62 protein-coding genes (1 of these 62 cut by a window edge) are annotated in these 54,688 nt (G+C 60.9%); 50 read left to right on the top strand and 12 right to left on the bottom strand.

All coding sequences use genetic code 11. The features are described 5' to 3' along the window. Nucleotides 1–286 precede the first annotated feature (286 nt). From RA24_RS09855 to RA24_RS09870, 4 genes are all read left to right on the top strand, one after another. The gene (locus RA24_RS09855) at nucleotides 287–1,309 is read left to right on the top strand and encodes a putative 2-aminoethylphosphonate ABC transporter substrate-binding protein (protein WP_039174374.1); all 1,023 of its coding nucleotides are present in this window, start codon (nucleotides 287–289) and stop codon (nucleotides 1,307–1,309) included. A gap of 121 nt (nucleotides 1,310–1,430) precedes the next feature. Beyond that, nucleotides 1,431–2,528, top strand: coding sequence for a putative 2-aminoethylphosphonate ABC transporter ATP-binding protein (locus RA24_RS09860; RefSeq protein WP_019297964.1), 1,098 nt, complete (start codon nucleotides 1,431–1,433; stop codon nucleotides 2,526–2,528). Next, nucleotides 2,525–4,531 (top strand): putative 2-aminoethylphosphonate ABC transporter permease subunit, encoded by a 2,007-nt coding sequence (locus RA24_RS09865; protein ID WP_039191264.1) that lies wholly within the window; start codon nucleotides 2,525–2,527, stop codon nucleotides 4,529–4,531. The genes RA24_RS09860 and RA24_RS09865 overlap by 4 nt, the downstream gene beginning before the upstream one ends. A 31-nt stretch (nucleotides 4,532–4,562) precedes the next feature. Continuing rightward, nucleotides 4,563–6,287 (top strand): Na/Pi cotransporter family protein, encoded by a 1,725-nt coding sequence (locus RA24_RS09870; RefSeq protein WP_082020344.1) that lies wholly within the window; start codon nucleotides 4,563–4,565, stop codon nucleotides 6,285–6,287. Nucleotides 6,288–6,291: 4 nt separating this feature from the next. On the opposite strand, the gene RA24_RS09875 is transcribed toward RA24_RS09870, so the two are convergent. The 5 genes from RA24_RS09875 to RA24_RS09895 all read right to left on the bottom strand — a co-directional run bounded on the left by RA24_RS09875 (nucleotide 6,292) and on the right by RA24_RS09895 (nucleotide 12,929). Beyond that, nucleotides 6,292–7,275, bottom strand: coding sequence for a GlxA family transcriptional regulator (locus tag RA24_RS09875; protein WP_082009017.1), 984 nt, complete (start codon nucleotides 7,273–7,275; stop codon nucleotides 6,292–6,294). Between the two features lie 77 nt (nucleotides 7,276–7,352). Further along, nucleotides 7,353–9,803, bottom strand: a complete 2,451-nt coding sequence (locus tag RA24_RS09880; RefSeq protein WP_039191266.1) for a GcvT family protein — start codon at nucleotides 9,801–9,803, stop codon at nucleotides 7,353–7,355. 66 nt (nucleotides 9,804–9,869) lie between these two features. Then, nucleotides 9,870–11,357, bottom strand: coding sequence for a tripartite tricarboxylate transporter permease (locus tag RA24_RS09885; RefSeq protein WP_039152165.1), 1,488 nt, complete (start codon nucleotides 11,355–11,357; stop codon nucleotides 9,870–9,872). A gap of 9 nt (nucleotides 11,358–11,366) precedes the next feature. Continuing rightward, nucleotides 11,367–11,927: a tripartite tricarboxylate transporter TctB family protein gene (locus tag RA24_RS09890; protein WP_052269575.1), complete on the bottom strand. Its 561-nt coding sequence runs from the start codon at nucleotides 11,925–11,927 to the stop codon at nucleotides 11,367–11,369. Between the two features lie 54 nt (nucleotides 11,928–11,981). Continuing rightward, nucleotides 11,982–12,929 carry a tripartite tricarboxylate transporter substrate binding protein gene (locus tag RA24_RS09895; protein ID WP_039191268.1) on the bottom strand — a complete coding sequence of 316 codons (948 nt, stop codon included), beginning with the start codon at nucleotides 12,927–12,929 and terminating at the stop codon, nucleotides 11,982–11,984. 273 nt (nucleotides 12,930–13,202) lie between these two features. Between RA24_RS09895 and RA24_RS09900 the strand changes: the two genes are divergently transcribed. From RA24_RS09900 to RA24_RS09915, 4 genes are all read left to right on the top strand, one after another. Next, nucleotides 13,203–14,150 (top strand): phosphotransferase, encoded by a 948-nt coding sequence (locus RA24_RS09900; protein ID WP_039191269.1) that lies wholly within the window; start codon nucleotides 13,203–13,205, stop codon nucleotides 14,148–14,150. 136 nt (nucleotides 14,151–14,286) lie between these two features. Further along, the gene (locus tag RA24_RS09905) at nucleotides 14,287–14,901 is read left to right on the top strand and encodes a TetR/AcrR family transcriptional regulator (protein ID WP_039152159.1); all 615 of its coding nucleotides are present in this window, start codon (nucleotides 14,287–14,289) and stop codon (nucleotides 14,899–14,901) included. A 68-nt stretch (nucleotides 14,902–14,969) separates the two neighbouring features. Further along, nucleotides 14,970–16,379, top strand: coding sequence for an aldehyde dehydrogenase family protein (locus RA24_RS09910; RefSeq protein WP_019297974.1), 1,410 nt, complete (start codon nucleotides 14,970–14,972; stop codon nucleotides 16,377–16,379). Then, nucleotides 16,342–17,727, top strand: a complete 1,386-nt coding sequence (locus RA24_RS09915; protein WP_342586138.1) for an aspartate aminotransferase family protein — start codon at nucleotides 16,342–16,344, stop codon at nucleotides 17,725–17,727. The genes RA24_RS09910 and RA24_RS09915 overlap by 38 nt, the downstream gene beginning before the upstream one ends. 380 nt (nucleotides 17,728–18,107) lie before the next feature. Here RA24_RS09915 and RA24_RS09920 read toward each other — a convergent pair whose 3' ends face one another. Continuing rightward, nucleotides 18,108–19,013 (bottom strand): LysR family transcriptional regulator, encoded by a 906-nt coding sequence (locus tag RA24_RS09920; RefSeq protein WP_039191271.1) that lies wholly within the window; start codon nucleotides 19,011–19,013, stop codon nucleotides 18,108–18,110. Between the two features lie 121 nt (nucleotides 19,014–19,134). On the opposite strand from RA24_RS09920, the gene RA24_RS09925 reads away from it, so the two are divergent. The 3 genes from RA24_RS09925 (at nucleotide 19,135) to RA24_RS09935 (ending at nucleotide 21,380) form a co-directional block, all read left to right on the top strand. Beyond that, nucleotides 19,135–19,605, top strand: coding sequence for a nucleoside deaminase (locus tag RA24_RS09925; protein ID WP_039191273.1), 471 nt, complete (start codon nucleotides 19,135–19,137; stop codon nucleotides 19,603–19,605). Nucleotides 19,606–19,678: 73 nt separating this feature from the next. Further along, entirely contained in the window at nucleotides 19,679–20,752 is a 1,074-nt protein-coding gene (locus tag RA24_RS09930; protein WP_039191275.1) for a BMP family ABC transporter substrate-binding protein, read from the top strand. A gap of 115 nt (nucleotides 20,753–20,867) precedes the next feature. Continuing rightward, nucleotides 20,868–21,380, top strand: coding sequence for a nucleoside deaminase (locus RA24_RS09935; RefSeq protein ID WP_039191276.1), 513 nt, complete (start codon nucleotides 20,868–20,870; stop codon nucleotides 21,378–21,380). A 752-nt stretch (nucleotides 21,381–22,132) separates the two neighbouring features. On the opposite strand, the gene RA24_RS09940 is transcribed toward RA24_RS09935, so the two are convergent. The 3 genes from RA24_RS09940 to RA24_RS09950 form a co-directional block, all read right to left on the bottom strand. Next, nucleotides 22,133–23,671 carry a tripartite tricarboxylate transporter permease gene (locus tag RA24_RS09940; protein WP_019297980.1) on the bottom strand — a complete coding sequence of 513 codons (1,539 nt, stop codon included), beginning with the start codon at nucleotides 23,669–23,671 and terminating at the stop codon, nucleotides 22,133–22,135. A 12-nt stretch (nucleotides 23,672–23,683) separates the two neighbouring features. After that, entirely contained in the window at nucleotides 23,684–24,115 is a 432-nt protein-coding gene (locus RA24_RS09945) for a tripartite tricarboxylate transporter TctB family protein (RefSeq protein ID WP_019297981.1), read from the bottom strand. Between the two features lie 89 nt (nucleotides 24,116–24,204). Further along, the gene (locus tag RA24_RS09950; RefSeq protein WP_019297982.1) at nucleotides 24,205–25,182 is read right to left on the bottom strand and encodes a Bug family tripartite tricarboxylate transporter substrate binding protein; all 978 of its coding nucleotides are present in this window, start codon (nucleotides 25,180–25,182) and stop codon (nucleotides 24,205–24,207) included. A 156-nt stretch (nucleotides 25,183–25,338) separates the two neighbouring features. Between RA24_RS09950 and RA24_RS09955 the strand changes: the two genes are divergently transcribed. From RA24_RS09955 to rplP, 8 genes are all read left to right on the top strand, one after another. Further along, nucleotides 25,339–26,010 (top strand): response regulator transcription factor, encoded by a 672-nt coding sequence (locus tag RA24_RS09955; RefSeq protein ID WP_019297983.1) that lies wholly within the window; start codon nucleotides 25,339–25,341, stop codon nucleotides 26,008–26,010. Next, nucleotides 26,003–27,391, top strand: coding sequence for a sensor histidine kinase (locus RA24_RS09960; protein WP_039191278.1), 1,389 nt, complete (start codon nucleotides 26,003–26,005; stop codon nucleotides 27,389–27,391). Before RA24_RS09955 ends, RA24_RS09960 begins: the two co-directional genes overlap by 8 nt. After that, nucleotides 27,388–28,428, top strand: coding sequence for an ABC transporter substrate-binding protein (locus RA24_RS09965; protein ID WP_039191281.1), 1,041 nt, complete (start codon nucleotides 27,388–27,390; stop codon nucleotides 28,426–28,428). Before RA24_RS09960 ends, RA24_RS09965 begins: the two co-directional genes overlap by 4 nt. A 309-nt stretch (nucleotides 28,429–28,737) precedes the next feature. Then, a complete protein-coding gene (rplB, locus tag RA24_RS09970; protein ID WP_019297986.1) occupies nucleotides 28,738–29,580 on the top strand; it encodes a 50S ribosomal protein L2 in 843 nt (280 codons plus the stop codon). 3 nt (nucleotides 29,581–29,583) lie between these two features. Then, entirely contained in the window at nucleotides 29,584–29,862 is a 279-nt protein-coding gene (gene rpsS / locus RA24_RS09975; protein ID WP_008554066.1) for a 30S ribosomal protein S19, read from the top strand. A gap of 3 nt (nucleotides 29,863–29,865) precedes the next feature. Next, complete coding sequence (gene rplV / locus RA24_RS09980; RefSeq protein ID WP_008557868.1) at nucleotides 29,866–30,246, top strand: 50S ribosomal protein L22; 381 nt, start codon at nucleotides 29,866–29,868, stop codon at nucleotides 30,244–30,246. Then, nucleotides 30,246–30,956 (top strand): 30S ribosomal protein S3, encoded by a 711-nt coding sequence (rpsC, locus tag RA24_RS09985; RefSeq protein WP_019297987.1) that lies wholly within the window; start codon nucleotides 30,246–30,248, stop codon nucleotides 30,954–30,956. The genes rplV and rpsC overlap by 1 nt, the downstream gene beginning before the upstream one ends. A 12-nt stretch (nucleotides 30,957–30,968) precedes the next feature. Next, nucleotides 30,969–31,382, top strand: a complete 414-nt coding sequence (rplP, locus tag RA24_RS09990) for a 50S ribosomal protein L16 (RefSeq protein WP_019297988.1) — start codon at nucleotides 30,969–30,971, stop codon at nucleotides 31,380–31,382. Nucleotides 31,383–31,470: 88 nt separating this feature from the next. Here the strand turns inward: rplP and RA24_RS21735 are convergent, their stop codons facing one another. Next, entirely contained in the window at nucleotides 31,471–32,511 is a 1,041-nt protein-coding gene (locus RA24_RS21735) for an adenylate/guanylate cyclase domain-containing protein (RefSeq protein WP_206540076.1), read from the bottom strand. Here RA24_RS21735 and RA24_RS22650 point away from each other — a divergent pair. Further along, on the top strand, nucleotides 32,504–32,803 hold the full coding sequence (locus RA24_RS22650; RefSeq protein ID WP_199275833.1) for a hypothetical protein: 300 nt from the start codon (nucleotides 32,504–32,506) through the stop codon (nucleotides 32,801–32,803). The two genes, RA24_RS21735 and RA24_RS22650, sit on opposite strands and share 8 nt — an antisense overlap. Nucleotides 32,804–32,837: 34 nt before the next feature. Here the strand turns inward: RA24_RS22650 and RA24_RS10000 are convergent, their stop codons facing one another. Beyond that, nucleotides 32,838–33,647 (bottom strand): hypothetical protein, encoded by an 810-nt coding sequence (locus RA24_RS10000; protein ID WP_039191283.1) that lies wholly within the window; start codon nucleotides 33,645–33,647, stop codon nucleotides 32,838–32,840. Nucleotides 33,648–33,856: 209 nt separating this feature from the next. Here RA24_RS10000 and RA24_RS10005 point away from each other — a divergent pair, with 209 nt between their 5' ends. From RA24_RS10005 to RA24_RS10095, 19 genes are all read left to right on the top strand, one after another. Further along, on the top strand, nucleotides 33,857–34,186 hold the full coding sequence (locus RA24_RS10005) for a hypothetical protein (RefSeq protein ID WP_152610599.1): 330 nt from the start codon (nucleotides 33,857–33,859) through the stop codon (nucleotides 34,184–34,186). A 128-nt stretch (nucleotides 34,187–34,314) separates the two neighbouring features. Then, nucleotides 34,315–34,935 carry a 2OG-Fe(II) oxygenase family protein gene (locus RA24_RS10010; protein ID WP_039191287.1) on the top strand — a complete coding sequence of 207 codons (621 nt, stop codon included), beginning with the start codon at nucleotides 34,315–34,317 and terminating at the stop codon, nucleotides 34,933–34,935. A 42-nt stretch (nucleotides 34,936–34,977) separates the two neighbouring features. After that, on the top strand, nucleotides 34,978–35,340 hold the full coding sequence (locus tag RA24_RS10015) for a hypothetical protein (RefSeq protein ID WP_039191290.1): 363 nt from the start codon (nucleotides 34,978–34,980) through the stop codon (nucleotides 35,338–35,340). Nucleotides 35,341–35,390: 50 nt separating this feature from the next. Beyond that, on the top strand, nucleotides 35,391–36,434 hold the full coding sequence (locus tag RA24_RS10020; protein ID WP_039191292.1) for a succinylglutamate desuccinylase/aspartoacylase family protein: 1,044 nt from the start codon (nucleotides 35,391–35,393) through the stop codon (nucleotides 36,432–36,434). A 199-nt stretch (nucleotides 36,435–36,633) separates the two neighbouring features. Continuing rightward, a complete protein-coding gene (gene rpmC / locus RA24_RS10025) occupies nucleotides 36,634–36,834 on the top strand; it encodes a 50S ribosomal protein L29 (RefSeq protein ID WP_019297994.1) in 201 nt (66 codons plus the stop codon). 11 nt (nucleotides 36,835–36,845) lie between these two features. After that, complete coding sequence (gene rpsQ / locus RA24_RS10030) at nucleotides 36,846–37,076, top strand: 30S ribosomal protein S17 (protein WP_005621877.1); 231 nt, start codon at nucleotides 36,846–36,848, stop codon at nucleotides 37,074–37,076. Between the two features lie 99 nt (nucleotides 37,077–37,175). After that, on the top strand, nucleotides 37,176–37,544 hold the full coding sequence (gene rplN, locus RA24_RS10035) for a 50S ribosomal protein L14 (RefSeq protein ID WP_005621870.1): 369 nt from the start codon (nucleotides 37,176–37,178) through the stop codon (nucleotides 37,542–37,544). A 2-nt stretch (nucleotides 37,545–37,546) separates the two neighbouring features. Beyond that, nucleotides 37,547–37,852, top strand: coding sequence for a 50S ribosomal protein L24 (rplX, locus tag RA24_RS10040; RefSeq protein WP_019297995.1), 306 nt, complete (start codon nucleotides 37,547–37,549; stop codon nucleotides 37,850–37,852). Further along, nucleotides 37,852–38,415 carry a 50S ribosomal protein L5 gene (gene rplE, locus RA24_RS10045; protein ID WP_039174354.1) on the top strand — a complete coding sequence of 188 codons (564 nt, stop codon included), beginning with the start codon at nucleotides 37,852–37,854 and terminating at the stop codon, nucleotides 38,413–38,415. Before rplX ends, rplE begins: the two co-directional genes overlap by 1 nt. A gap of 20 nt (nucleotides 38,416–38,435) precedes the next feature. Beyond that, entirely contained in the window at nucleotides 38,436–38,741 is a 306-nt protein-coding gene (gene rpsN, locus RA24_RS10050; RefSeq protein WP_019297997.1) for a 30S ribosomal protein S14, read from the top strand. Between the two features lie 13 nt (nucleotides 38,742–38,754). Next, nucleotides 38,755–39,147: a 30S ribosomal protein S8 gene (gene rpsH / locus RA24_RS10055; RefSeq protein ID WP_019297998.1), complete on the top strand. Its 393-nt coding sequence runs from the start codon at nucleotides 38,755–38,757 to the stop codon at nucleotides 39,145–39,147. A 12-nt stretch (nucleotides 39,148–39,159) separates the two neighbouring features. After that, complete coding sequence (rplF, locus tag RA24_RS10060; RefSeq protein WP_039191295.1) at nucleotides 39,160–39,693, top strand: 50S ribosomal protein L6; 534 nt, start codon at nucleotides 39,160–39,162, stop codon at nucleotides 39,691–39,693. 11 nt (nucleotides 39,694–39,704) lie between these two features. Next, nucleotides 39,705–40,064 carry a 50S ribosomal protein L18 gene (rplR, locus tag RA24_RS10065; RefSeq protein ID WP_019298000.1) on the top strand — a complete coding sequence of 120 codons (360 nt, stop codon included), beginning with the start codon at nucleotides 39,705–39,707 and terminating at the stop codon, nucleotides 40,062–40,064. A 114-nt stretch (nucleotides 40,065–40,178) separates the two neighbouring features. Beyond that, complete coding sequence (gene rpsE / locus RA24_RS10070) at nucleotides 40,179–40,748, top strand: 30S ribosomal protein S5 (protein WP_019298001.1); 570 nt, start codon at nucleotides 40,179–40,181, stop codon at nucleotides 40,746–40,748. Between the two features lie 13 nt (nucleotides 40,749–40,761). Continuing rightward, nucleotides 40,762–40,950 (top strand): 50S ribosomal protein L30, encoded by a 189-nt coding sequence (gene rpmD, locus RA24_RS10075; RefSeq protein ID WP_019298002.1) that lies wholly within the window; start codon nucleotides 40,762–40,764, stop codon nucleotides 40,948–40,950. Between the two features lie 103 nt (nucleotides 40,951–41,053). Continuing rightward, the gene (locus tag RA24_RS10080; protein ID WP_152612829.1) at nucleotides 41,054–41,674 is read left to right on the top strand and encodes a hypothetical protein; all 621 of its coding nucleotides are present in this window, start codon (nucleotides 41,054–41,056) and stop codon (nucleotides 41,672–41,674) included. Nucleotides 41,675–41,721: 47 nt separating this feature from the next. Beyond that, entirely contained in the window at nucleotides 41,722–42,141 is a 420-nt protein-coding gene (locus RA24_RS10085; protein WP_019298004.1) for a hypothetical protein, read from the top strand. A gap of 144 nt (nucleotides 42,142–42,285) precedes the next feature. Then, nucleotides 42,286–42,498 (top strand): DUF1127 domain-containing protein, encoded by a 213-nt coding sequence (locus RA24_RS10090; protein WP_039191298.1) that lies wholly within the window; start codon nucleotides 42,286–42,288, stop codon nucleotides 42,496–42,498. Nucleotides 42,499–42,762: 264 nt separating this feature from the next. Then, a complete protein-coding gene (locus RA24_RS10095) occupies nucleotides 42,763–42,978 on the top strand; it encodes a DUF1127 domain-containing protein (protein WP_039152139.1) in 216 nt (71 codons plus the stop codon). A gap of 522 nt (nucleotides 42,979–43,500) precedes the next feature. Here the strand turns inward: RA24_RS10095 and RA24_RS21970 are convergent. After that, a complete protein-coding gene (locus RA24_RS21970) occupies nucleotides 43,501–44,007 on the bottom strand; it encodes an SMI1/KNR4 family protein (RefSeq protein ID WP_082020347.1) in 507 nt (168 codons plus the stop codon). A gap of 198 nt (nucleotides 44,008–44,205) precedes the next feature. On the opposite strand from RA24_RS21970, the gene rplO reads away from it, so the two are divergent. The 11 genes from rplO to RA24_RS10155 form a co-directional block, all read left to right on the top strand. Then, nucleotides 44,206–44,676: a 50S ribosomal protein L15 gene (rplO, locus tag RA24_RS10105; RefSeq protein WP_019298008.1), complete on the top strand. Its 471-nt coding sequence runs from the start codon at nucleotides 44,206–44,208 to the stop codon at nucleotides 44,674–44,676. A 111-nt stretch (nucleotides 44,677–44,787) separates the two neighbouring features. After that, nucleotides 44,788–46,152, top strand: a complete 1,365-nt coding sequence (secY, locus tag RA24_RS10110) for a preprotein translocase subunit SecY (RefSeq protein ID WP_019298009.1) — start codon at nucleotides 44,788–44,790, stop codon at nucleotides 46,150–46,152. Then, entirely contained in the window at nucleotides 46,149–46,796 is a 648-nt protein-coding gene (locus RA24_RS10115) for an adenylate kinase (RefSeq protein WP_039151040.1), read from the top strand. Before secY ends, RA24_RS10115 begins: the two co-directional genes overlap by 4 nt. A gap of 71 nt (nucleotides 46,797–46,867) precedes the next feature. Further along, entirely contained in the window at nucleotides 46,868–47,263 is a 396-nt protein-coding gene (locus tag RA24_RS10120; RefSeq protein ID WP_039191302.1) for a hypothetical protein, read from the top strand. A 225-nt stretch (nucleotides 47,264–47,488) separates the two neighbouring features. Next, nucleotides 47,489–47,857, top strand: a complete 369-nt coding sequence (gene rpsM / locus RA24_RS10125) for a 30S ribosomal protein S13 (protein ID WP_019298012.1) — start codon at nucleotides 47,489–47,491, stop codon at nucleotides 47,855–47,857. Between the two features lie 14 nt (nucleotides 47,858–47,871). Continuing rightward, nucleotides 47,872–48,261: a 30S ribosomal protein S11 gene (rpsK, locus tag RA24_RS10130; protein ID WP_019298013.1), complete on the top strand. Its 390-nt coding sequence runs from the start codon at nucleotides 47,872–47,874 to the stop codon at nucleotides 48,259–48,261. 113 nt (nucleotides 48,262–48,374) lie between these two features. Continuing rightward, nucleotides 48,375–49,391: a DNA-directed RNA polymerase subunit alpha gene (locus RA24_RS10135; protein ID WP_019298014.1), complete on the top strand. Its 1,017-nt coding sequence runs from the start codon at nucleotides 48,375–48,377 to the stop codon at nucleotides 49,389–49,391. A gap of 136 nt (nucleotides 49,392–49,527) precedes the next feature. Then, on the top strand, nucleotides 49,528–49,956 hold the full coding sequence (gene rplQ, locus RA24_RS10140; RefSeq protein WP_019298015.1) for a 50S ribosomal protein L17: 429 nt from the start codon (nucleotides 49,528–49,530) through the stop codon (nucleotides 49,954–49,956). A gap of 171 nt (nucleotides 49,957–50,127) precedes the next feature. After that, a complete protein-coding gene (locus RA24_RS10145; RefSeq protein WP_039191305.1) occupies nucleotides 50,128–52,548 on the top strand; it encodes a CHASE3 domain-containing protein in 2,421 nt (806 codons plus the stop codon). 297 nt (nucleotides 52,549–52,845) lie between these two features. Then, nucleotides 52,846–53,922 carry a 3-deoxy-7-phosphoheptulonate synthase gene (locus RA24_RS10150; protein ID WP_039191306.1) on the top strand — a complete coding sequence of 359 codons (1,077 nt, stop codon included), beginning with the start codon at nucleotides 52,846–52,848 and terminating at the stop codon, nucleotides 53,920–53,922. 233 nt (nucleotides 53,923–54,155) lie between these two features. Next, nucleotides 54,156–54,688, top strand: the 5' portion of a protein-coding gene (locus RA24_RS10155; RefSeq protein ID WP_039191309.1) for a trypsin-like peptidase domain-containing protein. Its footprint extends 874 nt past the window's final position; the window shows 533 of its 1,407 coding nt (coding positions 1–533); the start codon lies at nucleotides 54,156–54,158; its stop codon lies beyond the right edge, outside the window.

The raw sequence follows: 54,688 nt of genomic DNA on the forward strand, positions 1-54,688 counted from the left end.
CGGGATGACAGGCTCGGATGCAGCCGCAGGGTACCGGCCTCGGCTGCTTGCCGTTTGGAGTGTTGTTATAGTGAAGTTTTAATTGACTCTATGACGCGATGATCATAAATCGAACTATGCGTTCAGTTTTTGACGGAATGTCAAAGCTGCCGCGTGGAGGTTGCTAGTCGCAACATCAACCGGAGGAGGGAGGCGCGACAGAAATTGCTGTTTTTACAGTTCGAAAGTCTGGTCAAACAGCTTTTGGATGGCTCGGTCGCACCCTCAGACCCATAGGGAGGAGATTATGGTGTCGAAATTTTACACCCTGGTTCAGGCAGTTGCTCTGGCATGTGCCGCAGCAACCGCGTCGGCCGAGACTGAACTGACGGTTTATACTGCTCTGAACGCAGATGATCTGGACCGCTATGCTGCGTCCTTCAATGAAACTAACCCGGACATCAAGATCAACTGGGTCAGGGATTCCACTGGGATCATCACAGCGAAGCTGCTGGCCGAGAAAAACAACCCGCAGGCAGATGCGGTGCTGGGGCTGTCTGTCAACTCAGTGATGGCCCTGAAGCTGGAAGGCATGCTGGAGCCCTACAGCCCCGCAGGTGCCGATACGCTGAATGCCCAGTTCGTGGACAATGGTGATGCCCCTAGCTGGGTTGGCATGAATGCACTGTTTTCCGCGATCTGCTTCAACACCGTCGAAGGCGAGAAACTGGGCATCGCAGCGCCGCAATCTTGGGATGACCTGCTGAAACCAGAATATGCAGGCCATATTGTGATGCCGAACCCCAACTCTTCGGGTGCGGGGCTGCTGAACGTCACCAGCTGGCTGTCGCTGAAAGGGAGCGAGGACGGCTGGGGCTACATGGCCGGATTGCATGAGAACATCGCGCGCTACACGCACTCGGGGTCGAAGCCCTGCAAGCTGGCCGCATCGGGTGAAAACCTGATCGGCATCTCCTATGCGCTGGCGGCAACCAAGCTGAAGGGCAGCGGCGCCCCGATCGACATCATTATCCCGACGGAAGGTGTTGGCTGGGATATGGAGGCAACCGCCATCGTCGCGGGAACGCCGAAGCTGGAGGCCGCCCAGGCGCTGATGGACTGGACGGCGACAGAGGACGCCAATGAGGTTTATGCAAAAGTATATGCCGTCGTTGCCAAACCTGGCGTGTCCAATCCGAACGAGCATTACCCGTCCAATGTCGTGGACGCGATGATCCCCAGCGACTTTGCGAACATTGCCAAGAACCGCGACACCATTCTGAGCGATTGGCAAAGCCGTTTCGGCCATAAGTCCGATCCTCAGAACTGAGGGGCGGCATTCACCCCGGGCTGCTGCTCCCTGGCCCGGGGTTTTTCTTTCTTCACCAAAAGTGCGGCGGCAAATGATCGCGCAATGAACCAGCCCGGTCGTCCGGCAGCGGAGAAATCCCATGGCAAACCCATATGTTGAGATCTCCGATCTCGAAAAATTTTATGGCAGTTTCTGCGCTCTGAAGGGCGTGTCGCTGACCATTCTGGAATCCGAACTCGTCTGTTTTCTTGGCCCGTCGGGATGCGGCAAGACCACATTGCTGCGTGCGATTGCCGGGCTCGACCTACCCAGTTCCGGGCAGATCCGGCAGGGCGGGGACGATATCACCAGCCTGCCGGCCTCGTCCCGTGACTACGGGATCGTGTTCCAGTCTTACGCGCTGTTCCCCAATCTCACCATCTCCCGAAACATCGGGTTCGGGCTTGAAAACCGGGGGCTTGGAAAGTCCGAGATTCAGGCCCGTGTTAACGAATTGCTGGCGCTGGTCGGCCTGCCTGACCAGGGCGGGAAGTATCCGTCTCAGCTTTCCGGCGGGCAGCAGCAGCGCGTGGCCCTGGCCCGGGCCATGGCGGTTTCGCCGGGCCTGCTGCTGCTGGATGAGCCGCTGTCGGCCCTGGATGCCAAGGTGCGGACCCACCTGCGCCACGAGATCAAGGAACTGCAGCGGGACACCGGTGTCACGACAATTCTGGTGACGCACGACCAGGAGGAAGCCCTGTCGATGGCGGACCGGATCGTGGTGATGAACCACGGTGTGATCGAGCAGATCGGGACTCCAACCGAAGTCTACCGGGAACCGGAAAGCCTGTTTGTGGCCGATTTTGTGGGGGATACCAACCAGCTGCCCGTCGCGTCTGCGGGTCCTGATTCAGTATCGAACGGCATTTCGGCGTTCCGCTGCCGCAATCACGGCCATGCCGCAGGCAAGGATCTGGTGGCAGTTATCCGGCCGGAGGATGTTGTGCCGGTTGAAGCCGGCGCGGCACCGTCGCAAGGCGCCAGCCGGATTGAGGTGATGATCCGGGAGATGGAATTTCTCGGCTCCTTCTGGCGCTGCGCCCTTGACAGTGCGGCCTTTGGAGGCGCGCATTTTTATGCGGATTTCTCAATCAATGCGGTGCGCCGGCTGGGGCTGACCCAGGGGGCAAACCTGACGGTTGAGCTGCCGGTTGATCGCCTGATGGCGTTTGAGCCGCTGCAGGAGGCGGCACAATGACGGATGCTGCACACCCGCTGCCCAAAACCGGCGTGAAGGCCAGGATGTCCCGCGACGACCTGGTCATACGCGGCGGCATCATTGTCATTTTCATGTATTTGCTGGTCGCTTTGGTCTTCCCGATGGGGGCCATGCTGGCAAAGGCGTTCTCGACCTATGCATTCCAGCTGGAGCAGTACGAATTCCAGGTCAGCGATGAAGCCGGCACATTTGATGATACGGTCCTTACGGCTGCAGTCTTGAATGCCGCAAATGAGACGCTTCCGCAGGAAAAGCTGACAGCAAAGTCGACCAGCAGCATTTCGGCCACGGCGTTTTTTCCTGAGTTCAGCTTCCGCAGCCCGGAGCGCTACCGGATCCGGACCGCGTCTGAAGATGCGGCTTTCTTGAAGGGCGCCCAGCTCCATTCCGGACCGAATTGGGTTGAAATGAGCTCTAACGAGTTCCGGCAGGTACTGCTGAAACCGTCGCGTAGTTACGGGCTCGGCAACTTCGCGACTTATTTCTCGACACCGGTTCTGTTCAAGTCCATCCGCAACTCCTTGCTGATCTCGGCAATCAGTACCGCGGTTACGGTTTCGCTGGCTTTTGCTTTTGCCTATGCGCTGAACCGCTCCTGCATGGCGCTCAAGGGGGTGTTCCGCCTGGCAGCCATGGCGCCGATCCTGGTGCCGTCGCTGCTGCCCGGTATTGCGCTGGTCTATCTGTTCGGCAACCAGGGCATGCTGAAATGGATGCTGATGGGGGAAACCATCTACGGACCCATCGGGATCTTGCTGGGGTCGATCTTCTTTTCCTTTCCCCATGCGTTCATCATTATCGCAACGGCGCTGACCCTGTCGGACGCACGGCTGTATGAGGCCGCCGCCTCGCTGCGCACGAGTCCGTTCAAGACCTTCATGACGGTGACGCTTCCCGGCGCGCGGTTCGGCCTGATTTCCGCAAGCTTTGTGGTTTTCAGCCTGGTGATGACAGACTTCGGCCTGCCCAAGGTGATCGGCGGGCAGTACTCCATGCTGGCAGTCGACATCTATCAGCAGGTGATCGGGCAGCAGAACTTTGAGATGGGTGCGGTTGTATCCTTCCTGCTGATCATCCCGGCGCTTATGGCGTTTGCCGTGGACCGGCTGGTGCAGGGCAAACAGCAGTCTTTGCTGTCTGCGCGCTCCGTGCCATATGAGCCCGCACCGCGGCCTCTGACGGACAAGCTGTGCTTTGCCTTCTGTGCAGCCATGTGCGTCTTTCTGCTGGGGATCATCGGCGTCTGCCAGTACGCGGCGCTGGTCAAATTCTACCCCTATGACCTGAGCCTCAGCCTGAGCAACTACCGCTTCGACCTGTTGGACGGCGGCTGGGCGTCCTATTTCAACTCGATCAAGCTAGCGCTTCTGTCGGCCGTCTTCGGAACCGCCGTGGTGTTCCTGGCCGCCTACTTCGTGGAGAAGGGCAATGCTTTTTCGGCGGGGCGGGGGCTGCTGCAGGGGATCGCTATGCTGCCGATGGCAATTCCAGGCATGGTGCTGGGACTGGCCTACATCTTCTTCTTCAACGATGCTGCCAACCCTTTCAACTGGCTGTATGGAACCATGGCCATTCTTGTGGTCAGTACGGTGACTCACTTTTTCACGGTTGCCTACCTGACATCGGCCACGGCCCTGAAACAGGTTGATGCAGAGTTTGAACCGGTGGCCGCGTCACTGAAGCAACCGGTGTTCCGGCTGTTTTCGAAGGTGACGGTGCCGATGTGCGCGCCGGCCTTGCTGGAAATCGGTATCTACCTGTTCGTCAATGCGATGACCACGGTGTCGGTGGTGGTGTTCCTGTATTCACACAATACGCCCCTTGCTTCGATCGCGATCCTGAACATGGATGATGCGGGCGATATCGCCCCAGCAGCTGCCATGGGCATGATGATTTTCTACACCAACCTGGCGGCGCGGCTGTTCCATCTTTGGGTGTCCCGCGTTGTCCTGAAGCGGTCGCAAGCCTGGCGGACGCGCTGAGTTTCACCACCGGCGACGGGCCAAACTGTCTATGCTCGCCATCGTTGAAAATTCAGGGAAAGGTTACTCTGTGCAGATCCTGAGTTTTATCTTTCAATTGGCCGGGTCGGTCATGATGCTTTTGTTCGCAGTCCGTATGGTACGAACCGGCATTGAACGGGCCTTTGGTTCGGCATTCCAGAGATTGCTGACTGCGCCGCGAAATCCGCTGATGCTGGCACCGCTTGGGATATTGCTGGCCTGCGTCCTGCAAAGCTCGGCCGCAGTTACCCTCCTGGTAGCGGGCTTCTCAGGGGCTGGGGCACTTTCCTTTGTGCCTGGCATTGCAATTGTCCTGGGTGGAGATCTGGGCTCAGCCATGCTGATCCAGGTCTTGTCGCTTCGGTTGGACTGGCTCATACCTGTGCTTCTCACCACGGGTGGTTTCCTGTTCCTAAAGACCGACCAGCGCAGTTTGAAACAAGCCGGCCGGATTCTACTCGGTATTGCCTTCATTCTGGTCTCGCTGAGTTACCTCCGGCAAACAATGGAACCGTTCCGCGAAAGTGCGTTTCTGCCAGCTGTCGCAGGATACCTGGCACAAGACTTTGTGACGGCATTCCTAGTTGGGGTGATTTTGGCATTTGTCATGCACTCATCTGTGGCCGCCATCCTCATGATCGTTGCGGTCGTCGATATCGGCGCAATCTCGCTAGCGACTGGCCTGTCCCTAGTGCTAGGCGCCAATGCGGGCTCTGCTTTGATACCTGTCTGGTTGTCACGCGGTATGGAGCCAGTAGCGCGGCGCGTGCCAGTGGCAAACATGCTGCTGCGCGGAAGCGGCGCTATCTTGGCTGTTTCTCTTTTAAACAGCAGTGCTGGTGCTGATGTGTTCCTGGCGAGTGGAGATCCGGCCCAAACCCTGATTACTGTTCACATCGCCTTCAATGCAGCACTGCTATTGACTGTGCCTTTTGCTGTTCAACTGGAAGCACCAGTTGCTGCCATCTTTCCCAAAAATGAAGTGCGGGGTGAGGAACTTTCATCGCGCTACCGGTCGGTTTTAAACCGCGCAGACTTGGCCAGCCCTTCGCTAGCATTGGCCGGGCTGAGGAGGGAAGTATTGCGCATGGCAGGGTTGGTGGAGGAGATGACTGCCCCGGTTATGGATTTGTACAGGCGGGCTGATGAAGACACACTGGAACGGCAGCGGGGGTGCGAGGACGCGCTTAATTCTGCCTTGAATGAGGTGCGCAACTATTCCGCCGAGATTGATCAAACTGTGATTGGTCGGGAACTTCGCGCGGAATTGCGAGCTCTGGTAGACTACGCAATCGCACTGGAGGCCGCGGGGGATATCGTGGTTAAACGGCTGGTTCCTTTGACACAGGAAAAACACCGCAGCAGCTTGGAGTTCAGTCCGGCTGGTTTTTCCGAGCTGCTTACGCTTCATGCAAAGGCAATGTCTAACTTAGACAAAGCTACAAATGTTCTTATTGGATCTGACTTGGAGGGCGCCCGCCTTCTGCTTGAAGAGAAGGCCGAAATAGCCCGCATAGAAAGGAACAGCCGCAAAAAGCATCTCAAGAGATTGGCAGAGGGGGAGCTAAACAGCTTTCGCACAAGCGACCTTCATTTGGAGACCGCTTATTCTTTTAAGGAATTCCATTCGTGGATCGTTACAGTGGCTCACCCGATCTTGCAGCGCGAAGGACAGCTGCTTGAGACTCGATTGATCCGCAAACCGGAGCCAACGCGAGCAAACGCTAAGGCATGAATGATCAAGCGGCGGGATCGTTTTCGACTCGCTGTGCAAACTGGTATGGAGAAATTCCGTATTTTTGCCTGAAGGAATTGCGGAAGTTGGAAGCCGAATAAAATCCGACACAGGCTGCGACCTCGCCTACGGTCAAGTCGGTCTGCATCAGCAGAAGTCGGCCACGGCAGAGGCGGGCATCCTTAACGAACCGGGCAGGCGTCATCCCGAGTTCACTGGAGAAGAGCCTCTCAAGCTGGCGTCTTGAAATGCTGTGGCGCAGGCACAGGGTTTCGATGGAAATGTCGCTGCTGAGGTTGGCGCGTATGTCGTTGAGAACCGAAAGTAGCGTTTTGTTCCGGGTTGCAAACCGCTGGTTCAGAGGCATCTTCTGCGCTACGCCGCTGTTGCGCGGGCCGTTGTGCAGGCAAAGGTCGGCAATCTCCTGGGCAAAATTGAACCCATGATCGCGTTCAATCACTTGCAGGATCAGGTCGCTCGCCGAGATGCCGCCGCCGCATGTTAAAATCCGCTGGTCGATGCAGAACCTGTGATCGGAAGGGCAGAGATGCCAATGGCTTTCCAAGAATGACGCGCGGGATTGCCAGTGCAGGGTGAACTCCCTCTCTGCGAGAATACCGGCATTGGCAAGAAGCTGCACCGCGGTGCCAACCGCGCCAATACGTGCGCCGCGCCGCCAAGCGGCGCGCAGATCGCCTCCCAGCTGTTTGGAAACCGGGTGGTCCGCAGCAGGGCCGAACACCAGCATGATGTCTGCACTGCGAAAATCATCAAACCCGGATGCCACGCCGAGTGCTGCCCTGTTTGTGTCTGTGACTGGCTTTCCGTCCGGGCTGTGCAGTGTCCAACGGTACAGCTCGTTTCCAGCCAGAAGGTTGGCTTCTCTAAGCGGTTCGGTCACTGCACCGAGGGATAACAGGTCGAACCCAGGAACCAGAAGCAGAGCCAAGGTTGTTGCATCTGCAGAAACTGGGTGTTCAGGGATCATGGCAGAATTCTTGTTTTGAACAAGGTGGGTGGCATGCGCCGGCCAAGGGGGGACAAAAACCGGCGCATGCGCTCTTACTACGACAGAAGCTTCTTGCTTTGGGGGTCGTAGAATCCGCGCAAGCGCACAGTGGCATCCACGGCCTCGCCTTCGATCAGAACCTGATAGTGGCCGTCTTCAAGGTCAGCCTTACCTGACGCGCCTTCCGGCAGGTCAAGAAGGCACAGGCCGGTGGCGGTGCCTTGAATGTAGCTGTAGGCCGCACTGTTGATGGAGCCGAGCACCTCGCCATTGCGAAGAACAGGCTCGCGCCCAAACAAGAGCGGTTCGGCATTGTTCAGCTTGATCGCGCACAGGAAAGGCCCTTGTGCCTTTTCCTTGCGGGCCAAATAGGCATCGCGCCCGATGAACGGGATGTCCTTTTTGGTTTTGCACAGGAATTCGACACCCAGCTGATGCGGGGCTTCCATATAGGCCATGTCAGTGCCCCAATGCAGGTATCCCTTGTCGATACGCAGAGCGTTGAGTGCATCCGTGCCCAGCAGGCGGATGCCGTATTCGTTCTGTTTCGCCATGATGGTATCGAACACATGCTCGGCCAGATCCGGGGTCATGTAGAGTTCGAAACCAAGTTCGCCGCTGTAGGACAGGCGCTGGACCCAAACCTCTGCATAACCAATGCGGATGGTCTTGCCGGAGTTGAAGGGGAAGGCCTCATTCGACAGATCGGCATCTGTCAGCGAAGACAGCAGTGCGCGGCTTTTCGGCCCCATCACCGACAACGCGGCAAAGGCGGTGGTCACGTCGCGGATCCGCACGTCCTCGCCGGGTTTGACATGATCGCGCAGCCGGTTCAGGTCGCGGCGGCGGCGTCCGGTTGAGCTGGTGACGATGAAGCGGTCTTCGGCATGGCGGGCGACCGTCATGTCGGTCTCGATTCCTCCGTCTTCGTTCAGCATCAGGGTGTAGGCTAGGCGTCCTGGGGCAATTGCCATGTTGTTGGTACACATGCGCTGCAAGAAGCTTTCGGCGTCTTTACCTTCGACTTCGGTCTTTCCCATCGGGGAGTAGTCGATGATGGCCACGGCCTCACGCGCCGCCTGCTGTTCGGCCTGGGCGTATTCGAACCAGTTGGCACGGCCAAAGGAGTATTCGGCCTTCGCCTCGGCCCCGGCAGGTGCGTACCAGGCCGGGCGCTCCCAGCCCATGGATTCACCGAAATAGGCGCCGCGGTCCTTGAGCAGGTGATGGAACGGCGTCTTGCGAATGCCGCGCGCGGTGTGCCGCTGGTGATGCGGATAGTGCAGGGCATAGGACAGGGCGAGCGTTTCAGGCGCGCGTTGCTGCAGATAGGCATCGCCTGCCTGGAAGTTCTCCAGGCGGGCCGGGTCGACACCGCTGAGATCGCGCATCGGCTTGCCGTTGACGATCCATTCCGCCAGAGCGCGGCCCGCGCCTGCACCGCATTGGATGCCGGTGGAGTTAACGCCTGCGAGAATGAAGTACCCTTTGATGTCCGGCGCTTCGCCAATGGTGGCGCGGCCGTCGTGGGTGAAGCTTTCAGGGCCGTTGAAGAAGGTCCGGATGCCGGTTTCCTGCAGCACCGGAACCCTTTCCAGCGCCTCCTCCATCACATCCATGACGTGTTCCTCGACAAAGGGCAGCGAGTCGAAACTGAAGTCCTCTGGGATGCCGTCTTCGCCGTAGGGAACCACGATACGGTGGCCAAAGCCGACCAGGAGCTTGCCTGCGTCTTCCTTGAAATAGGTGGCATCGTCATAGGACCGCAGAACCGGCAGGTCCTTGGGCAGGTCCGGGATCGCTTCGGTGACCAGGTAGTAATGCGCGCAGGCGTGCAGCGGGATTTCGACACCGTTCTGGCGGCCAAGTTCGCGCGCCCACATGCCGGCGGTGTTCACCACGACGTCGGCCTGAATGTAGCCCTTGTCGGTGAGGACCCCTGTCACATGGCCGTTTTCCACCACGACCTCCTCGACCTTGGTGTCTTCGAACACCTGGACGCCGCGCCCGCGGGCGCCCTTGATCAAGGCTGTGGTCAGGTCCACTGGGTTGATCGAGCCGTTGCTGGGGATCCAGACGCCGCCTGCGACGCCGTCCAGATTGACCAGCGGATAACGTTCCTTGATCTCGTCGTGACCGATTTCACGGGCTTCGATATCGAACAGCCGCGCAAAGTCGATCTGGCGGCGCAGCTGGCGCATCCGGTCGGGGAAGCGGGCCACCGTGACGGAACCCGTTTGGCGGAAGCCGGTGGTCTGGCCGGTCTCGGCTTCAAGTTCCTCGATGATTTCGGTGCCGTAGGAGGCGAACTCGGTCGACAGCGTGTCGCCGCGCAGCCGCCCGACCAGTCCGGCAGCGTGCCAGGTGGTGCCGCAGGTGAGCTGCTTGCGTTCCAGCAGCACCACATCGGTCCAGCCCTGTTTGGCCAGGTGATAAGCGACAGAACAGCCATGCACGCCGCCGCCGATGATGACGACTTGAGCACGGTCAGGGACTTGATTTGCCATTGTTCATTCCTTTGCAGATGGTTGGCCGGCGGCATGCGGAGGGGACGCGCGCCGGGATTGAAGGGGTTAGACGGGGTTTGACAGCGCCTTGCGGAGCCGGAAGACCGAAATCAGATGCAGGGTGACCGCCAGAACGATCAGGCCGAAAATGGTGGCGGCGATGGGGCGGTTGATCATGTCCAGCGGTGTTTGCACATTGGCGAGTGCGATGCGCAGCTTCACTTCCATGATGCCGCCCAGAACCATGCCGAGGATGATCGGCACGATCGGCAGGTTCAGCCGTTTCAGCACCATGCCCAGCACACCAAAACCGGCGGCGATGGCGCAGTCCGTCACCGAGTTTCGCAGCGCGTAGACGCCGACGAAAGAAAGCGTGAGGATGATCATGCCGAGGTATCGGTTGGGAATGATGATGACCCGGGTCAGCTGGCGCGAGAACAGAATCAGGAAAACCAGCGCCAGCACGTTCAGCGCCAGCAGGCACAGGTAGAGGCCGAGAATGAACTCCGGCCGCTGCTCGAACAGGCCTGGGCCAGGGATCACGTTGTGGACGTAGAACACGGTCAGCATCATCGCGGTCAGGGCTTCGCCCGGGATGCCGAGGGCCAGCAGCGGGATCATTGCGGCGGCGGGCACCGCATTGTTCGCGGCTTCCGAGGCAATGATCCCTTCGGGAGAGCCATTGCCGAATTCTTCAGGCGTCTTCGAGGTTTTCTGCGCCAGAGAGTACGAGAAGAACTGGGCCAGGAACTCTCCAACACCGGGAATGATGCCGAAAATCACCCCAAAGCCGGAGGAGGACAGCACGGTCTTGGGAAACCGCAGCACTTCAAAAAGGTGCTGGAACACTCCGCGGCCGATTTTCGGCTCTGCCGCATCCTGATCCTTGCCAAGCAGCAGGACAAAGGCCTGGCTAAGGGCGAAAAGCCCCAGCACCACGACGATGACGTCTATGCCTGAGGCCAGCCAGGTCTGATCGAAGGTGAAGCGTTTCGAATAGCGGATCGGTTCCAGACCGATGGTGTTAATGAAGATGCCAAAGCACAACAGCGCCCCGGCGGCCATGTTCTGGCCGCGGTGGACAATGACGACCAGAACCATGCCCAGGAGGGCGGCAAGAAAGATCTCCTTGGCGCCGAAGTTCGGAGCGATACTGGCCAGGAGCGGCGACAGGGCAATCAGGGCCAGCACCGAAATGACCCCGCCGCAGAAGGACGCGCCATAGGCAAGCGAAATGGCACGGGTGGCCTCACCCCGTCGGGTCATCGGGTAGCCATCATAGGTTGTCAGGGCGTTGACCGCGGTGCCGGGGGTGTTCAGCAGAATCGCAGGCAGCGCGCCGCCGAACATCGAGGAGCCGTAGATGCCCAAAAGCAGGGTCAGGCCGGTAAGCGGCTCCATGGCGTAGGTCGCGGGAAGCAGGATGGCGATGGCAACCGCCGGTCCCACGCCGGGGATGGCGCCAATAATGATGCCGCCCAGTGATCCGGCAACCAGAGCAATCAGGATGTCCCAGCGGGCCAGCATCTCGAGCGCGGAGAAAAGCAGATCCATGACAGCCTCTTACAGATAGATCAGGAACAGGTTGCGGAGACCGGCGGGCAGCAGCTCATAGGCGGCGCCGGCAGGGATCTTCACCTGCAGAAAGCTGCGGAAGAACAGCACCACAGCCAGTGACAGGCCCACGGACACCCATAGGAACCTGGCGCTGCGGTAGCCCAGCCGCAGTGTGAGCGCGGTGCTGAACAGCAAGGTGGACGGCAGGTAGCCAAGGCGGGGCACGATCAGCACGTAGGCCAGAAACCAGCCGGTAAACTCAACCGAGCGCAGCCAAAACAACAGTTCCGGACCCATTGGCGCTCCCTGGCGTGTGGACAGGTTGCGGCGGATGCAGATGCCCAGGTTCATCACGCCAAACCCCAGCATTCCGTAAATCGACAGAAGCGACCAGAAGCCGGGCTGGTTGAGCGCGCTTGCACCCTTTACCGTTTTCAGTTCAGCGCCGGTGTTGAACCAAAGAAAAACTGCAAACAGGAAGGCGGCCGCCGAGAAGGCCAGTTCAGCACGCACATGCGGCGGTTCGATAATGCCAATGGCATCTTGATGTTCCGGTTCTTGCGGCATGGCTGCCTCCCTGCTTGCAGCGGCAGGGCCCTGGGAGAGGCCCCGCCTATGGGATCAGAGACCCAGGCTTGCGTTGATTTTGGCGATTGCGTCGATGTTTTTGCCGATCAGGTCTTTCGATCCGTCGGCATCCAGCCAATAGAGCTGGGCACCGGTCTCTTCACCGAATTTGCGGGCGCGTTCGCTGGCGATGGTCTTCTCGGCCACGGCCGCGATTTTCTCGCGCACATCCGCCGGAGTGTCCTTATGCACGAACAGGCCGTTCCATAGCGTCAAGTCCAGCTCGGGAACGATTTCTGCAACGGTCGGCGCATCCGGTGCGTGCGGCAGGCGCTCAGGTGTGATTGCGGCCAGGACCTGAATATCGTCGAGGCAGGGTAGCATCAGCTGGATCGTGGTGTTGCCGACATCCGCGTCGCCAGAGGCGAATGTGTTGCAATCGACCAGGTCAAATGCTGCGTCAGAGGCATATTCAAACCCCAGTTCCTGCGCCAGCGACAGGGTCACCTTGGTCGGGGTCAAGGGTGCGCCGAAATGGGCCAAAGTCACCGGGTTGTCCTGCGCGTGAGCGGCCAGTTCCTGCATTGTGCTGTAGGGCTTGTCCTTCGACGTCACGATGACAAACGGGTAGGTCAGGAAAATGCCGAGGGGGTCAAACGGGTCCGGGGACAGCTCGGGGATCCCCAGAGAAGGGCCAACCACCGGAACGCCGATCACAAAGGAGCCGATTGTATATCCGTCAGCCGGTGCAGAGGCGACTTCCACCGCGCCGGGAAACGGGCCGCCGCCGCCGCCGGGTTTGTTCACCACTGCGGCCGGCACTCCGTATTCAGCCTGGAAGTCTTCGGCAATCATGCGAGTCAACACGTCTTCCATGTCGCCTGGCGGCCAGGGCACCACGAATTGCACGGGTTTCTCCGGATACTCCGCCCAGCCGGGCACAGCTGTGAATGTCGCCATGGCTGCCGCCACGGTCACTGCAGTCATCTTCGCAAGTTTCATTGGTCTCCTCCCTTAAGGACGCTGAGGTTTGCGTTTCGCCTCCCGGCCGAGCCGGCTCGTTCAAAAACTGAACTGAAAGTTCGATTATTGACGAGTAGGATATTTTCTGACATAAAATTCCCAATCTGTAAACGCTTCTTGCCTGGCTCGGCGTCCAACAGTGCAAATTCAGGCTAAAACGCCGGAATCGCACTAAAGTCCTGAGGCAGGGTTCTGGGGCCGTCTGATTTCTGCGCGGGGAGGTGCGGAAAACAGCCAAATGGGAGAGAGAGTTTGACCGAATCAGCAGTTGTTCAGGACACCGCCGAATTCGATGAGCGCATTGCCCGCATCGTGGCTCAGGTTCCCGGATGGGACGATGGCAAGGCCACATGGAAGTGGCTTTCAGGCGGCGGGGCTCACAAGAATTTCCTGGTAGACAATGGGGACGGGACTGCACAGTCCGTCGTCAAGCTGTGGAACCGGGACTGGGAAACGCTTGGAATTGTGCCGCCCAGTGCGGTGCCGATGCTGAATACCGTTGATGCCGGGCGGGCGGGCATCGGCGCGCCGGTTGTCGCCATTGTCGACGATCCGCTGGCCCTGATGATTGAGTTTCTGCCCGGCAAGCCCGTGAATCTCAAGGATCCTGACGTTCTGCCCCGCGTCGCAGCAAAGGCGCGTCAGTTGCATGACAGCGGCCTCAACTTCCGCCGCGATTTCAACCCGTTTGCCGAGGCGCGTGTGATCCTGGCATCGGCTCAGCGTGCCGATGTCGCCTTGCCGGACGACTACAACGAAATCCTGCCTGTTTTGCAGAGGATCGAGCAGGCGCTGGACTTGCGGCCGCGCGATTTCGTCCCCAGCCATAATGATCTGTACAGTGCCAACCTGCTGGAGCAGCCGGACGGGACAATCCGGCTGATCGACTATGACCTCTCGGGCAACAGCGACCGCTGCTATGATCTGGGTCTCATGACCACTTTCGAGGATCTCGATTCCGATCAGGTCAGCCGCCTCACTGAAGGCTACTTTGGCACCTTCGACAGACGGATGCGGGCGCGTGTCGAGATGTTTGCCATCGCATCGGATTATTGCCAGTTCGCGCTGTTTGCCACAGCCCTCGCGGTGGCCGACATGAATGACGACTACGACTATGCGGGTTTCATGACGCAGAACTGGAGTAACATCCAGAAGCGGACCAGCGGCGCGGGCTTTGGTGCCTTCCTCGCAGAAGTTTGATCAGTCAGGGGCTGCCAGCGGCTAGGCTCTGCCGTCTGGCAGATCTCAAACCCGGTGTTCAGTGATTGAATGCCTGTTAGTTTTTGAAACGCGCGGTTAAACTCAAATCCGACAAATTCGGAAGGAGGCCCGACGCATGGCCGAAGGAGAAAAACAACTTTCTCTGCGCGAGCGCAACAAGCTGCGGACACGCAGGGAAATCCACGCTGCGGCGCTGGAGGTGTTCCAGGAGGAAGGCTTCGCAGGCAGTTCGGTTGACAAGATCGCGAAGACGGCGGGCACATCGAAAGGGACTATTTACGTCTATTTTCCCGATGGGCTCAACGACATCTACCGCGAGATTTACGCCGACCTGAGCAAAAAGATCCTGAATGCCGGATGTAACGCGCGCGATGCTGAAACAGATCCAGTGAAACGCATCCTGGCCTTGGCAGCAGCCCTTTTGGAGTTGTGTGCGCAGCCGGAAACTGGGCGGTTCTACAGTTTGCTCAGCCCAACGCTGCGGCCGGTTCTTGCACCGGTTCTGGGCCAGGCCTCGAGTGAGTTCACCGTCATGGTCGCTGAGGATGTCCAGGCGCTGCGCAACAATGACAGTGCTGCGGACGCCACCGTTTTTGCGGAGCTGCTGGTTGGCGCCATGCGTGAGGCCGCAAAGATCGTGAGCGACGCGCCGCGCAAAAAGAAATCGCTGCTCGCCGGGCTGGAAGCCCTTGCCGCCGGTCTGGCGCGCAGCCCCGACCGAACCGCTTAACACCGTGGCCCGTCCGGCATTGCCTGTCTGGCCGCATGAGCCTGAACAGACAATGCCGGAGGCGCATAATGAAAACTTACTCCCTGATCATCGGCGGGAAATCCGTCCCCACACCCAAGCATTTCGAAGTCCGCAACCCGGCAAACGGCGGTGTGGTCGGAAGCGCGCCCTGCGCCACCAAGGAGCAGCTGGACCAAGCGGTCGATGCGGCTGAAAAAGCCTTTGAGAAATGGCGCAAAAGGTCGAGCAAGGACCGCGCTGCGGCCTGTGAGAAGATCGCCCAGAAAATTCAGGAAAACGCCGAGGAACTGGCACAGCTGATCACCCGCGAGCAGGGTAAGCCGCTCAATGGCCTCGGGTCCCGCTGGGAGGTTGGCGGGGCCGTGGCCTGGACTGGCTATACCGCCACGCTGGATACCCCTGTCGAAGTGCTGCAGGATACCAATGAAGGCAAGGTGGAGATGTACCGCAAGCCGCTGGGTGTTGTTGGTTCGATCACCCCGTGGAACTTCCCGGTCATGATTGCAATCTGGCACATCATCCCGGCAATCCGCGCAGGCAACACGGTTGTCATCAAGCCGTCGCCCTTCACGCCCTTGGCCACGATCCGGCTGGTGGAACTGATGAATGAAGTTCTGCCGCAAGGTGTCGTGAATTGCATCACCGGCGAGGATTTCCTTGGCGCCGAAATGTCGTCGCACCCCAAGATCCGCAAGATCGTGTTCACCGGCTCCTGCGCCACCGGCCAAAAGATCATGCGAAGCGCGGCGGAGACCATGAAACGCCTGACACTGGAGCTTGGCGGTAACGATGCTGGTATCGTGCTGCCGGACGTGGATCCCAAACAGATCGCCGAGGGGCTTTTCTGGGGGGCCTTCATCAATGGCGGCCAGACCTGCGCAGCCCTGAAGCGCCTTTATGTGCATGACAGCGTTTATGAGGATGTCTGCAATGAACTGGCGGAGTTCGCCAGGAACATCGAAGTCGGTGACGGGATGCTCGAAGAGAGCATCATCGGTCCGGTTCAGAACAAGGCGCAGTACGACAAAGTGTCCGAACTGGTTGAGGATGCCAAGAAGGTTGGCGGCAAAGTGCTGCTGGGTGGAAAGGCACAGCACAAGGGGCCGGGGCATTTCTATCCGCTGACTCTTATTGCGGATCTGGACAATGGCACTCGGCTTGTTGACGAAGAACAGTTTGGCCCGGTGCTGCCGATTATTCGCTACAGCGACGTGGATGAGGTCATCAAGCGGGCAAATGACAACCCGAACGGTCTGGGCGGGTCCGTCTGGAGCCGCGACAGCAGCAAGGCCAAGGAGGTCGCCTGCCAGTTGGAGTGCGGGTCTGTCTGGATCAACAAGCATGGCGCCATTCAGCCCAATGCCCCGTTTGGCGGCGTGAAAGCCTCGGGGATCGGTGTCGAATTCGCCAAGGAAGGCCTTGAAGAATACACCGATATCCAGGTCGTGTTCTCGTGAGAGCCGAGACTTCTCTGGAGAGGGGGTTTGCATGAAAAATGCTTATGAAAAGCCAAAAATGTCGGCGAGGGCGCGGTTGATGATGGCCAGAAGGGAACGGCTCCTGGGGCCGAACAATCCGACCTTCTACGATGATCCGGTGCATTTTGTGCGGGGTGAAGGTGTCTGGCTGTTCGACGCGGACGGCCGGCGCTATCTGGATGCCTACAACAACGTGCCCCATGTGGGGCACTGCCACCCGCATGTGGTCGAGGCGATCTCGCGGCAGGCCGGCCTGTTGAACACTCACAGCCGGTATCTGCATGACAATGTCCTGGACTATGCCGAACGCCTGACAGCCACTTTCCACCGCAGCCTGTCAACGGTCTTGCTAACCTGCACCGGCAGTGAAGCCAATGACGTGGCGCTGCGCATGGCGCGGGCCATAACCGGCAAGCACGGGGTGATCGTCACCGACTTCACCTACCACGGAAACACCAGTGCGGTCATGGAACTGGCCACGCTGATCCCGCGCGAGGACGGGTTCAGCACGCATCTGCGGACCATCCCGGCGCCAGACAGTTATCACCTTGAGCCGGGTGAGAAGGATGAAACCGATATGGCAGCCCGGGTTTTGGCGCACCTTGATGCGGCAATTTCATCCTTGGAAGAAGCGGGGCACGGGGTGTCCGCAATCATGTTGTGTCCGATTTTTGCCAATGAAGGGTTCCCGGATTTGCCTCCGGGGTTCCTGGATCGCGTAGCCAAACGTGTGCGCAAGGCTGGCGGTGTTGTCATCGCAGATGAAGTCCAGCCGGGGTTCGGGCGGACCGGTGCGGCGATGTGGGGCCATCAGTACTCCGGATTCACCCCGGACATCGTGACAATGGGCAAACCCATGGGCAACGGCCATCCCATTGGCGGCGTGGTAACCACTCATGACATCATGCATGCCTTCCGGACCAAGAACGTCTATTTCAACACATTCGGCAGCAATCCGGTCTCCTGCGCTGCCGGCTTGGCTGTTCTGGATGTGATTGAAAATGAAAGCCTGATTGAGAACGCGGCGGAGGTTGGGGCCTACGCCAAAGAGCGTCTGGAAAAGATGGCGGAAAAGTTTGGCTTTTTTGGTGACGTCAGAGGGGCAGGCCTGTTCTTCGGTGCAGAGATTGTTCATCCAGGTGAGCAGATCACTGCAGACAAGAAGCTGGCTAAGAGGGCGGTGAACCTGATGCGCGAAAACGGTGTGGTCATGGGGCTGCTAGGGCGGAAGGAAAACCTGTTCAAAATCCGCCCACCAATGCCGTTTTCCAAGGCAAATGCTGACCACCTTTTTGAAGTGATGGATCATGTCCTGAGCCGACTTTAGAGACAGTAAGGTTGGCTGCGCAACTTTCCTCATCTGCCGTCCCTCGGAGTTCCTCTGGAAAACCGCCGCTTTCTGCTTCGTGCGACTGGCGGTTTGCAAACGCTTCGAGACAAGGTGATATGGCTAAAAGCACCTATGGGCTTTGGTTCGGCCGACTGCTGGTTGCTAACAATGACCAAGCAAAGCCAGGCCCGCTCAGTGTGGTCGATAGCGCCGCGGTTCTCCCCCCCATAGTTGTGCGGTGGGTGCTGAAATGAGGCATCCCGGCAGGATTTTGAGCGGTCTTGCTGTGCCTCATTTCCCTGTGTGCTTCCATGCAAATACAAAGGGTTAGGCGGAGGAAAAAGGGGGAGGTGTGATCATTCGGGCCAAGCTGTGCTTCAGATTTGCGCTATGGCGTTGATCAGTGCGGCAGCCGTTTTTGCATGGTCCTGCAGGTCAGTCGTCAGCTCAGCGTTGGCGTTGACACAGACGCAAACGCTTTCCTCCATCCGCTGGTCTTTCAAAGGCACAAACCGGATGCCGCCGGCCAGCAATTCCGGACGGACATCGAAACGTGTCATAAAGGCCACCGCATGCCCATTCCGAACCATTTCGCTGGTGAAGCGGACCGAGTTGCTGGATGAAACAATCCGGGGCCGTTTCCGCTGCCGGTGGATTTCCGACAGCAGCCGGGAATGTACGGACAGGTTTTCGCTGGGCAAACTGACGGGCCAATCCAGACACTCCGCAATCGATATTTCGTGCCGGTCGACAGTGAAATGGATTGGACTATAGACGAGACCGATCCGGCACGAAGTCTCTGACAGCACCCGGACAGGCTGGCTGGGCCGCGCATTGAATGCCAGGGCCAGATCGATTTCGCCTTCGGACAGGGCATGGATCAGCGTATTGGTATCGCCGGTCCTGACCTGCAGGACATCCAGGCGTCCCGCGGCCGTCTGCCGGTCATAAAGAGCAGGCAGCAATGTCTGTGCAAAACACTCCGCTGCGCCGATGCGGAGCTTCTTTTCATTTCCCCTGTCCTTGCGCGCGAGACTGGCACGCAAATGGGTGCTCTCGCTCAGCCAGCGTTCGGCCTGACTCAGCAGTTTAAGCCCGTCCGCGGTCAGCTGCATTCCCTTGGCGTGGCGGGCAAACAGTGCTGTCCCGAGGTCTTCCTCCAGCAAGCGCATCTGCCGGCTCAGCGCAGATGAGGAAATATTCAGCTTGTCTGCTGCCTTTCGGATTGAGCATTCACGCGCCACTTCGACAAAGGAATGCAGCTCCCGCGAGAACTCAGACATCCTATCCTCCTGCCAAGACCATGTTCAAATTTTTCGCGCGCTATGCGCGATTCATTCTGATTTTTATCACGGTCGAGACAGCCTAGGCTATGCGGGAAACCTTCAAAACAGGTCACGCATTATGCAAAATGATATCGATCACCTGCGCACCACCGTGAAGATCGCGCATGAGTGCCGCGCCGAAGGAAACCACCCCTTCGGAGCAATCCTAACCGGCCCCGATGGCAGCGTTCTTCTCAGAGGTGGAAACACCTACTCCAGCGACAAGGGCGTCGGCCACGCAGAGCTCAACGTGGCACGGGAAGCCAGCCAGAAATTCTCCCCTGAGTTTCTGAGCGAATGCACGCTCTATACCTCCGTTGAACCCTGCTGCATGTGCGCCGGAGCCTGCTATTGGGCCGGCATCGGGGCAGTCGTCTACGGCATGACAGAGAAACGCCTGGCCGAATTGACGGGGGACAACCCCGAAAACCTAACGCTCGATCTGGCTTGCAAGACGGTCTTTGCTGCAGGACGCCGGAAGGTGGAGGTCCGCGGCCCTTTCCCCGAGATCGAGGACGAAGTCGCTTTGGGGCACAAGGACTTCTGGTAACGGGGAAAGGCGTGAACGGCCCTCCGCTTTCCCGACCCCAAGGCTCGGTACATTTTCAACGAGGAGGAAACCCATGAAACTCAGGTCTTTATTAGCGGGTGCAGCTTTTGCACTGGGATTGACCGCAAGCGCGGCATTTGCGGACAAGACCAAAGTCGGCTTTGTCTATGTCGGCCCGGTTGGAGATGGCGGATGGACCTACGAACATGAACAGGCGCGCAAGAAAGTTGTCGAAGAGTTCGGAGATCAGATCGAAACCGTCTTTGTCGAAAGTGTGCCTGACGGACCGGACTCCGCACGTGTGATGACCCAGATGGCGCTGGAAGGCGCAGATCTGATTTTCGCCACATCCTTTGGCTACATGGATCCTGCGATTGAAGTTGCCAGCAAGTTTCCCGATCTGAAAATCGAACACGCAACCGGGTACAAGACCGCTCCGAACGTGTCGGTTTATTCTGCCAGGTTCTATGAAGGCCGTGCCATCCAGGGCCATATCGCGGGCAAGATGACCAAGTCCAACGTGATTGGATACATTGCATCTTTCCCGATCCCTGAGGTCATCCGCGGCATCAATTCCGCCTACATCCACGCCAAGAAGGCAAATCCGGATGTAGAGTTCAAAGTTGTCTGGGTCTCTACCTGGTTCAATCCGGCCAAAGAGGCCGATGCCGCAAAGGCGCTGATCGAACAGGGCGCTGATGTGATCCTGCAGCACACCGATTCAACCGCCCCGATGGCAGCGGCGGAAAGCGCCGGAAACGTCATCGGTTTCGGCCAGGCATCTGACATGGCCGAATACAAGGACGGCCCGCGGGTCTCGTCGATCATCGACAATTGGGCACCTTATTACATCAGCCGCGTGCGAGCCGTGATCGATGGCACCTGGGAACCGGTGAACACCTGGGACGGCATCGGCGCAGGCATGGTGGAAATCGGGGAAATGACCGACAAGATCCCAGCCGCCGTACAGGCCGAAGCCCTCGCGATGAAAGAGCAGATCGCAACTGGCACCTATCATCCTTTCACCGGTCCTCTAAACAAGCAGGACGGCAGCGTCTGGCTTGCGGAAGGTGAAACCTCTGACGACGGGACGCTGGCTGGCATGGACTTCTTTGTTGAAGGTGTCGACGCTCTGATCCCCAACTGAGCTTAGGCCGCCGCGTGCATGCGATTTTGTTTGCCTGCGGCGGTCCGCTCTTTATTGGCCCGCAAAACCAGGGCACCCAGCCCCTGAAACGCCTCATAATGCAATAGAGAATGTCATGAAAACACCGCCGAACCTCGAAAACCTCGACGTGGAATCGCTGTTGCGCCGCACGTTTGAACTGGCGCAATCCGCCCGCTCTAAAGGCAACCACCCATTCGGCGCGCTGCTGTGCGACTTCGATGGCAATATCGCCCTCGAAATCGAAAACACCGTTGGCGATCTGAACGATTCAACGTGCCACGCCGAACAGAACCTGATGAGCGCTGCTTCTCGCAAGTTTACCCGCGAAGAGCTTGCTGAACTCGTCATGGTTACCAGCACGGAACCCTGCGCGATGTGTGCCGGTGCAACTTTCTGGGTCGGTGTGAGGGCTGTTGTTTATGGTCTGTCCGAGCTCGCATTGGTTGAGATGTGTACAAGTAAAGCCTCGCCGCACCCCGAGGTTCTCAACCTGCCGTGCCGCCGGGTGTTCGAATGCTCCCCGAACCACCCAACAGTGGTCATTGGCCCGCTTCTGGAAGACGAAGCCCGCAAACCGCATGAAGGCTTCTGGACTGCCGGGTACTGAGTGTGGATGAAAATCGCCTGTAGCAGGGACACCCTGCAAGACGCGGATCCAATCGCACGTAGGGCAGGGAAGTATCAGGAATATCAAACTGCGTTTTGTTGAATCTACTACCCCGGCTTTCACGAATTTGAGAAACCACTGGCCTCTGAAGGATCGCTTTGTCCTACTGCACCGGCTTTGCAGCGCCTTCTTCTAGTGGCGGCAGCGCTGTATTTCATATTGATCGTAGGGGGCCAGTTAAGGCGCAGGGCTTTTCAGCCCGAAGCCCCGGCAAACTCTTTTCATTTAGTGCGGTCACGCAATGCTGCCGCTATTTGCGTGTTTTTTTACGACTACACACTTGCCGAGAGAGCAGGTAGGATACGGCGGTTGCCTGCTCCCGCAGCCAAAAACGCCAAGCAAGATCAACGCCTTACGACCCGAATACGCGGGGCTTTCTGCATTGGCACATGCCGCGCTGGAAGCACTGTGAAAGCAGAAGAACGTAAAACGCGCTGGTGCGCAGGGGCAATCCTTTCTGTTTCAGATACAGTTGGCGCCAAGCTAATCGTCATGGGGGCGTTTGACCGCATCAACCTGCCGCGGTTTCTGAACTGTTTCCTCAGGCTTGTGCCGTTTCGTTCCAATTCTCGGTCCTCCGTTTTCCTAAACATAACCGCGGACCAGTTTAGGCGGGGCATTCCAGCCTAGCGGCAAAAACACCGCTGAAACCCGCCAGTCCGGACCTGTGCCCGGACTGGCAGCGGAGGCAGTCAGTCGCTGACTGCCCCTTTCTCGTCGCGGCGCTGATGCATCCTGGCCTTCAACCTGGCGCCGACAATCACCGGCAGCACGAAGCCGATTATGGCAACCGTCCAAAGCGCGATGGACAGCGGGCTGTCAGCAAGGGTCCACCAGTTGCCGTTGTCGATTGTGACTGCACGGCGCAGGTTGTTCTCCATCGCGTTGCCCAAGAGCGTCCCCAGAATGACCGGCACAAGCGGCACGTCCAGCTTGCGCAGTGCCCAGCCCATGACCCCGAAGCCGATCATCACCAAGAGGTCGAAGGTGCTGCCGGAAATGCCGTAGATGCCGACAAAGCTGACCATCGCCACGATCGGCATCAGGATGCGCGAGGGGATCATCAGCACGCGGGTGAACAGGCCGACCATCGGGATATTCATCGCCAGCAGCATGAAGTTGGCGATGAACAGCGCTGCGATCAGGCCCCAGACCACGTCCGGGTTCTGGCTGAACAGCAGCGGGCCCGGCGTGATATTGAGCGCCAGCAGCACCGCCAGCAGCACCGCGGTTGTGCCCGATCCCGGCACCCCAAGTGCCAGCATCGGCACCAGGGCACCGCCAGCCGCGGCATTGTTGCCGGCTTCGGGCGCCGCCACGCCGCGCGGGTCGCCGGTGCCGAAGGTGCCTTCCTTGTCGACCAGCTTTTTCTCCATCGAATAGGAGATGAACGACCCCAGCGAGGCTCCGGCACCCGGCAATACGCCTGCGATAAATCCCAAAAAGGAGGTCCGCAGCATGGTCGGGGTGGTCTGCCGGATCATCGACACCGGCGGATAGAGCTTGCCGATGGTAAGCTTGCGCCCCGCGGCGTCGGATCCGCCGTGCCGGGTTTCCAAAAAGATGAAGACCTCGGACAGGGCAAACAGGCCGACGATGGCGACCAGGAAATCCAGCCCGTCATAGAGATGCACCTCACCGAAAGTGAAGCGCGGCACGCCGGTCTGGGTATCAACACCAATGGTCGCTAGTCCAAGGCCCAGCGCCGCGGCAAAGGCGGATTTCGCCTGGTTGGTAGACGACACGCCGCCCAGCGTCATGAAGGCCAGCGCGAACAGGGCGAAATATTCCGCGGGGCCGAACAGCAGGGCGATCTTGACCAGCTGCGGCGCCAGCAGGATCAGACCCCAGGTGGCCAGGAAGGCGCCGACAAAGGACGCGATGCCCGATAGCGACAGAGCCTCGCCCGCCAGACCCTTCTTGGCCATCGGGTGGCCGTCCAGGCAGGTCATCATGGCGGGTTCGTCCCCGGGAATGTTCAGCAGAATCGAACTGATGCGCCCGCCGTACATGGCGCCGTAATAGACACTGGTCAGCAAGATCAGCGAGGGCGTCGCCCCCAGCCCCATGGTAAAGGCCAGCGGGATCAGGATGGCGACCCCGTTCGACGGTCCCAGCCCGGGCAGCGCGCCCATGATGGTGCCCAGGAAGCAGCCCAGCAGCGCCAGGCCGATGTTCTGCCAGCTGAGCGCGATGGCAAAGCCGTCGCCAAGATTTGCGAGAAGCTCCATGCTGCGCCCTCCTCAGAAGCCAAAGGGACCCTTGGCCAGCGACAGGCCGAGGATCAGGTGAAAGGTGACATAGATGCCGATGGAAGTGCCGGCGCCCACGGCCACTGTTTCCAGCGGTCCCGACCCCAGCCGCCAGGCCAGATAGGCGGCGGCGAAGGCGGTAGCGATGACAAAGCCGGCAACCGGCAGCATTTCGGCGTAAAGGATCAGCACCACAACAGCGGCGGCCAGTTCCGCCAGCCGTCCCAGTGCGGGCCAATGCGGCTCCGGGTCCGGGCGCAGCGCAATCACCGCGCCCGAGAGGCCGAGGATGGCAGCAATGATCAGGGGAAAGGCCTTGGGGCCGACGGCATCGGAGAGAAAGCTTTCCTCGATCGCAAGCGCGGCAAAGACATAGCCGGCAGCAAGGATCATGCCGAAGACCCCGAAGATACGATCGCTCATGGCGGTCTCCAGTTCAGGTGTCTGGCGGGGCCGCCCGCAGAGGGAACCGCAGGATTGCGCGGCCTCCCCCGGGACTAACCCCGAAAAGGTTACTTGATGATGCCGATGTCCTTGGAAATCGACTGGATCTGCGCGACCGAACCAGCCACGAATTCCTGGAACGCAGCCCCTTGCAGGTCCAGCGGCGCCAGGCCGTTGGCGGCCATTACCTCTTTCCACTCGTCGGAGGCATAAAGGTCGCCGATCTTCGACACCCAGGCGTCATAGGCCTCGTCCGACATGCCGCCCGGCGCATAGAAACCGCGCCAGTTGGCGCCAATGGCATCCACCCCCTGTTCCTTGGCGGTCGGAAAGTCTGCGAACTCGCCCGGAAGCCGCTCCGGCGACAGCACCGCGATCACCTTGATATCGCCAGAATCCACAAAGCCCTTGGCTTCGGAGATGTCGCCGGTGAAGGCCTGCACGGAGCCTGCCAGCAGCTGGGTCACAGCCTCTCCGCCGCCGTCAAAGGCGATGTACTTGACGCTGCGCACGTCCTCGATGCCATAGGCGCTGGCGGCGATCAGGACCTTCAGGTGGTCCCAGCCGCCAACGGCGGAGCCGCCCGCGACGGAGACCGAGGACGGATCGGCCTTGATGGTGTCCAACAGCTGCGGCAGCGTTTCGACCTCACTGTCAGCGGACACTGCGATCACGCCGTAGTCCGCCCCGATGGCCGCCAGCCAGCGCACCTGGTCCATGCTGTTGCCCGGATAGGCGCCCTGTGCCAGGCGGGTTGCGGTGGCGCTGGAGGCGGCAACAATCAGGCTGTTGTCGTCCGCGCGCTTGTTGACCACCTCGGCAAAGGCCACGCCGCCGCCGCCGCCGGCCAGGTTCACGACCTGCATGGTCTTATCGATCAGCCCCAAATCCTGCAGCGATTTTCCAACCTGGCGGCAGGTGAAGTCCCAGCCGCCGCCAGGGTTGGCTGGGGCGATACATTCGGGGTTTTCCTGTGCCTGGGCCGCAAAAGCGGACAGCGACAGGGCGGCAGCGGCAAACAGGCCGCGGGTGACAGTGAATTTCATGCGTTCCTCCTCAGGTCGTGGCCGGCGCACTCCCAAGCGCCGGAGATCACCCGCAACAATTCGCTTTGGCAGCTCTGTTTCTGCGGGTTAGACATGTTTACCCATTAAAGCTGTCACCAACCTGTCGCCGGTATCAGCAAAGCGGAGCGCCATTGAATGCGGGTCTTGATGGTCGAGGATGCAGAGGATCTGGCCGAGGGGGTGACCGCCCACCTGGCCCGTTCGGGAATTGCCTGTGATCTGGCGCCGGACATCGAAAGCGCCCGCGACTGCCGGGCCGTGCAGGCCTATGACGCGGTGATCCTGGACATCAACCTGCCGGATGGCTCCGGCCTGTCATTGCTGCGCGAGATGCGCCTGGCGGGTGATCCGGCGCCAGTGCTGATGCTGACCGCGCTGACCTCAGTCGACGATCGGGTGGCGGCACTGGACCAGGGGGCGGATGACTATCTGGGCAAACCCTTTGACCAGCGCGAGCTGGAGGCGCGGCTTCGGGCGCTGGTGCGGCGGCAGATGGAGCGCAAGGATGAGCAGATCACCCTCGGCTCGCTGGTTTTTGCCCCGAGCGACCGCAGCGCCCGGCTCGACGGGCGTCTGCTGGAGCTGACTCGGCGCGAGGCGGCGCTCTTGGACATGCTGATCCGCCACCAGGACCGGTACTTGTCCAAGTCCCGGCTTTATGACTCGCTCTACGGCTTTGATGATGCCGATGTCGGCGAAAACGCGATTGAGCTCTACATCGCCCGCCTGCGCAAGAAGATTGCGGGCAGCGATGTCAGCATCGCAACCCAGCGGGGGGTCGGTTACCGGCTGCATCTCAATGGCTGAGCCGCGCCCGCCGCTGACTCTGGCGGCCAGGGTGCTGGGGGCGGTGCTGCTGATCCTGCTGCTCGGCGGGGTGCTGGTCTCCGGTTCCGCCTGGCTGAATGGCCAGCAGGCCGCGCGGCAGGCCTATGACCGGATTCTGCTGGGCGCGGCAAACGACATCGCGGAATCTGTCCGCATCCAGGCAGGCACCCCCATCGCGGATCTGCCGGTCTCTGCCTTCCAGCTGCTTGCCCAGGCACCCGAGGACCGCATCTATTACGCGGTGCATGGACCCGGGCAGGTTTTCATCACCGGTGTCGATCCCCAGACAGAAATACATGCGCCGGAGGGCGGCGGCGGGGCAGGGTACTTCGAGGCCCAGCTGAATGATGAACCCGCGCGGTTTGTCCGCGTCACCCGCCGTTTTGCGGAACGTGACTTCTCCGGTCCGGTTGAGGTTGTGGTTGGCCAGACCCTGCGGGCGCGCAGAGCGATGACCGCGGATCTGATGCTGGATGCCTTATGGCCGATGGCGTCGGCAGGTCTGGTGCTGCTGGTGATGGCCTGGATGGTCATCCGGACTGCCCTGCGCCCGCTCGACGCGATCACCGCGGATCTCGCCCGCCGGGATCCCTACGACCTGACCCCGATTGCAACCGGCCGCCTGCCGCAGGAGCTGCAGGTGGTGCTGGGCGCCATGAACCGCTTCATGGGCCGGCTGGACGGCCAGGTTGAGGCGATGCGCAACCTGATTTCCGACACCGCGCATCAGCTGCGCACTCCGGTTGCTGCAATCCGCGTGCAGGCGGAAACCGCCATTGCAGAACCCGGCGGGGATGCCAGCCGCCGCGCCCTTGACCGGCTGCTGGCCCGCACCCGCTCGCTGGGCACCCTGCTGGATCAGCTTCTCAGCCGTGCGCTTGTGGTCCACCGCACTGACAGCGCCCCGCGCCTGCCCGTCGACCTGCGCGAGGTGGCACTGGAAATCATGGAGCGTGACGACCACGCACTGCTGGCGCCCGGCACCGACCTGCGGCTGGAAATCGGCGAGGATCCCGTGATGGTGCGCGCCGATGCATTTTCTCTTGGCGAGGCGGCCGGCAACCTTCTTGGCAATGCACTCAGGCACGGCACACCCCCCGTGGCCATCGGCGCAGAACGGCGCGGCGGCGATGCCATCCTGTGGGTGCGCGATGCAGGCCCCGGCCCGGTGCCTACGGTGATGGCGCAGCTCGGCAGCCGCTTCAACCGCAGTGCCGGAACCCAGGAGAACAGCACTGGCATCGGCCTGTCGATTGTGGCCTCCGTGGCAGCGGCCTTTGGCGGCCGGGTGGAGATGACGCAGGAGGAGGAGGGCTTCCGTGCCGCCTTGGTCCTGCCCGCCGCGCAGGAGGGGGCATGATGCGGATCCGGCACCTGCTGCTGATACTTTCCACCCTGCTTCCTGCCGCCGCCGCCGCGCAGGAGGCAACCCATCGGTACGGCAGCGGCCCGGTGCCCTTCCTGCTGCGCTCCACCACTGACAACAGCATTATCCAGCCCGTCATGGAGCGCTTTGCCGAGCGGCATCCGCAGCTGGCGATCACCTACGAGCAATGGGGCTCCAACGCGCTCTTTGCCCAAAGCCGCGCCGATTGCCGGGACGGCAGCCCGCCTGCCGACGCGGTGCTGTCCTCGGCGGTGCAGCAGATGGTCTGGCTGGTCAATGCCGCCTGTGCCCATCCGCACCGCTCGCCCGCGGCGCTGGCGCTGCCGCCGTCGCGGCGCTGGCGTAATGAACTGTGGGGGGTCACCACCGAACCCGCGGTGATCGTCTATAACAAGCAGCTGCTGGACGGCGCAGATGTGCCGCGCAGCCGGTTTGCGCTGCTGGATGCGCTGCGGGCCAAACCCGGTCTCTACCGCGGCAGGATCGCCACCTATGACATCGCCGCCTCCGGACTTGGTTACCTGTTCGCCTACAGCGACAGCCTGGAGGCAACAACATTCGGCGCCTTGCTGGAAGGTTTTGCCAGGGTCGATGCCGTTGCCACCTGCTGCTCCGCCGAAATCATCGCCGGCGTGGCAGAGGGCCGTTTCCTGATCGCCTACAACGTGCTGGGCTCCTACGTTGCAAATGCCTCCGCGCCCGAGGTTGGAACCATCCTGCCGGAGGACTACACCCTTGTGCTGTCCCGTGCCTACATGATCCCGGCAGAGGCGCGGCAAATAGCAGCCGCTGCGGATCTTCTTGATTTCCTCCTCAGCCCGGAAGCGCAAGAGCTGCTGGCCGAGGCGGGCCTCGTCACCGAGATTGCCGCAGCGGACTCCGGCCTGGCTCCCAGTGCCAGGCGGTCGATTCCGCTTGCCCCTTCGCTGCTGGTTGCGCTTGATCCCAACAGGCGGGCGCTGCTGCTCAAATTCTGGAGCGACACCTTTGGTAGCGGCGGCGGGCCCTGAGCGCCCCCCCTTTGCTGCCAGCGCGGTGCTTTCAGGCGGGTTCCTGGAAGCCCGTCAGCGCTGCAACCGGTGCCACCGGGGCATTTGCCAGCTGGCTGAAACTCTGTCATTGCCACCTCCCGGCGACTCTGCTAAACGCCATCCATCCTGAAGACCCCGGATTCGTTTCCGGGGTCGTTATGTTTGTCAGGACATACGAACTCGGGGACCTTCGGGGCCCTATAACACAGGCACCTACGGGGGCCTTCAACATAGCTGGGCCAAAGACAAGAACCTAAGGCCTGGCACGCTAAACGGAAGACAGAAAGCATGGCACTCAAGTCGTATAAACCGACGACGCCGGGCCAGCGTGGGCTGGTTCTGATCGACCGTTCGGAGCTTTGGAAAGGGCGTCCGGTCAAGTCTCTCACTGAGGGTCTGACCAAATCGGGCGGCCGGAACAACACCGGACGGATCACTGCACGCCGCCGTGGCGGCGGCGCAAAGCGCCTCTACCGGATCGTTGACTTCAAACGGAACAAATTTGATGTAGCGGCCACCGTTGAGCGGATCGAATACGACCCGAACCGGACCGCATTCATCGCGCTGATCAAATACGAAGACGGCGAACAAGCTTACATCCTGGCGCCTCAGCGTCTGGCTGTTGGCGACAAGGTTGTCGCGTCTGCAAAAGCCGACATCAAGCCGGGCAACGCAATGCCGTTCTCGGGCATGCCGATCGGTACCATCGTTCACAACATCGAAATGAAGCCCGGCAAAGGCGGCCAGATCGCCCGTGCAGCCGGTACCTACGCTCAGTTCGTTGGCCGTGACGGCGGTTACGCTCAGATCCGCCTGTCCTCGGGCGAACTGCGCCTGGTCCGTCAGGAATGCATGGCCACCGTCGGTGCCGTGTCGAATCCGGACAACTCGAACCAGAACTTCGGTAAAGCCGGCCGTATGCGCCACAAGGGCAAGCGTCCTTCCGTGCGTGGTGTCGTCATGAACCCGATCGACCACCCCCACGGCGGTGGTGAAGGCCGGACCTCCGGTGGCCGCCACCCGGTGACCCCCTGGGGCAAACCGACCAAGGGCAAACGGACCCGCAACAAAAACAAGGCGTCGCAGAAGCTCATCGTCCGCTCGCGCCACGCCAAGAAGAAAGGCCGCTAATCCATGGCACGTTCCGTATGGAAAGGCCCCTTCGTTGATGCTTACGTCCTGAAAAAGGCCGAAGCAGCGCGTGAATCGGGCCGCAATGAAGTGATCAAGATCTGGTCGCGCCGTTCCACCATCCTGCCGCAGTTCGTCGGCCTGACCTTTGGTGTGTACAACGGCCAGAAGCATATCCCCGTCAACGTCTCGGAAGACATGATCGGTCAGAAGTTCGGTGAATACTCGCCGACCCGCACCTATTATGGCCACGCCGCAGACAAAAAAGCGAAGCGGAAGTAAGTCATGGGCAAGGAAAAGAACCCCCGCCGCGTGGCAGACAACGAAGCAATGGCAAAACTGCGCATGCTCCGTACCTCCCCGCAGAAACTGAACCTGGTGGCTCAGATGATCCGCGGCAAGAAAGTTGAGAAGGCCCTGACCGACCTGACTTTCTCCAACAAGCGGATCGCGCAGGACGTGAAGAAATGCCTTCAGTCCGCCATCGCGAATGCTGAAAACAACCACAACCTGGACGTCGATGAACTGATCGTCGCCGAGGCATGGGTTGGCAAGAACCTGACCATGAAGCGCGGCCGTCCGCGTGCCCGTGGCCGGTTCGGCAAAATCCTGAAGCCGTTCGCGGAGATCACCATCAAGGTGCGTCAAGTTGAGGAGCAAGCCTAATGGGTCAGAAAGTCAATCCGATCGGCATGCGCCTTCAGGTCAACCGCACCTGGGACAGCCGCTGGTACGCCGACACCAAAGACTACGGTGATCTGCTGCTCGAGGACCTGAAAATCCGCGAGTTCATCAAGGAAGAATGCAAGCAGGCTGGCATTGCGCGCGTCATCATCGAGCGCCCGCACAAGAAATGCCGCGTGACCATTCACACCGCCCGTCCGGGCGTCATCATCGGCAAGAAAGGCGCGGACATCGAAGTCCTGCGCAAGAAGATTGCCAAGATGACCGACTCCGAGCTGCACCTCAACATCGTTGAAGTGCGCAAGCCGGAACTGGACGCTCAGCTGGTCGGCGAGTCCATCGCCCAGCAGCTGGAGCGCCGTGTGTCCTTCCGCCGTGCCATGAAACGGGCCGTGCAGAACGCTATGCGCATGGGCGCCCTGGGTATCCGGGTGAACGTCGCTGGCCGTCTGGGCGGTGCGGAAATCGCGCGTACCGAATGGTACCGTGAGGGCCGCGTGCCGCTGCACACCCTGCGTGCCGACATCGATTACGCACACTCCGAAGCGATGACCCCCTACGGGATCATCGGGATCAAGGTCTGGATCTTCAAAGGCGAGATCATGGAGCACGATCCTTCGGCGCGTGACCGTAAAGCACAAGAAATCCAGGACGGCCCTGCACCCCGTGGTGCTGGTGGCGGCCGTCGCTAAGGAGGATTTGAGATGCTTCAGCCAAAGCGCACTAAATTCCGCAAAATGCACAAGGGCCGGATCCACGGCCTGGCAAAAGGCGGTTCCGACCTGAACTTCGGCACCTATGGCCTGAAGGCAACCCAGCCTGAGCGTGTGACTGCACGCCAGATCGAAGCTGCCCGCCGTGCCATGACCCGCCACATGAAGCGTCAGGGCCGTGTTTGGATCCGTATCTTCCCGGACACTCCGGTGACCTCGAAGCCGACCGAAGTCCGTATGGGTAAAGGTAAAGGCTCCGTGGACTACTGGGCAGCCAAGGTTAAGCCTGGCCGCGTGATGTTCGAGATCGACGGCGTCAGCGATGAAATCGCACGCGAGGCCCTGCGCCTGGCGGCGATGAAGCTGCCGGTCAAGACCCGCGTCGTGGTCCGCGAAGACTGGTAAGCGGCTGGGGGAAACCCCGTTCGTGAACGTTTGACCCCCGCCGGGACACCGGCGGGGGTTTTCCTTTGTTGTGCGCCTGCACTACCAGTCAGGGCGCAAAGCCTCTGGACACTGTATATGTCCGCATCCGGCCCTTGCCCTTGATCTCCACATCGCCCAGCGGGTCGATCTGCACCTCATCCCCAAGATGGCCCCGGGTTGCTTCGGTAATTTGGATGATGCCCGGCCGGCCATGCGACTCCATGCGCGAGGCCACGTTCACGGTGTCCCCCCACAGATCATAGGCGAACTTCCGTTCCCCGATCACGCCGGCCACGACTGGCCCCGAACTGATGCCGATGCGCATGCTGAACGGGAACTGGCCGGACTCGTTTATCTCTTGCGCCGCGTCAATCATGTCCAGCGCCAGTGACACCATGGCCTGGGCGTGATCTTCGCGCGGTTCGGGCAGGCCTGCAACCACCATATAGGCGTCCCCGATCGTCTTGATCTTCTCGCAGCCGTGCTTCTCGACCAGTGTATCGAAACGCGAAAACGCTGCATTCAGGGTTTGCACAATCTCGGGCGGAGTCAGCCTGCCGGAGGTTTCCGTGAAGTTCACGATATCGGCAAACAGCACTGATACGCTTGGGTGTTCATCGGCAATCAGATGCGGGTCGTCTTTCAGGCGCGCGGCAATCGGCTCGGGCAGAATGTTCAGCAAGAGATTTTCGGCGCGCTGGAATTCCTTTTCCATTTCCCTTTCTGCCCGGGTGGCGGCAGTTGCGTAGAGGGCGGCAAACACGCCAAGCATTGGAATGATCGGCGCTGTGTTGAAGACAAAAAAGAACAGGGTCCACCCGTGCGTGAGCGGCCGCACCGGGGCTGACAAGGTGCCATAAACCCCCATTGCAACAAAGGCCATGGCGCAGAGTGCGCTCAAAAGCAGCCGCGTGAGCGGTTGTCCGTAAGGCAGCATGGGAAACAGCAGTATGGGTATGAATAGGTAGCTCAGGAAAAACGGCGCCAGCCCCATGTAGTAGGTGCAAAATGCTGCATGAGCGGGGATTTCGCACAGGAACGTCAGCAGGGTCGGCCATTTGATGTCCCGCAGGGTCAGGGCAGCCCAGCACCCGAACCCAATGAGCACGGTAGAGAATATGTTGAAAACGGCCATCACCGGCTGGTCTGCATACCAGAACAGAAAAATGAACGATCCGTGGGAAAACAGGCCAATCGGAAATCCGGCTCTGGCCAGCCCGTATGCGCGCCGCATTTCGCTGGAAGAACCGGGCGGTGCCCTGTTTATCCAGCCAATTAATGCCGCTCGCCGTGTCTGGCTCACCATTTCCGGAACCCCCGCCGGGTTCCATATTCGGGCGCGGGGGGCCGGCCTGTCAACTTTACCGGCTGTTGACTATGCGCCCTCTCCGCTGTGTTAGGCGGTGGAAAGCAATTCCACCGCAGCGCCGCCGCTCAGGCCGGGGCGGCAGAATTCAGCGGCCCGGTAGCGGCCAGGCAAGCCGCGGCAGGCGGTTCAAGGCCGGCGTCTGCAGCGGGGCTCAGCCTTTGTGTTTCCTGCGAGAATACGGCCTCGGTTTCCCCTTCGAAGCAGCTTTGAATGCAGCGGTGCAGCTCGCCCTGTTCCTTGAGGTTCGCTGCCAGCCTGTGGCCGGCATCAGGGAAGACCCAGTGGTGAATGTTGCTGGCTTTCGGGAACAGCTGCGCGTGCTTGCCGTCCACTCCCTTGCCGGCGGAGAAGATGAAATATTCGGTTTCCGGCGCGAAATAGTGGCTGGCGGGCTTCATCGGAAAACTCTTGATTGAGTTCGAGTACATCCGCCAGCGCGTGTCATGTGGCTCGGCCTCCGGGTCGACCGTCAGCTGCGGCACAAAGGAGACTGACCGGGTGATCGGCAGATATGCGCCCGCTACGATGGCCAGATAACCGCCCATGCTGTTGCCGATCGAATACAGCGTGCTGCCCTCAGCCGCCTGCCTGACCGCAGCAGTCAGCACATCCCAATCCAGCCGGTTCCCCCACGACCGGGTCTTGTCATAGCAAAAGACCGTATTGCCGAATTCGCGGCCGATGCCGGCAAACTCCGGTGTTTGCACGTCAATCAGGTCCATCTTTTGGCCAATGCCCGGAAACGACAGCAGCACGCGGCTGCCGGCGGGGGCGGGCTGTGGCTTCAGGGCTTCGACCCGCAGGAACTTGTTTTCGTAGATGATGTGCATGTTGCCAATGCCTTCTGCTGTGCGGTCCGGAGGATCCTTGCACATCGGGCGTTAACTTGCGGTAAGCCTCGGTAGGCAAACCTGCCGGATTGTTCTCATTTAAGGCAATTGCCCGATGTTAACGGAATGTACAGGTTTTGTTCCCATCGTGATCCTAGGGTTGTGCTGGCTCGGCCGTCCTCCCGCAAGGGGCGGGTGGTGCCTATGTTTTCGGCCAGGACAACCAATGTGATGTTGAAAGAGGAATGCTTGTAATGCGCTTGATTGCTCCCGCTGCCCTTAGTCTGGGTCTGTCAGCTTGTGGTGCGATGGAATTCGACCGGAATGACCTGTCGAATATGTACGGCCCTGCAACCAACTACCGGAACCCGGTTGCGCAGCGGGAGGTGGTGAACAGCTTCATCTCGCAGGAAAGCGTGTCGCGTGACGGCAGGGCTGCGCACTGGACCTCCCCGGACGGCTGCACCTATTCGCGCACCCAGGCACCCGGATATGCGCCGGTTTGGTACCTTGTGCAGAACCCGCATCATGTGGGGATGCCCAATGCGCACCGCGGCTGCCCGATGACCGTGGTGGACGGGTAGGGGCTGCCGGGGGGGGCGCCTCAGACCGTTTCTGGCAGCTGTTCCGGCTGGCACCGGCTGCAAAGGGGCATCGAGCCAGCGCGAGGATGCATCTCGCCAAGGACTTCGGGCTGCGCTAAGACGCTGGCATGGCCCAGATTGAATCGCTCTTCGTGACCCGCCTCTACCGCGCGCAACTGTCCGAATACGGACCATCGGTTGACGCGCAGGAACTGGAAAACTCCTGCCTTGTCATCGCCGGCGATGATGATGCCGGCCAGGACTGGTGCGAGGACAACGGCTATCCCGGCTATACCTCCTATGCGTCGCTCACCGATCTGCCCTGGCGGTTCCCGATCTTTGCCGACCTGGTGAAATCACTGGACCAGCATGTGGCGGCTTTTGTCCGGGATCTGGAGTTCGATCTGGACGGCCGCGAGCTGAAGCTGGAGGATCTCTGGATCAATATCCTGCCCGAAGGCGGCACCCACTCCAGCCACCTGCACCCGCATTCGGTGATCTCCGGCACCACCTATGTGTCGATGCCCGACGGCGCCTCGGCGCTCAAGCTGGAGGACCCGCGCTCCGCCCGGATGATGGCGGCGCCCACCCGCACCAAACAGGCCCGGCGCGAGCTGCAGCCCTTCATCTACATGAAGCCGAACGTGGGCGACGTGCTCTTGTGGGAAAGCTGGCTGCGCCACGAGGTGCCGATGAATATGGCCGAGGACGAACGGATATCGGTGAGCTTCAATTACAAGTGGGAGTGATTTACGCTCCCTCGCGGTTCACCTGCAAATCGGGCATTGCCAATGTATGACCATGCGCCGATCCCGGTCCGGGAGGGTGAGCAGATTGTTCATGCTGTCCATGCGCGCATCGCACCCACGCTGGCCGAGGTTGTTATCATCGTTCTTTGCGCCCCGGTTGCTCTGGTGCTCTGGCTGTTCGTTCACCGGGCTTTTCGCTCAGCCACCTACGTGATCACGACGCAGCGTGTGCTGGCGGTGGAAAAGCGGGGCGCTTGCAGTGAGGTCGCCATCAAAGACATCCAGCGTCTCAGGACGTTCCGCGGTGCCATGATGATCCATGCGGCAGAGACCCGCCTCTGGCTCCCCCGGCTCCCGGACGGCTGGCAGTTCGAAACCATCCTCAACAGGGTGCGGCAATTGTAAAAGCCCCGGAACTCGCCTAGCTTCCCGAAGCAGCCCTGCGGGAGGTATAGATGGCGCGGCGTTCCCCTTTTGAAATCGGTGGTTTCCACATTCCGCCCGGCACCCGCCGCACCGTGGATATGCCGGTCAGCGTTCTGTCGGACCACACGCCGGTCACCATGTCCGCCCATGTGATCCACGGCGCGGAGGAGGGGCCTGCGCTGTTTGTCTCTGCAGCGATCCACGGCGATGAGGTGATCGGGGTGGAAATCGCCCGCCGCCTGCTGCGCAGCCGCCAGTTCTCGCGCCTCAAGGGCACGCTGATCGTGGTGCCGATCGTCAACACCTTCGGCTTCCTCAACCACTCCCGCTACCTGCCGGACCGGCGCGACCTGAACCGCTGCTTTCCGGGCAGCGAGGGCGGGTCGCTCGCCAGCCGCCTGGCGCATCTGTTCATGACAGAGGTGGTGGCGCGCTGTGACCTCGGCATCGACCTGCATTCCGCTGCCATCCACCGCACCAACATGCCGCAGATCCGGGTGTCGCCCAAGTCGCCGGAGACACTGGCCTATGCCGATGCCTTCGGTGCGCCGGTGGTGATCCGCTCCTCGCTGCGCGACGGCAGCTTGCGCAAGGAGGCACAGAAGGCGGGCGTCGATATCCTGCTTTATGAGGCGGGGGAGGGGCTGCGGTTCGATGAGCAATCCGCCCGCGTCGGCGTTGCCGGCATCCTGCGGGTGATGCATGCGCTGGGCATGATCCCCGAGGACGGCGTGCCGCTGGCCGAGGCGGTGCCGGTCAAGGCCAGCGACAGCAGCTGGGAGCGTGCCCCCGCAGGCGGGCTCTTGCGCGCCTACAAGACCACCGGCGAAATGGTGGAGGAGGGCGACGTGCTGGGCATCGTCGCCGACCCCTTCGGGGAGGAGGAGGTGGAGCTGACCGCCAGCCAGCCCGGCCTGATCATCGGCCGCGCCAACATGCCCATCGTCAACGAGGGCGACGCATTGTTCCACATCGCCAAGGTGTCCGCGCCGGAAGAGGCTGAAGACCGCATCGAAAGCCTGAACGCCCAGCTGGACGGGGCTGCGATGTTTGATGAGGATGAGATTATCTGACCGCCCCGGCGGCCCGCCAATCTTTCCCTTGCCCCTCACCCCCGTCTCCTCTATAGGGACCCATCGCTTGAACCCAATCCGTCTTGGATCCGGGTCAGGTGATTCTTTTTTGCTGCCCGTTCCGGGCGGTTGACATAACCCACCAGGTAAAAAGGTGACCCTCGGGGCCTTCTGGTGCTTTGGACAAGGAACAAAGGCGATGAACGCCAATGATCTGCGCGAGAAGACCGTGGATGAACTCCGCGATATGCTCGCATCCCTGAAAAAAGAGAGCTTCAACCTGCGCTTTCAGCAGGCAACCGGTCAGTTGGAATCGACCTCCGGCATCAAAGCGGCCCGCCGCAATGCTGCCCGCGTCAAGACCATCCTGAACGAAAAAGCTGCAGCAGCAGCCGAATAAGGAGCGACACAATGCCCAAACGTATCCTGCAAGGCGTTGTGACCAGCGACGCAAACGCCCAGACCGTCACCGTCTCGGTTGAACGCCGCTTCACGCACCCGGTTCTGAAGAAAACCATCCGTAAGTCCAAGAAATACCGGGCTCACGATGAAAAGAACGCTTTCAAGGTCGGCGATTCCGTACGCATCATCGAATGCGCGCCGAAATCGAAAACGAAACGCTGGGAAGTTCTGGAAGCCTAAGAGTCTCATCCGAGACTCCTGGCGGCTAGACTTAACAGTCAGTCGAAACCCTGGGGGATACCAGCACGCATCGCTGCCCCATAGGTCGGGAGAAACCACATGATCCAGATGCAAACAAATCTGGATGTTGCTGACAACTCCGGCGCCCGCCGAGTTCAGTGCATCAAGGTTCTGGGTGGCTCCAAGCGTAAATACGCTTCCGTTGGCGACATCATCGTCGTCTCGGTTAAAGAAGCCATCCCGCGCGGCCGCGTGAAAAAAGGCGACGTCCGTAAGGCCGTTGTCGTGCGCACCGCCAAAGAAGTCCGCCGCGAAGACGGTACCGCGATCCGTTTTGACCGGAACGCAGCTGTCATCCTGAACAACAACAACGAGCCGGTCGGTACCCGTATCTTTGGCCCGGTTGTTCGTGAACTGCGCGCGAAGAACTTCATGAAGATCATCTCGCTGGCTCCGGAGGTGCTGTAATCATGGCTGCGAAACTCCGTAAAGGCGACAAGGTCGTCGTGCTGGCAGGCCGCGATAAGGGCAAGGAAGGCACCATTGCTTCCGTTGACCCGAAAGCCGGCAAAGCCGTCGTCGAAGGCGTGAACATGGCAATCCGCCACACCCGCCAGACTCAAAACAGCCAGGGCGGCCGTCTGCCCAAGGCACTGCCGATCGACCTGTCGAACCTGGCACTGCTGGACAGCAACGGCAAAGCAACCCGCGTCGGCTTCCGCGAGGAAGACGGCAAGAAGGTGCGCTTCGCCAAGACCACCGGGGAGACTGTCTGATGCTTGACGCTGCAACCTACACCCCGCGCCTGAAAACTCTCTACAAGGACACCATCCGTGGCGCCCTGAAGGAAGAGTTCTCCTACAAGAACGAGATGATGATCCCCAAGCTGGACAAGATCGTTCTGAACATTGGCTGCGGCCGCGCTGCTGTCAAAGACAGCAAGAAAGCCAAATCCGCCCAGGCCGACCTGACCGCAATCGCGGGCCAGAAGGCTCTGACCACCGTGGCAAAGAACTCCATCGCCGGCTTCCGCGTTCGCGAAGGCATGCCGATGGGCGCCAAGGTGACCCTGCGCGGTGACCGGATGTACGAATTCCTCGACCGTCTGATCACCATTGCGATGCCCCGTATCCGCGACTTCCGCGGTGTTTCGGGCACCTCCTTCGACGGCCGCGGCAACTATGCCATGGGCCTGAAAGAGCACATCGTGTTCCCGGAAATCGATTTCGACAAGATCGACGAAGCCTGGGGCATGGACATCGTGATCGCCACCACCGCGAAAACCGACGCGGAAGCAAAGGCGCTGTTGAAAGCTTTCAACATGCCCTTCAACAGCTAAGCGCGGGAAGGATAGAGACCATGGCTAAGAAAAGCATGATCGAACGCGAGAAGAAGCGCGAGCGCCTGGTGGCAAAATACGCCGCAAAGCGTGCCGAGCTGAAAGAAATCGCAAACGACGAATCTCGCCCGATGGAAGAGCGCTTCAAGGCGCGTCTGAAACTGGCGAAACTGCCGCGCAACTCGTCGGCAACCCGTCTTCACAACCGTTGCCAGCTCACCGGCCGTCCGCACGCTTACTACCGTAAGCTGAAGGTCAGCCGTATTGCGCTGCGCGAGCTGGGTTCTGCTGGTCAGATCCCCGGCCTGGTGAAATCGAGCTGGTAAGGGAGAGACTGATATGAACGATCCTATCGGCGATATGCTCACCCGTATCCGTAACTCTCAGATGCGCGGCAAATCCACCGTCATGACCCCGGCTTCCAAGCTGCGGGCCTGGGTGCTGGACGTGCTGGCGGACGAGGGCTACATCCGCGGTTATGAGAAGATGACTGGTGAAAATGGCCACCCGGCCATCGAAATCAGCCTCAAGTACTTCGACGGCGAACCTGTCATTCGCGAGCTCAAGCGGGTCTCCAAGCCCGGCCGCCGCGTTTACATGGGCGTCAATGACATCCCGTCGGTCCGTCAGGGCCTGGGCGTGTCGATTGTCTCCACCCCCAAGGGTGTGATGTCGGACGCAAACGCACGCGCAGCCAACGTTGGCGGCGAAGTGCTTTGCACCGTCTTCTAAGGAGGCCTCGCAATGTCCCGTATTGGTAAGAAACCGGTCGAACTGCCCAGCGGCGTTTCCGCCTCTGTGTCCGGCCAGACCATCGAAGTGAAAGGCCCGAAAGGCGCCCGCACCTTCACCGCAACCGACGACGTCACCCTCTCCGTGAACGACAACGTTGTCACCATCGAGCCGCGCGGCAAGTCCAAGCGTGCCCGTCAGCAGTGGGGCATGTCCCGCACTCAGGTGGCCAACCTCGTGACCGGCGTGACCCAGGGCTTCAAGAAAGAACTGGAGATCCAGGGTGTGGGTTACCGGGCTCAGATGCAGGGCAACACCCTGAAGCTGAACCTGGGCTACAGCCACGACGTCGACTTCGTTGCACCTGATGGCATCACCATCACTGCACCGAAGCAGACTGAAATCGTTGTGGAAGGCATCGACCAGCAGCAGGTGGGCGAAGTGGCGGCGAAAATCCGCGACTGGCGCCGTCCGGAGCCCTACAAGGGCAAAGGCATCCGCTACAAGGGCGAATTCATCTTCCGCAAGGAAGGCAAGAAGAAGTAAGGACCAGCAAAATGGCAAACAGCAAACGTACCCTGTTTCTGAAGCGCCGGCTGCGCGTCCGGAACAAGCTTCGCAAAGTGAACGCAGGCCGTCCGCGTCTGTCCGTGCACCGTTCGAACAAGAACATCTCTGTTCAGCTGATCGACGACCTGCGCGGTGTGACCCTGGCAGCAGCGTCGACCCTGGAAAAAGATCTCGGTGTTGTCGGCAAGAACAACATCGACGCAGCGTCCAAAGTTGGTGCAGCGATCGCCGAGCGCGCAAAAGCGGCTGGCGTGACCGAAGCCTACTTCGACCGCGGCGGCTTCCTGTTCCACGGCAAAGTGAAGGCTCTGGCCGACGCTGCGCGTGAAGGCGGCCTGAAGATCTAATCCCATGCGGGCGGCCTCTCGGGGCCGCCCCGATGATCCGGGAACCCGGACCCGTTCCGGGTTCACCAAGGATTGATAGAACAGGCGCCTAGCGCCCTATGAAAGGAATGCCTGATGGCAGAACGTGAAAACCGCCGCGGCCCCCGCCGCGAGCGTGAAGAGGCACCGGAATTTGCAGATCGCCTGGTCGCGATCAACCGCGTGTCGAAAACCGTAAAAGGCGGTAAGCGCTTTGGCTTCGCAGCCCTGGTTGTCGTTGGCGACCAGAAAGGCCGCGTCGGCTTTGGCAAGGGCAAGGCGAAAGAAGTGCCCGAGGCGATCCGCAAGGCGACCGAGCAGGCGAAGCGCCAGATGATCCGCGTGCCGCTGAAAGAAGGCCGCACCCTGCACCACGACATGTCCGGCCGTCACGGCGCAGGCAAAGTTGTGATGCGGACCGCACCGGAAGGTACCGGTATCATCGCGGGCGGCCCGATGCGTGCCGTGTTCGAGATGCTGGGCATCAAGGACGTGGTCTCCAAGTCGATCGGTTCGCAGAACCCCTACAACATGATCCGCGCCACCCTGAACGGCCTGCAGAAAGAGCAGAGCCCGCGCTCGGTGGCTCAGCGCCGCGGCAAAAAGGTCGCCGACATCCTGCCCAAGCGGGATGAAGCACCGGCAGCTGCCGAAGCTGAAGCGTAAGGAGTAGAGAGACATGGCAAAAACCATCGTCGTCAAGCAGATCGGCTCGCCGATCCGCCGCCCCGCCAAACAGCGCGCAACCCTGGTTGGCCTGGGCCTGAACAAGATGCACAAGACCCGTGAGCTGGAGGATACTCCTTCGGTCCGCGGCATGGTCAACTCGATCCCGCACCTGGTTCAGATCATCGAAGAGCGCGGCTAAGCCCCTCTCGGTTGTTAGACAAAAAACGCTCCGGTGGTTGCCACCGGGGCGTTTTTATATTTTGGTGCCGGAAAGTTCATGAAAGTGTTTTCCAGGAGATGAAATGCGTTTGATATCAATTGTTTCGGCCGTTGCGGTGCTGCTTTCGGCTTGTGGATCTTCAGGACCGTCCCGCGAGCAGACCATTGCCGCTTTCCGGGCGGGGCCGTCAGCAGCTGAGCGGCAGGGTTACCATAAGATCGGATCGATGCAGATCAGCCAGAAAGGCGAACCTTACAGCGGGTTCCATGTAACGGTCAGCCAGCAGCGCTCCCTTCCGGAGGCCTATTTCCAGGTGAATCTGCGGCCGGTGTCGCAAAGGCCTGAAGGGATCTCGAGGGATTACAGAATTCCCGACCAAATCCTTGAAGATATTCCGAACAGCTTGCTAGCAGAGGCAAGTGTCCAGATTGCCAGCGGCCGGGGAACTGACAGGATCCACAGGCTGGCCAAGGAAGTGGCCAAGCGTACCTACTGCGTCGGGCGAACAGTAGGTAACTACGATCTGAAGGGGACCCGGGTAACGGACCCTGCGTCGATTGCAAAAGTGATCGCAGCCACCGGCGGCGATGTTCTGGGTAAAAACATCAGCCATCTGAATATCAAGCGCGAGCGAATTCCAGTTGTGGACCGTAAGGTGCATCATACCGGGAACGCCTGGGCTCAGGTGAACCTGAAGTGCTGACGCGGTGCTTGGCAGTTATTAGCGCGGCAGCATTGCTCTCAGGATGCATGTCTGCTGAAAGCAGTGGCCGCCAAAAGGTTGCGCAGACTGCAGCGGATCAGACACTGATGCTGTTTGATCCGCAGCACGGGTTTCAAATCGTCTATTTTGCCAGCGAAGAGCAAAGCTGGCTTTGGTATCCGGGCAACCGGATTAGCCTGCCGGCTTCGGTGCGGCAGGAAGCGGACCGGATCTGTTTCAAATATCCCGCGGAGTCTTTCAACCCGGTCACAAAGGCAGTTGGGGGGAACTGGAACTGTATCCCTAATTTCTTGCATGATGGATTGACGGTTGCTGCCGCTGAGGGAGATGTCTTCAATCTTTCGGCGGGAACTGTGCCCTACCGGCGGTCGAAATGCGACGGTACGGGCAGATTCGGGCGGGGGACTGTTGATCCTGGCCTCTATCGGCAAGGATGCGGTGTTTAGCGGCACCTTGCAGCGCGTGCATAGCGGGCAGTCCGATCCGTCAGTTGTTCGACTCATCCCCCGGTCCTATCTCGGTGTCACAGCAAACGACCAAACACGGACCGCCGGGAATAGGCCCGGCATCAGACACGAAGGACCTGAACGATGGCACATGTTATCTCCGCTGCACACACCGGCCACAGCCTGACCGCCCGCATCCGCGCAACCGTCGACGGCCTGGTGGACTCCTGGACCAAAGCCCGCGAATTCCAGCGCACCTACAACGAGCTGGACGCGCTGTCCGACCACGAGCTGTCCGACATCGGCGTCCGCCGCAGCGACATCGCCGACATCGCGCATCAGCACGTCTACGGCTAAGAATTCCCTTTTCCCGGGCGCTCCTCTCCTCCTCCTCTTCATGCCCGGGCCAAAGCGCCTCTGCCCTTCCCGGGCGGGGGCGTTTTCTATTGAGGGACTTCAAGATATCTCACGCATTTGTGCTATGCGCCCGCCGCATAGCCGCCAGACCAAAGCAGCCGTTGCGGGCTTGCGGGGCCATCCTTATTTCCCTGTCACTTCAGACGAACAGATCAAGCGACGCGCCGGAGGCACGCTCCGGCAGCGCAGCAAGGAACAAGAACAATGGCTTATTCAACTCTTTCCGCACCGGTCTCCGCCGGTCTTTTCACCCGTTTCCTGAGCGTTGCCTCCGGTCTTTACCGGAACTGGCAGCTGCGCCGCGAGTACCGCCAGACCGTCCACGCCCTGCGCGCGCTCTCGGCCCGCGACCTGGCCGACATCGGCCTCAGCCGCTGCGCCATCCCCGGCGCCGCCCGCGAGCACGTCTACGGCAAGTGATCTCCCCGGCCGGCTGACGGATCCTCCTCCCTCTCCGAACGCCCGGCCCAAAAGCGCCCCTGCCATCCCGGCGGGGGCGTTTTTTCTTCGTTAGCTGAAAACACCGCCCGGCCGGCAGGCCGGGCAGCGCCCGGACCTCCCCCACGGGGAGGGCGCTTTCAGCACCCGCCCCGAGGTCCGGTCGCTGCCCTCTGTGTCCTACAGAAACGGGGGGTGTACAGGCCCGTTGCGTACCCACCGTACGCACCGCCTACGGGGTTTTAACCCCGCTCTGGCAGTATCATCCCCGGTCATGATCACCCGCCGGGCCTGACACCCCCGGCACCTGGAACAGGGCTCCGGTCTGGCACCCGGAGCGCGCAGACGCGTTTTCGCATGGGGGCAATCCCATCCCATCTCCACCCCGGCGGCGCCGCCACCCTTTAACGGACGGCCAGCAGCGGAACGGACACGACAGAGACAGACGGCAAGACACGCAACCGGCAGGGCAGGGGCCTTGGCGGGCGGCGAGTGCATTCGGATTCAGGGCAGGTACAGCTTGAGGAACGCGTCGAAGCTTATTGCGAGCTTTGTTGTGCTTAAGAAGTCATGATCCCAAAAAATAACTGGAGACTCCCAAGGGGGCCCGCCGCGCAAAGCCTCCATGTCAAAGCAGATTTGGTTTCCGGAGCTGTCATGTGCAATAGGAAGAAGGCTTTTCGGCATGCCAGCTTCACGCCACGCCAGTGCTTTCTGCGCGTCGGTTGGATGGTGGAAGTCGGCCAAGTGAGGTGCGCGCTCTGGAAGGAGCAGCGCTAAAGGTGGAAACCGATTGAGCCATTTGAAATGCCGGTTATCCTTTTCGCTAAGCCAATCCCAAAGTTTTGCAGTCGGTGAAGGTAATCCTACTTCCAGCAATTGGGAGAGATAACTTGTAGGCAGTGTAATGCCCAAATTTTCTTCGAGAGCCCTTAGGTCGCCCTCTTTAACGGTCTTTGGGCAAAAGTTAGGGTGGCTCCAAGCTTCGTGAAATTTCTTTAAATTGCTCATTGTCGGCCTCAACCAAAATAGCGGATATCCTTTCGCTGTGTCTGCGAAAGGTCAACAGCTTTCGGCTCCCCACTTGATCCCATCCCCCAACCCGTCTATAGGCACCCGGTGGCGTTCTGCGCCACGGAATCACCAATCAAGAAACGCCGTGTTTGGCCCATCACGCTTCGGGGGCCACATCCGGCAAGGAGAAGCGACATGAAACTTCACGAACTGCGCGACAATGCAGGCGCCGCCAAGAAACGCACCCGTGTGGCCCGTGGCCCGGGTTCCGGCAAAGGCAAAATGGGCGGCCGCGGCATCAAAGGCCAGAAATCCCGTTCGGGCGTCTCGATCAACGGCTACGAAGGCGGCCAGATGCCCTTGTACCAGCGTCTGCCCAAGCGCGGCTTCAACAAGCCGAACCGCAAGGCATACGCCGTTGTGAACCTGGGCCTGATCCAGAAGTTCATCGACGCCGGCAAACTGGACGCGGCCTCCATCACCGAGGATTCGCTGGTTGCCTCCGGCCTGGTCCGCCGCAAACTGGACGGCGTCCGCATCCTGGCCAAAGGCGAAATCACTGCCAAAGCAACCATCGCAGTCACCGGCGCATCCGCTGCAGCTGTTGACGCTGTTGCAAAAGCTGGCGGCACTCTGACTGTGGCAGCCCCCGCCGCCGCAGAGTAACGGCTTGTGAGCGGCGCCAATGCCGCTTACATAGTCTCCGAGTTTTCCTAGAACGCCGCCCGAGCCGGAAAACGGTTCCGGGCGGCGTTTCGCTAAAGAAGAGACCTTTTCATGGTATCAGCAGCAGAACAAATGGCGGCAAACACCAGCTGGGCTGCCCTTGGCAAAGCTACGGATCTGCGCAACCGCATCCTGTTCACCATCGGCCTTTTGATCGTCTACCGCCTGGGCACCTTCATTCCGGTTCCCGGCATCGACGCAGCCGCCCTGCGCCAGTTCATGGAGCAGGCAGGCCAGGGCATCGGCGGCATGGTGTCGATGTTCACCGGCGGCGCGCTTGGCCGCATGGGGATCTTTGCCCTCGGCATTATGCCTTATATCTCCGCCTCCATTATCGTTCAGCTTCTGACTTCGATGGTGCCTTCGCTTGAGCAGCTCAAGAAAGAGGGCGAGCAGGGCCGCAAGAAGATCAACCAGTACACCCGCTACGGCACCGTGGCGCTGGCGACCGCACAGGCCTATGGCCTCGCCGTGTCGCTGGAACAGGGCGATCTGGCGACCGATCCCGGCATGTATTTCCGCATGGCCTGCATGATCACCCTGGTCGGCGGCACCATGTTCCTGATGTGGCTGGGCGAGCAGATCACCCAGCGCGGCATCGGCAACGGCATCTCGCTGATCATCTTCGTCGGCATCATCGCCGAGGTTCCGGCAGCAATTGCCCAGTTCTTCGCCTCCGGCCGCTCCGGCGCGATCAGCCCGGCGGTGATCATCGGCGTGATCCTGATGGTGATCGCGGTGATCATGTTCGTGGTGTTCATGGAGCGCGCGCTGCGCAAGATCCACATCCAGTACCCGCGCCGCCAGGTCGGCATGAAGGTCTATGACGGCGGCTCCTCGCATCTGCCGGTCAAGGTGAACCCGGCGGGCGTGATCCCGGCGATCTTCGCCTCCTCGCTGCTGCTGCTGCCGACCACCATCTCGGCGTTCTCCTCGGGCGCGGCGACCGGCCCGGTGATGTCCTGGCTGCTCGCGAACTTCGGCCCCGGCCAGCCGCTGTATCTGCTGTTCTTCGTCGCGATGATCGTGTTCTTTGCCTATTTCTACACCTTCAACGTCTCCTTCAAACCGGAAGACGTGGCGAACAACCTGAAGAACCAGAACGGCTTTGTCCCCGGCGTCCGCCCCGGCAAGAAGACCGCTGAATACATCGAATACGTGGTCAACCGCATCCTGGTTCTGGGCTCCGGCTACCTGGCCCTGGTCTGCCTCCTGCCGGAGGTCCTCCGCGGCCAATTCGCCATCCCTGTATATTTTGGCGGCACGTCCGTTCTGATTGTGGTATCCGTCACCATGGACACCATTCAGCAGGTGCAAAGCCACCTCCTCGCGCATCAGTATGAGGGCCTTATCGAGAAGAGCCAGCTGCGCGGGCGCAACAAGAAACGGACAAAACGGGGACCCTCTCGCCGATGACCAATATTATTCTCCTTGGCCCGCCTGGTGCGGGCAAAGGTACGCAAGCGCGTTACCTGGTTGAATCCCGCGGCATGGTGCAGCTCAGCACCGGCGACATGCTGCGGGAGGCCCAGACCTCTGGCACTGAAATGGGCAAGAAAGTTGCTGCCATCATGGCCGAGGGCAAGCTGGTCACCGACCAGATCGTGATCGGCCTGATCCGCGAAAAACTGCAGGGCGGCGCCGAGGGCGGCTTCATCTTCGACGGTTTCCCGCGCACCCTGGCCCAGGCCGATGCACTGGCCAAGCTGCTGGATGAGATGGATCTCAAGCTCGACGCCGTGATCGAGATGCAGGTCGACGACGACGCGCTGGTCGCCCGCATCACCGGCCGCTCCACCTGCGGCGGCTGCGGCGAGGTCTACCACGACCAGACCAAACCCTGGCCGGCAGACGGCAAATGCGCCAATTGCGGCAGCGACAACGTGCAGCGCCGGGCGGACGACAATGAGGACAGCCTCAAGACCCGCCTGATGGAATACTACAAGAAGACCTCGCCGCTGATTGGCTACTATTACGCCAAGGGCAACCTCCAGCGCCTGGACGGCCTCGCCTCGATTGAGGACGTCCGCAAGAGCATGGCCTGGATCATGGGCGAATAAGCCGCCCGTTTACCGGATCGAAGTGCCCCGTGCTGCAAAGCTGCGGGGCATTTTCATTTCCGGAGGCCCCGATGCCCGCACCCCGCCTGCAACTGCCCGCCACACTTGCCGCGATCATTGCCCTGTCCGGCCCGCTTCAGGCCGATCAGCTTTACCTGGATGACGCGGCTGCCTGCGACCGGGTGCTGATCAGCGAGCACGGCATTACGGATTATGCCAATGAGGGCGGGCTGATCCTGCATCAGACCGGCTTCAGCTCGATGGAGTATTTCTGCAATTTCCAGCCTGCGCTCAGCCTGGAACGGGGCAGCTACCGGGTGAGCGATCACACGGGCCGCTGCGAACTGCCGGGGCCGCAGTATTTCCCGCAGCTGTTCACGATAGTTCTGGACCCGGAGGAGCCGGGCACCGTATCCATCTGGATGGGCGAGGCGGAACCCTTGCGCTTCTTCGCCTGCAGCAGCTGACGGGGCAGGGCACCCAGGCCCCGGGTTTTCGCAGATCACGGGTTGACCCTTGCGGTATTTCCACATAGGCAACCCCATCCCTTCTGGGAATGATTCCCGGCGGATGGATTCGTCTGTCTGCCTTACCACCTCGAAATGCTGGACCCTCTGGCCACACTGCCACGGTCAAGTGTTGTGAAAAAAGGTTCCGGCGTTACGGAACCGCAACGAAAAGGAAAGTGACACGTGGCACGTATTGCCGGCGTTAACATCCCGACTGCAAAGCGGGTTCCCATCGCCCTCACCTACATCACTGGTATCGGCAACACCTCGGCGAAAGCCATCTGTGAGGCTGTTGGCATCGACGCAACCCGTCGTGTGAACGAACTGTCCGACGCTGAAGTTCTGGCTGTGCGCGAGCACATCGACGCCAACTACACCGTCGAAGGCGACCTGCGCCGTGAAGTGACCATGAACATCAAACGCCTGATGGACCTGGGCTGCTACCGTGGCCTGCGCCACCGCCGCAACCTGCCGGTCCGCGGTCAGCGTACCCACACCAACGCCCGTACCCGCAAGGGCCCGGCCAAGCCGATCGCCGGCAAGAAGAAGTAAGGGGGGCTTGATCAATGGCACGCGATAAAACCCGCATTAAGCGTAAAGAGCGCAAGAACATCGCCTCCGGCGTTGCTCACGTGAACTCTTCGTTCAACAACACCAAAATCCTGATCTCCGACGTGCAGGGCAACGCGATCTCCTGGTCGTCCGCCGGCACCATGGGCTTCAAAGGCTCCCGGAAATCCACTCCTTACGCGGCTCAGATGGCTGCTGAGGACGCGGGCAAGAAAGCCCAGGAACACGGTGTGAAGACCCTGGAAGTCGAAGTTCAGGGCCCCGGCTCTGGCCGTGAATCGGCTCTGCGCGCACTGGCCGCTGTCGGCTTCAACATCACCTCGATCCGTGATGTGACCCCGATCGCGCACAACGGCTGCCGCCCGCCGAAGCGCCGCCGCGTCTAATTCGAATTTTTTGCTGGGGCCCCGCTTGATTCGCAGGGCCCCAGTGCGTCATTTAAACCTCGGGCGTCCTTGGCCTTCCGGACATGGGGCAGGGACAGGAATGGAGGGAACGCATGATCCATAAGAACTGGGCAGAGCTGATCAAGCCGGCACAGCTGGAAGTGAAGCCGGGCAACGATCCTGCACGCCAGGCAACTGTCGTCGCAGAGCCGCTGGAACGCGGTTTCGGCCTGACCCTGGGCAACGCGCTGCGCCGCGTCCTGATGAGCTCGCTGCAAGGCGCGGCCATCACCAGCGTGCAGATCGACAACGTCCTGCACGAGTTTTCGTCCGTGGCCGGTGTCCGTGAAGACGTCACCGACATCATCCTGAACCTCAAGGGCGTGTCCCTGCGCATGGAAGTCGAAGGCCCCAAGCGCCTGTCGATCAATGCCAAGGGTCCGGCAGTTGTCACCGCAGGCGACATTGCTGAAACCGCAGGCATCGAGGTTCTGAACCGCGACCACGTGATCTGCCACCTGGACGACGGCGCCGACCTGTTCATGGAACTGACCGTGAACACCGGCAAAGGCTATGTCTCGGCAGACAAGAACAAGCCGGAAGACGCTCCGATCGGCCTGATCCCGATCGACGCGATCTACTCGCCGGTCAAGAAGGTCTCCTATGACGTTCAGCCGACCCGTGAGGGCCAGGTGCTGGACTATGACAAGCTGACCATGAAGGTGGAAACCGACGGCTCCATCTCCCCTGACGATGCCGTGGCTTATGCCGCCCGCATCCTGCAGGACCAGCTGTCGATCTTCGTCAACTTCGACGAGCCGGAATCGGCTGGCCGCCAGGACGAGGACGATGGTCTGGAGTTCAACCCGCTTCTCTTGAAGAAAGTGGACGAGCTGGAACTGTCTGTCCGTTCGGCAAACTGCCTGAAGAACGACAACATCGTCTACATCGGCGACCTGATCCAGAAGACCGAAGCCGAGATGCTGCGCACCCCGAACTTCGGCCGCAAGTCGCTGAACGAGATCAAAGAAGTGCTGTCGGGCATGGGCCTGCACCTTGGCATGGACGTCGAGGATTGGCCGCCGGACAACATCGAAGATCTGGCCAAGAAGTTCGAAGACAGCTTCTAAAGGTTTCGAGGAGGGCTCCGGCCCTCCTCTTCAATGCCCGGGACTGCCGGGGACAACATGGGCACCCGCCCCAAGGTGAGCAGCAGACACGCATCCGCTGCCTGACAAAGCAAAACGCAAGATAAGGAATTGAAAAATGCGTCACGCACGTGGTTACCGCCGCCTGAACCGTACTCATGAGCACCGCAAGGCCCTGTTCTCCAACATGGCCGGCTCGCTGATCGAGCACGAGCAGATCAAGACCACCCTGCCCAAAGCAAAAGAACTGCGCCCGATCATTGAAAAACTGATCACTCTGGCGAAACGCGGCGACCTGCACGCCCGCCGTCAGGCAGCTTCCAAGCTGAAAGAGGACAAGGACGTCGCGAAACTGTTCGAGGTTCTGGGCCCGCGCTACAAGGACCGTCAGGGCGGCTATGTCCGTGTTCTGAAGGCCGGCTTCCGTTACGGCGACATGGCTCCGATGGCCATCATCGAGTTCGTCGACCGCGACGTTTCCGCCAAAGGTGCTGCCGACAAGGCCCGCCTGGAAGCAGAAGAAGCAGCTGCTGAAGCAGACGAATAAGACGCGCTGAACCTTCCGGGTTCACTGTCTGGCCCCCGCTCCATCCGGAGCGGGGGTTTTTCTTTACGCCACGGCACTTCCCGGGCGTTTAAGATTCACTTTTCAGGTGAAAGGGAATCGTAATTTTCTTCTGGCTTAACTCTGCCATCCGAAATTTCCGGGACAGATGTGATGGCAAACAAGAAGACATCCGCGGCCAGGCGGTTTTCACTGGCAAATCTCAGTACCAAGGTGAAAATCGTATCCGTTGCGCTGCTGCCGCTTCTTTTGGTGCTTGGGGTGGGGGTGCTTGCCGTCTTCAACCTGGGCCGGATGGACCAATCGGCCAAGGCCGTGGATCACACCCAGGAAATCCTGACCGGCTCGCAGACCCTGGCTGAGGCTGCCTCGCAGATGGAGGCAGGCCTGCGCGGCTACCTGCTGGCGGGCCGGGAGGAATATCTGGTCCCCTTTGAGGACGGTAAGGCGCAGGTCGCTGAAACCCTCGCCAGCCTGCGCACTCTGGCAGCAGGCGACGCAGAGATTCTTGCTACTCTGGACGAGGCGGAGCAGACACTGGCGGGCTGGCAGGAAAACGTGGCCGCCGGCGCCATCGCGCTGCGCCAGGAAATCGGCGACGCCATGACCATGAACGACATGGCCGCCGAGGTGAAGAAATCCAAGGGCCGGGTCTATTTCGAGCAGTTCCGCACCGAGATGACCAATGTCATCGAGGAGGAGGAAGTCGAGCTCAACAACCGCCGCAACACCTTCATGTCGCTAGTGAACGCGGGCATCGCCGATCCGGATTACCTGAACACCTCGCTTGAGGCGGTGGAGCAGACTCACAAGATCATCAGCCGGGCCAAGGACCTTCTGGCCGCCGCTGTAGACATGGAAACCGGTATGCGCGGCTTTCTTCTAGCGGGCGACCGGGAGTTTCTGGAACCCTATATGGAAGGAAACGGCCGCTTCAACGAGGTTCTGGCCGATCTCCGGCTGGCGCTGGCAGACAACCTGATGCAGGCAAACCGCCTGAACAAGGTGGCGGGGATCATTGACGAATGGCGCAATGAAGTTGTCGTGCCGATGCTGCAGCTTCGCCGGGTGATCGGCAGCGCCGCCACCATGGACGACATGGCCGACATGGTGGCCGAGGGCCGCGGCAAGGAGTATTTTGACAGCTTCCGCGCGACTATGGAGACGCTGCAGGCCGCTGGCACCGCGGCCATGGCGGAACGCCGTGCCGCCAATGAGGAACTGGGCGCCCAGACCCGCACCATGATCCCCGCAGCCATCGGCGGCGCGATCCTGATCGGCGGCATCCTGGCACTTGTGATCGCCTCAGGCATCGCGTCGGGCATCCGCCGCATCGTCGTGTCGATGCGCGGCCTGGCAGAGGGCAACAACGCGGTTGAGATCCAGGGCCAGACCCGCGGCGATGAGGTCGGCGACATGGCCCGCGCGCTGGAGAAATTCCGCGATGAGCTGGTGCGGATGCAAGAGGCGGAAGCGCAAAAGGCTGAGAGCAAGGACGCCGAACTGGCGGGTGTTGTGCGCGAGCTGAGCGAACGTCTGTCGCGACTGGCGCATGGCGATCTCACCATCCGCATTGCCGAGGAATTCCCCGAGGAATACGAACAGCTGCGCGCCGATTTCAACGGTTCGGTCGACAATCTGAATGCAACTGTGCAGCAGGTGATCGAGGCCTCCACCAGCATCCGCAGCGGAGCGGCCGAGATCAGCCAGGCCTCTGACGACCTGTCGCACCGGACCGAAAGCCAGGCGGCAACGCTGGAGGAAACCGCCGCGGCAATTGATGAGCTGACAGCATCGGTGAAATCGGCAGCCGAGGGCGCCCGCAACGTGGAAAACACCGTGCGCGAAGCCCGCCAGGAAGCCGAAACCAGCGGCGAGGTGGTGCAGGAGGCGGTTGCCGCCATGGGCGGGATCGAGGACAGCTCCAAGAAGATCAGCCAGATCATCGGCGTAATCGACGACATTTCCTTCCAGACCAACCTGCTGGCGCTGAACGCCGGGGTGGAGGCCGCCCGCGCAGGCGAAGCAGGCCGCGGCTTTGCGGTGGTTGCGTCCGAGGTGCGGGCGCTGGCGCAGCGATCCTCTGACGCGGCGATGGAAATCAAAACGCTGATCTCCGACAGCTCCCGCCAGGTGGATCAGGGCGTTGATCTGGTCGGCCGGGCCGGGCAGGCGCTGCAGTCCATCGTGGGCCGCGTCAGCCATATCTCGCAGCTGGTCTCCGAAATCGCCGAAGGCGCCGAGGAACAGTCGACCGGCCTGCATGAGATCAACACCGGCGTCACCCAGCTGGATCAGGTGACCCAGCAGAACGCCGCCATGGTGGAGGAGGCAACTGCCGCAGGCCACATGCTGAACAGCGACGCAATGAAGCTCGCCGATCTGGTGACGCGCTTCCAGGTGGACGGCAGCAGCGCTGCGCTTGCGGCGCCGGAAGCGCCCGCGGCGCAGCCCTCCGCCCATGGCGATGATGATTGGGGCGATGAGGATTGGTCGGCCGAGCCCAGCCCGGCGCCGGTTGCCGCCGCCGCCAGCGATGGCAACGCCGCCCGCGATCTGTGGCAGGACTTCTGACCGCTGCCGCCAGGAAAATGCCAAGGGCCCTCCCGCGCAGGGAGGGGCTTTTGCTGCGCCGCTGGCGCATTTCCGGGGTGACAGCCCCGCGAATCTCCGCTAGCGTCCGGCCCATGACCCGTAGCTATGCCGCATTCTGGTATTTCTTTTATCCGCGCCACATGGCGGACGGAGGGGTCAGCGCGTTCTGAAGACAGACAGGAAACGCACCAGGATACCACCAACCGCCCGCAGCCCGCAGGCGGTTTTTTTGTATCCGCCGCAACGCCAAGGGCCTCCCGCCAAGGAAGCTGAAACATGACACCCCAAACAGAAAACCTCCGCATTACCGGCATGCAGGAACTGATCTCTCCCGAAGACCTCGCGTCGCAACTGCCCTCGACGGCTGAGGCCACCGATACCGTGCTGGCCAGCCGCACCGCCATTCAGGACGTGCTGCACGGCCGCGACGGCCGCGTGGTGGCCGTGGTCGGCCCTTGTTCGATTCACGACCCCAAGGCGGCGATGGAGTACGCCGAACGGCTGGCCCCGCTGCGCGCGCGGCTGGCGGGTGAGCTGGAGATCGTCATGCGGGTCTACTTCGAAAAACCCCGCACCATCTCCGGCTGGAAGGGGCTGATCAACGACCCCGGCCTCGACAACTCCTTCCGCATCAATGAGGGGCTGGGGCTGGCGCGCCGCCTGTGCCTCGACATCAACGCGCTTGGCCTGCCGGTCGGGACAGAGTTCCTCGATACCGCGGTGCCGCAGTACATCTCCGACCTGGTGGCCTGGGCCGCCATTGGCGCCCGCACCACCGAAAGCCAGATCCACCGCGAGATGGCCTCCGGCCTCAGCTGCCCGGTCGGCTTCAAGAACGGCACCCGCGGCAATGTGCAGATCGCGGTGGATGCGGTGCGCTCGGCCGCCCATCCGCATCATTTCATGGCGCTGGCCAAATCGGGCCGGGCGGCGATTGCAGCGACCAGCGGCAACCCGGACTGCCACCTGATCCTGCGCGGCGGCGGCGGCACCAACTATGACGCGGCCTCGGTCGATGCGGCCTGCAAGCTGGCGGAAAAGGACGGCATCCGCGGCCATGTGATGATCGACGCCAGCCACGCCAACAGCGGCAAGGATCCCATGAAACAGCCCGCGGTGCTGCGCGATGTGGCGGCGCAGATCGCAGGCGGCGACACCCGCATCACCGGCGTGATGGTGGAAAGCCATCTGGTGGCGGGCCGCCAGGATCTGGGCAAGGGGGCGCTGACCTACGGCCAGTCCATCACCGACGGCTGCCTGGGCTGGGAGGACACCGTGGCCGCGCTGGAGCATCTGGCCGCGGCGGTTGCCAAGCGCCGCGCAGCCGCGCAGGCGGATCTGGCAGAAGCCTGAGGCCCGCCAAGGGGTGCGCGCCTTCGGGCGCGTGCCTTCGGCACTGAGTATTTGGGCAAAGAAGAAGAGCCTGCTTTGGATTGCCGCCGCTTCTTCTTTGCGAAAAGTACTCCGGGGTGAATTGGCCGCAGGGCCAAGAGGGGCAGCGCCCCTCCGCTCCGGCTTCCGCTGATGTCTTGCAATCCGGGCGCGCGCTCCGCATATCCTTCACGCAGCAACAAACGGGAGCCCCCATGATCCGCCCAGCCCTGACCGCCCTTGCCCTGTGTCTTGCCCTGCCTGCGCTGGCCTTGCCCGCGGCGGCTGAAACCAAGGTGCCGCAGTCCCAGGCGGAGATCGCATTGGGGTTTGCGCCGCTGGTTCAGGAAGCCTCGCCTGCGGTGGTCAACATCTATGCCAAGGTGGTGCGCCAGGTGCAGCAGCGCCGCCGCTCGCCGTTCATGAATGATCCGTTCTTCGATGATTTCTTCCGCGGCTTTGCCGAACCGCAGCCGCGGGTGGAGAACTCACTGGGCTCCGGCGTGATCCTGTCGGCGGACGGCATTGTGGTGTCCAACTACCACGTCGTAGGCAGCGCCACTGAAATCCGCGTGGTGACCAATGACCGGCGCGAATACAATGCGCGGGTGATCCTGGGCGACAAGGCCAGCGACCTGGCGATCCTGCAGCTGGAAGAGGCCGCGGACCTGCCGCATCTGGACCTGCGCGACAGCGACGGGGTGCAGGTGGGCGAGCTGGCGCTGGCGATCGGCAACCCGTTCGGGGT

Origin of the sequence: Leisingera sp. ANG-M6 (assembly GCF_000813905.1) — a bacterium.
Classification (GTDB): domain Bacteria; phylum Pseudomonadota; class Alphaproteobacteria; order Rhodobacterales; family Rhodobacteraceae; genus Leisingera.

Coding starts and splice junctions, on each gene's coding strand:
- RA24_RS09855 (WP_039174374.1), top strand. CDS start 287: ATGGTGTCGAAATTTTACACCCTGGTTCAGGCAGTTGCTCTGGCATGT.
- RA24_RS09860 (WP_019297964.1), top strand. CDS start 1,431: ATGGCAAACCCATATGTTGAGATCTCCGATCTCGAAAAATTTTATGGC.
- RA24_RS09865 (WP_039191264.1), top strand. CDS start 2,525: ATGACGGATGCTGCACACCCGCTGCCCAAAACCGGCGTGAAGGCCAGG.
- RA24_RS09870 (WP_082020344.1), top strand. CDS start 4,563: ATGCTCGCCATCGTTGAAAATTCAGGGAAAGGTTACTCTGTGCAGATC.
- RA24_RS09875 (WP_082009017.1), bottom strand. CDS start 7,275: ATGATCCCTGAACACCCAGTTTCTGCAGATGCAACAACCTTGGCTCTG.
- RA24_RS09880 (WP_039191266.1), bottom strand. CDS start 9,803: ATGGCAAATCAAGTCCCTGACCGTGCTCAAGTCGTCATCATCGGCGGC.
- RA24_RS09885 (WP_039152165.1), bottom strand. CDS start 11,357: ATGGATCTGCTTTTCTCCGCGCTCGAGATGCTGGCCCGCTGGGACATC.
- RA24_RS09890 (WP_052269575.1), bottom strand. CDS start 11,927: ATGCCGCAAGAACCGGAACATCAAGATGCCATTGGCATTATCGAACCG.
- RA24_RS09895 (WP_039191268.1), bottom strand. CDS start 12,929: ATGAAACTTGCGAAGATGACTGCAGTGACCGTGGCGGCAGCCATGGCG.
- RA24_RS09905 (WP_039152159.1), top strand. CDS start 14,287: ATGGCCGAAGGAGAAAAACAACTTTCTCTGCGCGAGCGCAACAAGCTG.
- RA24_RS09910 (WP_019297974.1), top strand. CDS start 14,970: ATGAAAACTTACTCCCTGATCATCGGCGGGAAATCCGTCCCCACACCC.
- RA24_RS09920 (WP_039191271.1), bottom strand. CDS start 19,013: ATGTCTGAGTTCTCGCGGGAGCTGCATTCCTTTGTCGAAGTGGCGCGT.
- RA24_RS09925 (WP_039191273.1), top strand. CDS start 19,135: ATGCAAAATGATATCGATCACCTGCGCACCACCGTGAAGATCGCGCAT.
- RA24_RS09930 (WP_039191275.1), top strand. CDS start 19,679: ATGAAACTCAGGTCTTTATTAGCGGGTGCAGCTTTTGCACTGGGATTG.
- RA24_RS09935 (WP_039191276.1), top strand. CDS start 20,868: ATGAAAACACCGCCGAACCTCGAAAACCTCGACGTGGAATCGCTGTTG.
- RA24_RS09940 (WP_019297980.1), bottom strand. CDS start 23,671: ATGGAGCTTCTCGCAAATCTTGGCGACGGCTTTGCCATCGCGCTCAGC.
- RA24_RS09945 (WP_019297981.1), bottom strand. CDS start 24,115: ATGAGCGATCGTATCTTCGGGGTCTTCGGCATGATCCTTGCTGCCGGC.
- RA24_RS09950 (WP_019297982.1), bottom strand. CDS start 25,182: ATGAAATTCACTGTCACCCGCGGCCTGTTTGCCGCTGCCGCCCTGTCG.
- RA24_RS09955 (WP_019297983.1), top strand. CDS start 25,339: ATGCGGGTCTTGATGGTCGAGGATGCAGAGGATCTGGCCGAGGGGGTG.
- RA24_RS09960 (WP_039191278.1), top strand. CDS start 26,003: ATGGCTGAGCCGCGCCCGCCGCTGACTCTGGCGGCCAGGGTGCTGGGG.
- RA24_RS09965 (WP_039191281.1), top strand. CDS start 27,388: ATGATGCGGATCCGGCACCTGCTGCTGATACTTTCCACCCTGCTTCCT.
- rplB (WP_019297986.1), top strand. CDS start 28,738: ATGGCACTCAAGTCGTATAAACCGACGACGCCGGGCCAGCGTGGGCTG.
- rpsS (WP_008554066.1), top strand. CDS start 29,584: ATGGCACGTTCCGTATGGAAAGGCCCCTTCGTTGATGCTTACGTCCTG.
- rplV (WP_008557868.1), top strand. CDS start 29,866: ATGGGCAAGGAAAAGAACCCCCGCCGCGTGGCAGACAACGAAGCAATG.
- rpsC (WP_019297987.1), top strand. CDS start 30,246: ATGGGTCAGAAAGTCAATCCGATCGGCATGCGCCTTCAGGTCAACCGC.
- rplP (WP_019297988.1), top strand. CDS start 30,969: ATGCTTCAGCCAAAGCGCACTAAATTCCGCAAAATGCACAAGGGCCGG.
- RA24_RS22650 (WP_199275833.1), top strand. CDS start 32,504: ATGAGCACGGTAGAGAATATGTTGAAAACGGCCATCACCGGCTGGTCT.
- RA24_RS10000 (WP_039191283.1), bottom strand. CDS start 33,647: ATGTGCAAGGATCCTCCGGACCGCACAGCAGAAGGCATTGGCAACATG.
- RA24_RS10005 (WP_152610599.1), top strand. CDS start 33,857: ATGCGCTTGATTGCTCCCGCTGCCCTTAGTCTGGGTCTGTCAGCTTGT.
- RA24_RS10010 (WP_039191287.1), top strand. CDS start 34,315: ATGGCCCAGATTGAATCGCTCTTCGTGACCCGCCTCTACCGCGCGCAA.
- RA24_RS10015 (WP_039191290.1), top strand. CDS start 34,978: ATGTATGACCATGCGCCGATCCCGGTCCGGGAGGGTGAGCAGATTGTT.
- RA24_RS10020 (WP_039191292.1), top strand. CDS start 35,391: ATGGCGCGGCGTTCCCCTTTTGAAATCGGTGGTTTCCACATTCCGCCC.
- rpmC (WP_019297994.1), top strand. CDS start 36,634: ATGAACGCCAATGATCTGCGCGAGAAGACCGTGGATGAACTCCGCGAT.
- rpsQ (WP_005621877.1), top strand. CDS start 36,846: ATGCCCAAACGTATCCTGCAAGGCGTTGTGACCAGCGACGCAAACGCC.
- rplN (WP_005621870.1), top strand. CDS start 37,176: ATGATCCAGATGCAAACAAATCTGGATGTTGCTGACAACTCCGGCGCC.
- rplX (WP_019297995.1), top strand. CDS start 37,547: ATGGCTGCGAAACTCCGTAAAGGCGACAAGGTCGTCGTGCTGGCAGGC.
- rplE (WP_039174354.1), top strand. CDS start 37,852: ATGCTTGACGCTGCAACCTACACCCCGCGCCTGAAAACTCTCTACAAG.
- rpsN (WP_019297997.1), top strand. CDS start 38,436: ATGGCTAAGAAAAGCATGATCGAACGCGAGAAGAAGCGCGAGCGCCTG.
- rpsH (WP_019297998.1), top strand. CDS start 38,755: ATGAACGATCCTATCGGCGATATGCTCACCCGTATCCGTAACTCTCAG.
- rplF (WP_039191295.1), top strand. CDS start 39,160: ATGTCCCGTATTGGTAAGAAACCGGTCGAACTGCCCAGCGGCGTTTCC.
- rplR (WP_019298000.1), top strand. CDS start 39,705: ATGGCAAACAGCAAACGTACCCTGTTTCTGAAGCGCCGGCTGCGCGTC.
- rpsE (WP_019298001.1), top strand. CDS start 40,179: ATGGCAGAACGTGAAAACCGCCGCGGCCCCCGCCGCGAGCGTGAAGAG.
- rpmD (WP_019298002.1), top strand. CDS start 40,762: ATGGCAAAAACCATCGTCGTCAAGCAGATCGGCTCGCCGATCCGCCGC.
- RA24_RS10080 (WP_152612829.1), top strand. CDS start 41,054: ATGCGTTTGATATCAATTGTTTCGGCCGTTGCGGTGCTGCTTTCGGCT.
- RA24_RS10085 (WP_019298004.1), top strand. CDS start 41,722: ATGTCTGCTGAAAGCAGTGGCCGCCAAAAGGTTGCGCAGACTGCAGCG.
- RA24_RS10090 (WP_039191298.1), top strand. CDS start 42,286: ATGGCACATGTTATCTCCGCTGCACACACCGGCCACAGCCTGACCGCC.
- RA24_RS10095 (WP_039152139.1), top strand. CDS start 42,763: ATGGCTTATTCAACTCTTTCCGCACCGGTCTCCGCCGGTCTTTTCACC.
- RA24_RS21970 (WP_082020347.1), bottom strand. CDS start 44,007: ATGAGCAATTTAAAGAAATTTCACGAAGCTTGGAGCCACCCTAACTTT.
- rplO (WP_019298008.1), top strand. CDS start 44,206: ATGAAACTTCACGAACTGCGCGACAATGCAGGCGCCGCCAAGAAACGC.
- secY (WP_019298009.1), top strand. CDS start 44,788: ATGGTATCAGCAGCAGAACAAATGGCGGCAAACACCAGCTGGGCTGCC.
- RA24_RS10115 (WP_039151040.1), top strand. CDS start 46,149: ATGACCAATATTATTCTCCTTGGCCCGCCTGGTGCGGGCAAAGGTACG.
- RA24_RS10120 (WP_039191302.1), top strand. CDS start 46,868: ATGCCCGCACCCCGCCTGCAACTGCCCGCCACACTTGCCGCGATCATT.
- rpsK (WP_019298013.1), top strand. CDS start 47,872: ATGGCACGCGATAAAACCCGCATTAAGCGTAAAGAGCGCAAGAACATC.
- RA24_RS10135 (WP_019298014.1), top strand. CDS start 48,375: ATGATCCATAAGAACTGGGCAGAGCTGATCAAGCCGGCACAGCTGGAA.
- rplQ (WP_019298015.1), top strand. CDS start 49,528: ATGCGTCACGCACGTGGTTACCGCCGCCTGAACCGTACTCATGAGCAC.
- RA24_RS10145 (WP_039191305.1), top strand. CDS start 50,128: ATGGCAAACAAGAAGACATCCGCGGCCAGGCGGTTTTCACTGGCAAAT.
- RA24_RS10150 (WP_039191306.1), top strand. CDS start 52,846: ATGACACCCCAAACAGAAAACCTCCGCATTACCGGCATGCAGGAACTG.